The sequence below is a fragment of the Grimontia sp. AD028 genome (assembly GCF_000973155.1).
Lineage (GTDB): Bacteria > Pseudomonadota > Gammaproteobacteria > Enterobacterales > Vibrionaceae > Enterovibrio > Enterovibrio indicus.
In genome coordinates this window covers 1-57,671 of record NZ_LASY01000030.1, presented here as the reverse complement: position 1 = coordinate 57,671, position 57,671 = coordinate 1, and the positions used below count along the sequence as shown (strand labels likewise).

Annotated in this window: 53 protein-coding genes, 7 tRNA genes and 1 other RNA gene (1 of these 61 running past the window's edge); 43 read left to right on the top strand and 18 right to left on the bottom strand. The window is 50.5% G+C overall.

Translation table 11 applies throughout. The annotated features are described in order from the left end of the window. The 11 genes in view from RN22_RS07515 to RN22_RS07465 are tightly spaced (at most 30 nt apart) and all read right to left on the bottom strand, a layout consistent with a single transcriptional unit that may run on beyond the window. Nucleotides 1-396, bottom strand: the 5' portion of a protein-coding gene (locus RN22_RS07515; protein WP_046303759.1) for an outer membrane lipoprotein carrier protein LolA. 219 nt of this gene lie to the left of the window's left edge; the window shows 396 of its 615 coding nt (coding positions 1-396); the start codon lies at nucleotides 394-396; the stop codon falls past the left edge of the window. Continuing rightward, entirely contained in the window at nucleotides 386-814 is a 429-nt protein-coding gene (locus tag RN22_RS07510; protein ID WP_046303758.1) for a thioesterase family protein, read from the bottom strand. The genes RN22_RS07515 and RN22_RS07510 overlap by 11 nt, the downstream gene beginning before the upstream one ends. Next, nucleotides 814-2,358, bottom strand: coding sequence for a histidine ammonia-lyase (gene hutH / locus RN22_RS07505; protein ID WP_046303757.1), 1,545 nt, complete (start codon nucleotides 2,356-2,358; stop codon nucleotides 814-816). Before hutH ends, RN22_RS07510 begins: the two co-directional genes overlap by 1 nt. Next, nucleotides 2,339-4,018, bottom strand: a complete 1,680-nt coding sequence (locus RN22_RS07500) for a glycosyltransferase (RefSeq protein WP_046303756.1) — start codon at nucleotides 4,016-4,018, stop codon at nucleotides 2,339-2,341. The genes hutH and RN22_RS07500 overlap by 20 nt, the downstream gene beginning before the upstream one ends. Then, nucleotides 4,015-4,365 (bottom strand): 3-hydroxyacyl-ACP dehydratase, encoded by a 351-nt coding sequence (locus RN22_RS07495; protein WP_046303755.1) that lies wholly within the window; start codon nucleotides 4,363-4,365, stop codon nucleotides 4,015-4,017. The genes RN22_RS07500 and RN22_RS07495 overlap by 4 nt, the downstream gene beginning before the upstream one ends. Nucleotides 4,366-4,395: 30 nt before the next feature. Next, complete coding sequence (locus RN22_RS07490; protein ID WP_052737506.1) at nucleotides 4,396-5,757, bottom strand: AMP-binding protein; 1,362 nt, start codon at nucleotides 5,755-5,757, stop codon at nucleotides 4,396-4,398. Next, a complete protein-coding gene (locus RN22_RS07485; protein WP_046303754.1) occupies nucleotides 5,754-6,308 on the bottom strand; it encodes a hypothetical protein in 555 nt (184 codons plus the stop codon). The genes RN22_RS07490 and RN22_RS07485 overlap by 4 nt, the downstream gene beginning before the upstream one ends. Nucleotide 6,309: 1 nt before the next feature. Then, nucleotides 6,310-6,564 (bottom strand): acyl carrier protein, encoded by a 255-nt coding sequence (locus RN22_RS07480; protein WP_046303753.1) that lies wholly within the window; start codon nucleotides 6,562-6,564, stop codon nucleotides 6,310-6,312. 6 nt (nucleotides 6,565-6,570) lie between these two features. Then, on the bottom strand, nucleotides 6,571-6,828 hold the full coding sequence (locus RN22_RS07475) for a phosphopantetheine-binding protein (RefSeq protein WP_002537546.1): 258 nt from the start codon (nucleotides 6,826-6,828) through the stop codon (nucleotides 6,571-6,573). Then, a complete protein-coding gene (locus tag RN22_RS07470) occupies nucleotides 6,809-7,627 on the bottom strand; it encodes a 1-acyl-sn-glycerol-3-phosphate acyltransferase (protein ID WP_046303752.1) in 819 nt (272 codons plus the stop codon). The genes RN22_RS07475 and RN22_RS07470 overlap by 20 nt, the downstream gene beginning before the upstream one ends. Continuing rightward, nucleotides 7,615-8,358, bottom strand: coding sequence for a beta-ketoacyl synthase chain length factor (locus tag RN22_RS07465; RefSeq protein ID WP_197076267.1), 744 nt, complete (start codon nucleotides 8,356-8,358; stop codon nucleotides 7,615-7,617). The genes RN22_RS07470 and RN22_RS07465 overlap by 13 nt, the downstream gene beginning before the upstream one ends. 155 nt (nucleotides 8,359-8,513) lie before the next feature. Between RN22_RS07465 and RN22_RS07460 the strand changes: the two genes are divergently transcribed. The 3 genes from RN22_RS07460 to RN22_RS07450 are packed head-to-tail and all read left to right on the top strand — an operon-like array spanning nucleotide 8,514 to nucleotide 11,284. Continuing rightward, nucleotides 8,514-8,909, top strand: coding sequence for a hypothetical protein (locus tag RN22_RS07460; protein WP_156168181.1), 396 nt, complete (start codon nucleotides 8,514-8,516; stop codon nucleotides 8,907-8,909). A gap of 25 nt (nucleotides 8,910-8,934) precedes the next feature. Next, nucleotides 8,935-10,005 carry a methyltransferase gene (locus RN22_RS07455; RefSeq protein ID WP_046303750.1) on the top strand — a complete coding sequence of 357 codons (1,071 nt, stop codon included), beginning with the start codon at nucleotides 8,935-8,937 and terminating at the stop codon, nucleotides 10,003-10,005. 46 nt (nucleotides 10,006-10,051) lie between these two features. Further along, nucleotides 10,052-11,284: an NAD(P)/FAD-dependent oxidoreductase gene (locus RN22_RS07450; RefSeq protein ID WP_046303749.1), complete on the top strand. Its 1,233-nt coding sequence runs from the start codon at nucleotides 10,052-10,054 to the stop codon at nucleotides 11,282-11,284. A gap of 55 nt (nucleotides 11,285-11,339) precedes the next feature. Here RN22_RS07450 and barA read toward each other — a convergent pair whose 3' ends face one another. Beyond that, nucleotides 11,340-14,084, bottom strand: coding sequence for a two-component sensor histidine kinase BarA (gene barA / locus RN22_RS07445; protein ID WP_046303748.1), 2,745 nt, complete (start codon nucleotides 14,082-14,084; stop codon nucleotides 11,340-11,342). Between the two features lie 189 nt (nucleotides 14,085-14,273). Here barA and rlmD point away from each other — a divergent pair, with 189 nt between their 5' ends. From rlmD to eno, 5 genes are all read left to right on the top strand, one after another. Continuing rightward, on the top strand, nucleotides 14,274-15,590 hold the full coding sequence (gene rlmD, locus RN22_RS07440; protein ID WP_046303747.1) for a 23S rRNA (uracil(1939)-C(5))-methyltransferase RlmD: 1,317 nt from the start codon (nucleotides 14,274-14,276) through the stop codon (nucleotides 15,588-15,590). Between the two features lie 61 nt (nucleotides 15,591-15,651). After that, complete coding sequence (gene relA, locus RN22_RS07435; protein ID WP_046303746.1) at nucleotides 15,652-17,862, top strand: GTP diphosphokinase; 2,211 nt, start codon at nucleotides 15,652-15,654, stop codon at nucleotides 17,860-17,862. Nucleotides 17,863-17,923: 61 nt separating this feature from the next. Continuing rightward, nucleotides 17,924-18,742 carry a nucleoside triphosphate pyrophosphohydrolase gene (mazG, locus tag RN22_RS07430; protein WP_046303745.1) on the top strand — a complete coding sequence of 273 codons (819 nt, stop codon included), beginning with the start codon at nucleotides 17,924-17,926 and terminating at the stop codon, nucleotides 18,740-18,742. A gap of 140 nt (nucleotides 18,743-18,882) precedes the next feature. Beyond that, entirely contained in the window at nucleotides 18,883-20,517 is a 1,635-nt protein-coding gene (locus RN22_RS07425) for a CTP synthase (protein ID WP_046303744.1), read from the top strand. Between the two features lie 79 nt (nucleotides 20,518-20,596). Continuing rightward, entirely contained in the window at nucleotides 20,597-21,898 is a 1,302-nt protein-coding gene (gene eno / locus RN22_RS07420; protein ID WP_046303743.1) for a phosphopyruvate hydratase, read from the top strand. A 215-nt stretch (nucleotides 21,899-22,113) separates the two neighbouring features. Here the strand turns inward: eno and RN22_RS07415 are convergent, their stop codons facing one another. Genes RN22_RS07415 through RN22_RS07405 form a run of 3 tightly spaced genes read right to left on the bottom strand, consistent with a single transcriptional unit; the run spans nucleotide 22,114 to nucleotide 25,124 of the window. Next, nucleotides 22,114-23,325 carry an FAD-dependent 2-octaprenylphenol hydroxylase gene (locus tag RN22_RS07415; RefSeq protein WP_046303742.1) on the bottom strand — a complete coding sequence of 404 codons (1,212 nt, stop codon included), beginning with the start codon at nucleotides 23,323-23,325 and terminating at the stop codon, nucleotides 22,114-22,116. Beyond that, a complete protein-coding gene (ubiH, locus tag RN22_RS07410) occupies nucleotides 23,325-24,527 on the bottom strand; it encodes a 2-octaprenyl-6-methoxyphenyl hydroxylase (RefSeq protein WP_046303741.1) in 1,203 nt (400 codons plus the stop codon). Before ubiH ends, RN22_RS07415 begins: the two co-directional genes overlap by 1 nt. 27 nt (nucleotides 24,528-24,554) lie before the next feature. Continuing rightward, nucleotides 24,555-25,124, bottom strand: coding sequence for a YecA family protein (locus RN22_RS07405; protein ID WP_046303740.1), 570 nt, complete (start codon nucleotides 25,122-25,124; stop codon nucleotides 24,555-24,557). A gap of 272 nt (nucleotides 25,125-25,396) precedes the next feature. On the opposite strand from RN22_RS07405, the gene zapA reads away from it, so the two are divergent. From zapA to serA, 5 genes are all read left to right on the top strand, one after another. Then, a complete protein-coding gene (zapA, locus tag RN22_RS07400) occupies nucleotides 25,397-25,708 on the top strand; it encodes a cell division protein ZapA (protein ID WP_002537568.1) in 312 nt (103 codons plus the stop codon). 15 nt (nucleotides 25,709-25,723) lie between these two features. Next, nucleotides 25,724-25,906, top strand: a non-coding RNA gene (gene ssrS, locus RN22_RS24655) — 6S RNA. Nucleotides 25,907-25,935: 29 nt separating this feature from the next. Further along, nucleotides 25,936-26,538 (top strand): 5-formyltetrahydrofolate cyclo-ligase, encoded by a 603-nt coding sequence (locus RN22_RS07395; RefSeq protein ID WP_046303739.1) that lies wholly within the window; start codon nucleotides 25,936-25,938, stop codon nucleotides 26,536-26,538. Nucleotides 26,539-26,654: 116 nt separating this feature from the next. Continuing rightward, a complete protein-coding gene (gene rpiA / locus RN22_RS07390; RefSeq protein WP_002537571.1) occupies nucleotides 26,655-27,308 on the top strand; it encodes a ribose-5-phosphate isomerase RpiA in 654 nt (217 codons plus the stop codon). A gap of 273 nt (nucleotides 27,309-27,581) precedes the next feature. Continuing rightward, nucleotides 27,582-28,811, top strand: a complete 1,230-nt coding sequence (gene serA / locus RN22_RS07385; RefSeq protein WP_046303738.1) for a phosphoglycerate dehydrogenase — start codon at nucleotides 27,582-27,584, stop codon at nucleotides 28,809-28,811. A 98-nt stretch (nucleotides 28,812-28,909) separates the two neighbouring features. Here the strand turns inward: serA and RN22_RS07380 are convergent, their stop codons facing one another. Next, complete coding sequence (locus RN22_RS07380; RefSeq protein ID WP_046303737.1) at nucleotides 28,910-29,608, bottom strand: oxidative stress defense protein; 699 nt, start codon at nucleotides 29,606-29,608, stop codon at nucleotides 28,910-28,912. A gap of 63 nt (nucleotides 29,609-29,671) precedes the next feature. Beyond that, nucleotides 29,672-30,589, bottom strand: a complete 918-nt coding sequence (locus RN22_RS07375) for a LysR family transcriptional regulator ArgP (RefSeq protein WP_046303736.1) — start codon at nucleotides 30,587-30,589, stop codon at nucleotides 29,672-29,674. Between the two features lie 110 nt (nucleotides 30,590-30,699). On the opposite strand from RN22_RS07375, the gene RN22_RS07370 reads away from it, so the two are divergent. The 10 genes from RN22_RS07370 (at nucleotide 30,700) to rpoS (ending at nucleotide 37,984) form a co-directional block, all read left to right on the top strand. Further along, on the top strand, nucleotides 30,700-31,335 hold the full coding sequence (locus RN22_RS07370; RefSeq protein ID WP_046303735.1) for a LysE/ArgO family amino acid transporter: 636 nt from the start codon (nucleotides 30,700-30,702) through the stop codon (nucleotides 31,333-31,335). Continuing rightward, complete coding sequence (locus RN22_RS07365; RefSeq protein WP_046303734.1) at nucleotides 31,336-31,827, top strand: YbaK/EbsC family protein; 492 nt, start codon at nucleotides 31,336-31,338, stop codon at nucleotides 31,825-31,827. A 200-nt stretch (nucleotides 31,828-32,027) separates the two neighbouring features. Beyond that, the gene (gene ftsB / locus RN22_RS07360; protein WP_002537577.1) at nucleotides 32,028-32,300 is read left to right on the top strand and encodes a cell division protein FtsB; all 273 of its coding nucleotides are present in this window, start codon (nucleotides 32,028-32,030) and stop codon (nucleotides 32,298-32,300) included. Between the two features lie 27 nt (nucleotides 32,301-32,327). Next, nucleotides 32,328-33,062, top strand: a complete 735-nt coding sequence (gene ispD / locus RN22_RS07355; protein WP_046303733.1) for a 2-C-methyl-D-erythritol 4-phosphate cytidylyltransferase — start codon at nucleotides 32,328-32,330, stop codon at nucleotides 33,060-33,062. Between the two features lie 16 nt (nucleotides 33,063-33,078). Then, nucleotides 33,079-33,564 (top strand): 2-C-methyl-D-erythritol 2,4-cyclodiphosphate synthase, encoded by a 486-nt coding sequence (gene ispF, locus RN22_RS07350; RefSeq protein WP_002537579.1) that lies wholly within the window; start codon nucleotides 33,079-33,081, stop codon nucleotides 33,562-33,564. Then, nucleotides 33,557-34,615, top strand: a complete 1,059-nt coding sequence (truD, locus tag RN22_RS07345; RefSeq protein ID WP_046303732.1) for a tRNA pseudouridine(13) synthase TruD — start codon at nucleotides 33,557-33,559, stop codon at nucleotides 34,613-34,615. Before ispF ends, truD begins: the two co-directional genes overlap by 8 nt. After that, entirely contained in the window at nucleotides 34,596-35,342 is a 747-nt protein-coding gene (gene surE / locus RN22_RS07340) for a 5'/3'-nucleotidase SurE (protein ID WP_046303731.1), read from the top strand. The genes truD and surE overlap by 20 nt, the downstream gene beginning before the upstream one ends. 15 nt (nucleotides 35,343-35,357) lie before the next feature. Next, nucleotides 35,358-35,978, top strand: coding sequence for a protein-L-isoaspartate(D-aspartate) O-methyltransferase (locus tag RN22_RS07335; protein ID WP_046303730.1), 621 nt, complete (start codon nucleotides 35,358-35,360; stop codon nucleotides 35,976-35,978). 10 nt (nucleotides 35,979-35,988) lie between these two features. Beyond that, nucleotides 35,989-36,951: a murein hydrolase activator NlpD gene (nlpD, locus tag RN22_RS07330; protein ID WP_156168180.1), complete on the top strand. Its 963-nt coding sequence runs from the start codon at nucleotides 35,989-35,991 to the stop codon at nucleotides 36,949-36,951. A gap of 55 nt (nucleotides 36,952-37,006) precedes the next feature. Then, nucleotides 37,007-37,984: an RNA polymerase sigma factor RpoS gene (rpoS, locus tag RN22_RS07325; protein ID WP_046303729.1), complete on the top strand. Its 978-nt coding sequence runs from the start codon at nucleotides 37,007-37,009 to the stop codon at nucleotides 37,982-37,984. 87 nt (nucleotides 37,985-38,071) lie between these two features. Here the strand turns inward: rpoS and mutS are convergent, their stop codons facing one another. Further along, on the bottom strand, nucleotides 38,072-40,612 hold the full coding sequence (gene mutS / locus RN22_RS07320) for a DNA mismatch repair protein MutS (RefSeq protein ID WP_369700094.1): 2,541 nt from the start codon (nucleotides 40,610-40,612) through the stop codon (nucleotides 38,072-38,074). Nucleotides 40,613-40,761: 149 nt separating this feature from the next. On the opposite strand from mutS, the gene pncC reads away from it, so the two are divergent. The 20 genes from pncC to gshA all read left to right on the top strand — a co-directional run bounded on the left by pncC (nucleotide 40,762) and on the right by gshA (nucleotide 57,591). Beyond that, nucleotides 40,762-41,259 carry a nicotinamide-nucleotide amidase gene (gene pncC, locus RN22_RS07315; RefSeq protein ID WP_046303727.1) on the top strand — a complete coding sequence of 166 codons (498 nt, stop codon included), beginning with the start codon at nucleotides 40,762-40,764 and terminating at the stop codon, nucleotides 41,257-41,259. A 113-nt stretch (nucleotides 41,260-41,372) separates the two neighbouring features. Beyond that, nucleotides 41,373-42,416 (top strand): recombinase RecA, encoded by a 1,044-nt coding sequence (recA, locus tag RN22_RS07310; protein ID WP_002537588.1) that lies wholly within the window; start codon nucleotides 41,373-41,375, stop codon nucleotides 42,414-42,416. A gap of 29 nt (nucleotides 42,417-42,445) precedes the next feature. Next, complete coding sequence (locus tag RN22_RS07305; RefSeq protein WP_231590868.1) at nucleotides 42,446-42,865, top strand: regulatory protein RecX; 420 nt, start codon at nucleotides 42,446-42,448, stop codon at nucleotides 42,863-42,865. A gap of 155 nt (nucleotides 42,866-43,020) precedes the next feature. Beyond that, a complete protein-coding gene (gene alaS, locus RN22_RS07300; protein WP_046303725.1) occupies nucleotides 43,021-45,603 on the top strand; it encodes an alanine--tRNA ligase in 2,583 nt (860 codons plus the stop codon). 485 nt (nucleotides 45,604-46,088) lie between these two features. Next, entirely contained in the window at nucleotides 46,089-46,286 is a 198-nt protein-coding gene (gene csrA, locus RN22_RS07295) for a carbon storage regulator CsrA (RefSeq protein ID WP_002537591.1), read from the top strand. 277 nt (nucleotides 46,287-46,563) lie between these two features. After that, nucleotides 46,564-46,656: transfer RNA gene (locus RN22_RS07290), tRNA-Ser, on the top strand. 12 nt (nucleotides 46,657-46,668) lie between these two features. Beyond that, a tRNA-Arg gene (locus RN22_RS07285) sits at nucleotides 46,669-46,745 on the top strand. A gap of 48 nt (nucleotides 46,746-46,793) precedes the next feature. After that, nucleotides 46,794-46,870: transfer RNA gene (locus tag RN22_RS07280), tRNA-Arg, on the top strand. A 10-nt stretch (nucleotides 46,871-46,880) separates the two neighbouring features. Continuing rightward, a tRNA-Ser gene (locus RN22_RS07275) sits at nucleotides 46,881-46,973 on the top strand. A gap of 16 nt (nucleotides 46,974-46,989) precedes the next feature. Then, nucleotides 46,990-47,066, top strand: a tRNA-Arg gene (locus tag RN22_RS07270). Nucleotides 47,067-47,165: 99 nt separating this feature from the next. Then, a tRNA-Arg gene (locus tag RN22_RS07265) sits at nucleotides 47,166-47,242 on the top strand. 45 nt (nucleotides 47,243-47,287) lie between these two features. Then, a tRNA-Arg gene (locus RN22_RS07260) sits at nucleotides 47,288-47,364 on the top strand. Nucleotides 47,365-47,801: 437 nt separating this feature from the next. After that, the gene (locus tag RN22_RS07255) at nucleotides 47,802-48,047 is read left to right on the top strand and encodes an oxaloacetate decarboxylase subunit gamma (protein ID WP_002540086.1); all 246 of its coding nucleotides are present in this window, start codon (nucleotides 47,802-47,804) and stop codon (nucleotides 48,045-48,047) included. A gap of 37 nt (nucleotides 48,048-48,084) precedes the next feature. Further along, nucleotides 48,085-49,869, top strand: a complete 1,785-nt coding sequence (oadA, locus tag RN22_RS07250) for a sodium-extruding oxaloacetate decarboxylase subunit alpha (protein ID WP_046303724.1) — start codon at nucleotides 48,085-48,087, stop codon at nucleotides 49,867-49,869. 10 nt (nucleotides 49,870-49,879) lie between these two features. Further along, complete coding sequence (locus RN22_RS07245; protein WP_046303723.1) at nucleotides 49,880-51,010, top strand: sodium ion-translocating decarboxylase subunit beta; 1,131 nt, start codon at nucleotides 49,880-49,882, stop codon at nucleotides 51,008-51,010. Between the two features lie 103 nt (nucleotides 51,011-51,113). After that, a complete protein-coding gene (locus RN22_RS07240) occupies nucleotides 51,114-52,049 on the top strand; it encodes an NADP-dependent oxidoreductase (protein ID WP_046303766.1) in 936 nt (311 codons plus the stop codon). Then, complete coding sequence (gene yqaB, locus RN22_RS07235) at nucleotides 52,049-52,636, top strand: fructose-1-phosphate/6-phosphogluconate phosphatase (RefSeq protein WP_046303722.1); 588 nt, start codon at nucleotides 52,049-52,051, stop codon at nucleotides 52,634-52,636. Before RN22_RS07240 ends, yqaB begins: the two co-directional genes overlap by 1 nt. Then, entirely contained in the window at nucleotides 52,623-53,054 is a 432-nt protein-coding gene (locus RN22_RS07230; protein WP_046303721.1) for a YqaA family protein, read from the top strand. Before yqaB ends, RN22_RS07230 begins: the two co-directional genes overlap by 14 nt. A gap of 21 nt (nucleotides 53,055-53,075) precedes the next feature. Further along, on the top strand, nucleotides 53,076-55,904 hold the full coding sequence (locus tag RN22_RS07225; RefSeq protein ID WP_046303720.1) for a pitrilysin family protein: 2,829 nt from the start codon (nucleotides 53,076-53,078) through the stop codon (nucleotides 55,902-55,904). Nucleotides 55,905-56,016: 112 nt separating this feature from the next. After that, nucleotides 56,017-57,591, top strand: coding sequence for a glutamate--cysteine ligase (gene gshA / locus RN22_RS07220; protein ID WP_082111381.1), 1,575 nt, complete (start codon nucleotides 56,017-56,019; stop codon nucleotides 57,589-57,591). The last annotated feature ends 80 nt before the right edge of the window (nucleotides 57,592-57,671 follow it).

The following is a 57,671-nucleotide window of genomic DNA, read 5'->3' as shown; positions in this document are numbered from 1 at the left end:
GCTAAATTGTTGGTTCAGGACATCTGCATCAGCATGGAACAGACCAAGGAAAAGGTCGCTGAAGTAAAACGCCATCGGGTTATCTTTGGCATGGATGACCTGCTCCGGTTGCCCCGGCATTTTCTGGCGAAGTGTTTGATCAGACAAAATCAGGGTGACGGGAAACGGCGTGGCCTGAAGCCAAAGCAGCCCCTCTTTTTCACTCAAGACAAAGTTGCCGTTTGATACCAAAGGCTTGCTAAGCATCGCAATATCTTTGGTTTGCTCGAAGTCACCGCTGATCACGGCTGACTTTTCCAGCGTGTTTTGCAGATCAGAAAGTCCAAATGCCCAGGTCAGGGGGCACGATATCATCAGGCTGAAGGTCAACAGCGCAGTGACAAGCTTACTCAGCATTGAAGTATGCCTCCAGTCGGTCTGTCAGCGCTTTAGGCGAGACAAAACACATCTCCTGTTCAGCGATAGACACTGCCACCTGAGTGGTATGCCCTTTGGTTAGGCGTTTGCCACTTTCGGCGTCGTAAATGACGTAGTCAGTGCGGAGACGGTTTTCGTACTCGGTCAATGTCGCTGTGACACGGATTTCCTGGTTGAACTGGATAGGTTTTACGTAGCGCACGGCAGTGTCGATGATCGGCCACATGTAGCCTGAGGCACTCATGGCCAGATAGCCGTAATCAATCTTTTCCATCATCACACGGCGGGCTTCCTCAAAGTAGCGGAAGTAATTGCCGTGATAGATAACGCCCATCGGGTCGGCATCCTGAAAGGATGTCATGAGAACCACTTCGGCGTTAAGTGTGCGCTCAGTCATTAGTAAAGCTCCCAAGCCTGCCGCTGAATGTTATCGACGAAACGGCGAAGATCTTGCTCAAGTGGTCGGTCTTCAATCACCATCTCAAACTCATCCAACACGTGTTTTGTCATGGTGCGAAGTGCTGGGCTGAAATGATTCAAATCCAGTTCGCCATGCTTACGGCGAATTTCCAGTGCTTGCGTCGCAGCCAACAGGCTGGCTGCGGTGACTTGTTCGGTCAGCTGCAATACGCGCAGACAATCACGGGAAGCGATGGTGCCCATGCTGACCTTGTCCTGATTATGACATTCGGTCGAGCGTGAAAAGACACTCGCAGGCATGGTGTGTTTCAACGCTTCTGCCGTCCAGGCAGAGATACCGATTTGTACCGCTTTGAAACCGTGGTTAATGGGCTTGCGATCGCCTTCAGCACCAGTGAGGTTAAACGGCAGGCCGTTGTTGAACTTATAGTCCATCAGCTGTGCCATCTGGCGATCAAGCAGGTCAGCAATGTTGGCAATTGCCGTTTTCAGCGAGTCCATCACCATAGCAATATGGCCGCCGTAGAAGTGACCGCCATGCAACACGCGCTCGTTGTCACCATCGATGATTGGGTTGTCGTTTGCGCTGTTGAGTTCGTTTTCGATCATCTGGCGAGCCCAAGGCAGGGTGTCCTGCAGCACGCCAATCACGTGAGGCGCGCAGCGCAGCGAGTAGCGATCTTGCAATCGGTCGCTGTTGCGAGGCGGTTTGTCTGCCTGCAAATCGTCACGCAGCCATTTGGCAATTTGCTGCTGACCAGGGTGAGGTTTGACGGCAAACAAGGCTTCATCAAAATGGAAGTCGTTGCCATGCATTGCTAGCGACACCATGGCGGTGATTCGGGTAGAAAGTTGCGCCAGATATTCTGCACGCTTGTAAGCGAGGCAGGCCAGTGCGGTCATCACTGACGTGCCGTTCATCAGCGCCAAACCTTCTTTGGGTTTCAGCGTAATAGGATCGATACCTAATTCGGCAAAGACTTCTGCAGTCGGTCGAAGCTCGCCTTTGTAAATCACTTCACGTTCGCCAATTAGAGCAGCAGCAACATAGGACAGCGGTGTTAAATCACCGCTGGCGCCGACGGAGCCTTCCTGCGGAATGCGCGGGGAAATGTCGTGATTGATCAAGGTGACCAACTGGCTCAGAAGCTCCATGGTCACGCCCGACACGCCTTGCGTCAGCGAGTTGAGGCGGGTTGCCAGTACCGCACGGCTTTGTACGTGATCGAGGTTGTCGCCCAAACCACAGCCATGGAAACGGGTCAGGTGCAGCGGCAGTTCGTTAACAAGCGCTGGCGGGATTGCCACGGTGCAAGAGTCGCCATAGCCTGTGGTCACGCCATAAATCACGCCTTCTTCTTTCAGTAGACGTTCAAGGAATCGTGAGCCTCGGTCAATTCGCGCCGTAAATTCCTCGGAAGGATTCAACGCGGCGCGGCTGCCATTGGCAATCGCGACAACAGACTCAATAGTGAGGGGCGCTTCCCCGAAAACGATGGTGTTATCCGTGTGACTTGTCATTGTTGCTGCTCGTTAACTGCCAGAATTTAAAAAAGTTATACCACTGCAAAGGGGCTTTGAGGGTGTAGTGCTCAAGGCGCTTTGCGTATTGCTCGACCACTTCCTGAAGCGCTTCTTCACGCTTTCCGCGGGGCAGTCGAATTGGGTCGTAAAAAGGTTCAAAGTGCACATTGAAGTGCGGTGTTTGGCTTTGCTCATCACGAAGGCCAAACAACAAAAGAACTGGCGCTTTCAGCACCGACGCAAGCACGAAAGGCCCTTGCGGGAAAGGCGCCGGCTTGCCAAGAAAATCTGCCATGACCACACGCCTTTCGCGGGTCACCGACGTTCTGTCGCCGACAATGACCACCCATTCGCCATCATCAATTTTTTGCTGGAGCATGATGGCAGTTTCAGGGCCAAGGTTTGATACCGACATCAGGTTAACCGAAGCGTCAGTGTTCACTTCGTCCATCACTGAATTGAACTGCTCAGCATGCTCAGTAAACACCAGCGCGTTGATTTTGACGCCTGAGTGACGACGACTGAGGGCGCGACAAAGCTCGATATTGCCAAGGTGGGAGCCAATCAGCACTGCGCCGCGCTTGTCTTCCACCAGATGACGAAAGTGTTCGCCACCGGTAATGGTGAGATTGGAAACGTCAAAGTCCCCTTTCCAGGCCGCGAGTTTATCCAGCATGGTTTCACCGAACGAGAGCAGGTGGTGATAACTGCTTAGTGGCTTTTCACCGGTATAGGTGGCGACTCTTTGCAGGTAATCTTCAGAGGCTTCCCGTGCGACCTTGCCTGTTAACCAGTAGTAATACATCACAGGTTTCAGCATCAGGCTGAAGGCTTTTCTGCCCAACAGGCTGTATGTGGCCAGAAGCAGCTTGATGCCAAGAATGGTGCCGCGTTCTTTTCTGGCTGACCAGTGTTGGCTGTTCTTCCGTTTCATTGCCAGCAATCGGGGGATTTTGGGCAACATGGAAAAGAACAGCAGGCTGTGCATTTTGCTGATGCGTACGTTGTCTTTAAACGCATCAAAGTGCGACAAGCCGTCTTCGGGATAAATCACTTTGGTGTCGATATACCGAATATCGCAGCCATCCCAGTAGAGGCGCACCATGATTTCGATATCAAAGTCCATTCGTTTGCCAAGTGAAGACGCTTCAATCACTTTGAGTGTCTGGGCAAGCGGGTAGGCTCTGAATCCACACATGGAATCTTTGATGGTGGTCGACAGGGTTTCCAGTGTCACCCAGAAGTGGGTGATATAACGTCCGTACAATCGGGACTTGGGTACGGATTCATCGTAGATAGGTTTGCCGGAAATCAGGGAGTCTGGATACGTTTGAGATTCTTCAATTAGCGCGGGTACCGCGGTGAGATCATGTTGTCCGTCAGCGTCGATTTGAAGTGCATGGGTGAAGCCGAGGGTTTGTGCCTGCTTCAAGCCTGCCATCACTGCGCCGCCTTTGCCTTGGTTTTCTTCAAGGCGGTGAAGTGTCACGTCATCCTGCTGTGAGAGCCTATCCAGCACCGTTTTGGTGGGCTCGTCACTGCCGTCATCCACAATAACAATCGGCAGATCAAACGCTTTTAGCGCATCGACCACAGTACCAATGGCAGCACCGTGGTTGTAGCAGGGGATGAGAAAGCAAGGTGAGTAGTGGCTCATTTCGCCTCGCTGATCAAAACGCGGCCTGAAGAATGGGCTCTGTCTTTGGATTGGTAGCTGAAGTAGAGTTTTCGTTTCTCCGCATCCCAAGTCAGCGTCAGGGTTACGACGGCTTCCGGCAGGATAGGGTCTTGAAACTTAATCACCTCCATGCCACCAAACTGACCATCAAGCGACAGATACTCTTCGGCGTAGCGTATGGCTAAATCGATTTGGGTGACGCCGGGCAGAATCGGAAACGTTGGGAAGTGGCCTTTGAAATCTTCCAGACCACTATCAACCTTCAGTGTTAGGATCACGCTGTTGGCTTCGGTTTCTGCGTTGAGTAATGTGGGTTTGCGTTGCATGTTTTTCCTGTAAGCGTTGTAGCTGTGCTGTTACTGCGTCCGGTTAAACAAGGCTTCAATGGCTTGCTGTTGACGTTTGCCCTGGCTGTTTTGAGGAATGGCGTCGACAAAGCGCCACTGGCGCGGGATGGCAATCGGCTCAAGCCACTCTCGAAGACTTTGTCTCAACATCAGTTTAAATTTCCCAGCCCCTGTTTCAGCCAGCATCTTTTCACCTTCTGCGGACAATACTACTGCTGCGACAATGATTTGTCTTTCATCCTGCTGGTGGAGAATGCTGGCAGCATCCGTTATCCAATTGCTTTGGCAAAGTCGTTGTTCGATTTCCGGCAAAGAGACCCGCTTTTCTTCAATCTTTACCACGCGGTCAGCACGACCTTTCAGCAGGAAGGTATGGTTGTCATAAAGCTCGCACAAATCTGCAGTCTGATACCAATGGTCAGGGTCGATGTAAGGGGAAAGCAGTTGCAGGCAGCCCACATCATCCAATTGAGCGCAGATGCCACTGAACAGATGCCATGGTGTGCTCTCAGTGGATTGCTGTCGAAAACCAATCCCGCCGGTTTCGGTGCTGCCATAGACTTCGATGGGTAGTGCGCCGAGGCAAGACTGGCTGCTATGCGCCGCCGATATTGGAAGAGGCCCGCCGGAAGAAAATATCGCACGATATTGGCCGGATGCGGGTTCAATCATGCGTTTCAAGAGTGCAGGGCTGCTGATCAAGGCCGTCTGTTCATCTGCTTTGGCGACGACTTGTTCAGGGTAAACCAGATCGTGGCATTGGAATGTTCTCCCAGCTGAAAGCGGCCACAGCAGGCGGAACAACAAACCATAAATATGCTGGTGCGATACGGTGCTTTGAATATGAGTGCCTTCGAGCTCTGCTCCCCATTGGGCTTCAAGTTGGGTGAGCTCTTCCTGAATCTGGAACAGTGATTTTTCTATCGCTTTCGGCTCGCCACTTGAGCCTGATGTGTACAGCGTGAGAGCCAGACTATCAAAGGCTTCAAGTTTTAAACTAGACGTGCTTTGCGTATCTGACAGAGGCAGTGATACCGAGGTGATGCCGACAGGCGCTGCTACACGGCTGTCATGCAAGATAGCGTCGAAATGGATTGAAAGCTCAGTTAAAGCGCCCGTCTGTAAATTCCCCGGCAGAACCAGAGATTTTCCTGCATGGGCACAGGCAAAAAATGCGGTGGCAAAGAGGTAGCTATCTTCAAAAGCCAGCGCCCACGTTTGCGCTGGAGATGCTTTCAATACTGAGGCGAGCAGTGCCACATCATCAGTAAATGCACCCCAGTTTTTTCTACCACCGTCACCCAGCGCGACAGTCAAATCCGAGTCGCGTTCTGACAGACAGAGGGATGATAAGGGCGTAAAACGATTCACGAAGCTCGCACCTTTTTCCTGACAATAAATTCGATACCAAAGAGCGCGCCGGCTGCGAGATAACTGAGTAAGCCGTTATATAACGTCCAGATCTCCAGCGACATCAGGCAGGTTAGCCAGGCGATTGCGCCGTTCACCAGAAAAAACAGACACCAGACTTTGGTGACGTTGCGGGTGTATTTCACGCCAGAAGCAGGCAAATCAGGCTCCTGAAGGCGGGCAACCTGTTCGATGATGCTCATTGGCTGGAAGAGGCTGGCGGCGAAAACGACAAACATGGTGGCGTTGACTGCGACAGGATAATAAAGAAACCAGTCATGTTGCTTGAAGACATAGCTGAAAGTAACCAGCAGAAGGCCAATGATTCCTGTCGTCGTCGCGACATGTCTCAGCGGGCTATTTCCCAGCACCTTGCTGGAAGTCATCCGAAGCAAGAACAGCACGCCAAGCAACAACGCAACAGGGCCAACTCCTCCGTGCGAAATCCCGGCGTAAACCGCCAAGGGATAAGCGAGCAGGAGAAGGCCTGCCAGTGCGCTGAACTTTCGCATTTTAAGCTGCTAGCAAGTCTGCAACGGCATCTACAACGTCTTGTACAGAGCGTACAGACTTAAACTCTTCCGGTTTAATTTTCTTGCCGGTGGTATTTTGCAGATGAACAACCAGATCCACAGCATCAATACTGTCTAGATCAAGCTCTTCATAAAGTTTGGCTTCAGGAATAATGTCGGCAGGATCTAACTCAAATAATTCCACCAGAGCGTCGCGAACCTGTTCAAATATTTCTGCTTTATTTACTTCTGTCATTTTATATTACGCTTTGTTGGCCGAAATGAACTTCGCTAGATTTGCCACTGAGGAAAAATGCTCGCGAGTATTGCTGTCATCGGCATCAATGACCACGTTGTAAGCTTTTTTAATTGCCAGTCCAAGCTCAAGTGCGTCGATGGAATCTAAACCTAACCCTTCCCCAAAAAGTGGCGCATCGGTATCAATATCTTCAACCGTCAGATCTTCGAGATTAAGTGCCTCAATGATCAGCTGCTTTATTTCATTGTGTAATGTGTCCACTGTAGCCTTCTATGTTTGTTTGCTGTTCAATTTTATTATTGTGTGGGAATAGTTCCCTTTTGAGTCGTCTATTGAGGCGACGGGCTGCCGTCGCTTCTGCAATATCTGAATCGATAAATTCACTCGCCGCTATCTTACCCTTCACCTCAACATGAAAAAAGGGGCGTACGTCCGGAACTTGGTACCACTTTTTCTCTTTCGTGAGAAAGCTAGGTGTAACAGTAATATGCACCAAGCGGATGTCGGTCTGGGTGCGGACAGCAATTTGAGATGCGCCGCGTTGCAGTGAAGATTCAACACCTGGTGTGGTTCGGGTGCCTTCCGGGAAAACAAGCAGGACATTACCGTCGCTGAGTCGTTCTGCGCAACGCTCAAGCAAGTCATCCGGGCTGTTGTTCGGAATGTATCCTGCCGCTTTGACAATGCCTTTCATAAAGGGATTGTGCCAGATAGCGGATTTGACCAGACAGTCACACTGTGGGAGCTGGGAAGTGATCAACACGTAGTCAATCAAACTAGGATGGTTGGCGAGGATGATGCAGTTACTGTCTTCGCGAAGAATATCGCCACCGGTGATTTTATAGTTAATCGCACCGGTGTACTTCATGGTCAGACAAAAGATGGTGAAGGTCTTTTGAATAATGCGTTGGACGCGGAGCTCTCTTTCCTTAGCGCTTTTCGCGCTGAACGTCATCAAAGGACAAACGATAAAGGTCAGGAATAGGCCACCGAGGCCAAACAGGCTGAAACAAAAGCCTGTTGCCAACACCCGCCACCATTTGCTTATTAATCGGAACATTCAAAATCTCCCACCTGCCAAGACCAGTGCTGACGGGCACTTTGCATTTCAAAACGGGTATTTTGACCCAGCCACTGACGATAGAACTCCAGTGCTTGTGGCAAGGATGTAATGTCTGTATCTGAGCCCGATGCTGAGCGCTGAACCTGAATTTGATCGCCGGCTTGGAGCACTATTCCTATCGCATAAGGTGCGGTTGTATAGGGTTCGAACTGGGCGTAAACATCGGGTAGTGGCGCGTCGAAATCGACAACTAACACTTTTTTATCTGGGTGTTGATTGAGGTAAATGAAGGCTTCGAGCAAGGCATAGTGAAACCCATCAGCACCACCCGCGAGAGATGTGGCCGGGATAGGCTTTTTCGTCGCGATAGTGAATAAGCCTGCAGCGGTGTTATGCACGGATTGCGAGAAAGCCGTGGGCGAAGCAGGCTCACCAGCCAGAATTTCCTGAAGTAACTGCAGGGTTCGCTGAAGTTCACCATGACGGCTAGAAAAGACCGAATAGGCGATGTCCTCGTCAGCTGACAATGTTGCCGCTACCTGCACCACAATTTTGCTCAGCGGGCTCATGCGGCGTCGCATCATTGCTGGGATGGCGCTGGCAACGGGTGCCCCAGCATCTTCAGGCCACTGACATTGAGCTTTCTGCCAAGCTGTCCAACTTTCAGGATTTTCTAATCCTGGTGACAAAGCATAAAGTCTCTGGATATTAAATTGAATACTGCTCATCGGTGGTGCTATAACATCCTTGATTATGTGGCTGATCAAGGTATTGAGTCCTTGAGCAGTGTTTAATACTTCACTTGGCAGGAAGTCAGAAGACGATCATATCGCAATGGCTACATCACGCAACCAAGGAATTAAAAACGAATAGGGAGTCAGTCGTGAACTTTAAAAAATATCTAGTTTTGTTGGCAATGGGTTTTGCTTTGGTGGGCTGTAATCGTGTTCAACCGATTAAAGAAGTGGTGAATGCTCCGGTTGCTTTCAATATCCCCGCTGCGTCAGTGAAACAGGCAATCATTGAATCAGGTATTGATCGTGGATGGATCATGACTGAAACCACCCCAGGCGTCATTCGTGGCGAATTATTCGTGCGTTCGCACCGCGCGGTTATCGATATTCCTTACAACGATAAAAGTTATTCCATCAATTATGTGGAATCAGAAAACCTGATGGAAAGCGGCGGTAAAATCCACCGTAATTACAACCGCTGGGTCAATAATTTAGATGTCGATATCCGCAAAAAACTGGCGGTATTGGCGGCAGCTTCCCAGTAAAAACGTTTAAGTAGTAGGTTAAAGAGTGAATTCATTTCAAGCGGATCCTTATAACGCTTTGAATGCAAAAACTGAGGCGCAAAAGTTAGCTTTTGCGCCTATTGTTTTTCATGCGGCGCGAACCTTGCGGGATCTCGGTGTTTTAGCAGCATTGGACGATGCTGGTTCCCAAGGTTTGAATGCGGCAGCGATTGCTGGAAAAACCGGTGTGTCTGAGTATGGCGTGAAGGTGTTGCTTGATATGGCAGTCAGTGCGCATATCGTGACATGGCAGTCGCCAAACTATGTATTGGCGAATGTGGGGCATTTTCTGCTTTACGACGGAATGACCCGTGCCAATATGGATTTTACGGCGGACGTTTGTTATGCCGCGATGGCGCATCTGACGGAGTCGATAGAGACGGGTAGCCCTGCAGGACTCAAAGAGTTGGGGCAGTGGAGCTCGATCTATGAAGGCCTCTCGACGCTACCGGACAAAGCCAAGGAAAGCTGGTTCCAGTTTGATCACTTCTATTCCGATCGCTCATTCCCTTTGCTGCTTGAAAAAGTGTTCACTTCCAAACCGAAGAAGCTATTCGATATCGGAGGCAACACCGGTAAATGGGCAACACAATGCTGCAATTACGATGCAGACGTGGAAGTCACCATTATCGACCTGCCCCAGCAAATTGAAATGGCGCTGGAACAGGCCAAGGTAAATGGTCTGGAAGGGCGAATTAAAGGTCATCCATTCAATGCGCTGGATAACTCTATTTCTCTGCCAGAAGGCGCAGACGTTTGGTGGATGAGTCAGTTCCTTGATTGTTTCTCGCCAATGGAAATCTTGAGTATTTTGCGCCGCGTTCGTCAGGCAATGTCTCCTCAAGCAACGGTTTATATTCTGGAGCTTTTCTGGGATGCGCAGAAATATGAAGCAGCCTCATACAGTTTAAATGCCACCTCGCTGTACTTTACGTGTTTGGCGAACGGAAATAGCCGTTTCTACCGCTGTGAAGAGTTTTTGCAGATTGTCGAAGAGGCAGGTTTTGAGGTTGCAGAGCAAACTGACAATATCGGCTTGGGGCATACCCTGCTAACATTGAAAGCCCGTCCTTAACGGCACATGTCGTTACCGTTTTGAAAAGTTGAAAGGAGTCCATTTCTTGAAGTTGGAAACCACTCAAGTAGCAATTATTGGCGCAGGCCCATCCGGGGCAATTGCTGCTGCGCTGCTGAACCAGAAAGGCATTGATGTACTGGTGCTTGAGAAAACGACATTCCCCCGATTCTCTATTGGTGAAAGTCTGCTGCCTGCCTGCATGGAGTCTATCCGCGCGGCGGGCATGTTGGATGCCGTCAACGAAGCGGGTTTTCAGTTTAAAAACGGTGCGGCGTTCAATCGCGAAGGACGCTACATCAGCTTTGATTTTACTGACAAGTTCTCACCGGGCGCAGGCACAACCTATCAGGTTCAACGTGCGGTGTTCGACAAAGTGCTGGCTGATGACGCAGAAAGGCAAGGCGTGACTATTCGCTATCAACACGAGATTGAAGCGGTGGATGTGAATGCTGACAAGCCGGTTCTTTATGTAAAAGACACGCAGGGTGAACCCTACCAGCTTCAGGCGGATTTTATACTTGATGCGAGCGGTTTTGGTCGTGTGTTGCCAAGGTTGCTTGAACTTGAGAGTCCGTCATGCCTTCCGCCACGACAGGCGATTTTTACCCATATTGTCGACAACATTGATGCGACTGAATATGACAGAGACAAGATTCTGATCTCTGTGCATCCTGATAATCATGATGTCTGGTATTGGCTGATCCCTTTCAGCAACGGCACCTGCTCTTTCGGCATTGTTGGTGAGCCGGGTTTCTTTGCGAATTATCCTGATGACCAAATTGAGGCTATCAAACAACTGGCGAGTGAAGAACCTTGGCTCGCGCAATTACTCGCGAATGCGGAATATCCCAACCAGCCAGGTATGATTGGTGGCTATTCTGCGAATGTGAGCACGCTGGCTACCGACAAGTTTGCGTTGCTCGGTAATGCGGGTGAGTTTCTTGACCCGGTATTTTCTTCCGGTGTGACCATTGCGATGAAATCGGCCGAACTTGCGGTCAATTCTCTGAGTCGTCAGCTATCAGGTGAAAAAGTGGATTGGCTGAACGAGTACGAAAAACCACTTTTGCGTGGTGTCGATACTTTCCGCTGCTATGTGGAAGGTTGGTATAAGGGCACATTGCAGGATGTGATTTTCTATCCAAGCCCAGATCCGAAAATCAAACGCATGGTATGTTCGATTCTGGCGGGTTATGCGTGGGACACCGACAATCCGTATGTGGATGAGCCAGTGAGAAGGCTCGAAACCTTAGCGAAAATCTGCGCCGAGGCATAAGACGCAGGATCAACAGGTAAAGAAAAGGCGGGAAACCCCGCCTTTTTCATTTCTGTCAGACAGTCTCATCCAGATAATGGGGCGATTGCTCCCGAATGTTCTGAATCTCATCTAACAATTCAAAAAGCTCTGGCTCGATGTCTTCGACCGTTGCGCCTTTTTTAAGCTGGGTTTCCAGTTCATGACAAAGGTTTTTGAGCCTTGGTACACCGCTGTAGGCGCAGCTGCCATGGAGTTTGTGGATCACAGCGCTCAAGTCGACCTTGCTGTCTTTCAGCGCCAGATTGACTTTCTCTTCGACTTCATCAAAAGAACGCACCAGCATCTGTAGCATTTCTCTGGCGAGATCCTCTTTGCCTGCTGCCTGCTTAATTGCCAAAGACCAGTCAATGCTGAGGGTGTCGCCCAGCTTATTTGGCGTGATCAGTGGCGAATTGGGCTGAACTTCACCGCTGTGCGGATGCGTCCAGTGGTGCAGTACCTGCTCGAGAATATGCTCTTCAATCGGCTTGGTCAGGTAGTCGTCCATCCCTTCGTTGAGCAAGCGTTCGCGCTCGCCTGTCATGGCATGGGCAGTCACGGCCACCACAGGCGTATGCTGATTGAGTGGTGTTTTGCGTATTTCCTGACAAGCCGTCACACCGTCCATTTCTGGCATTTGGATATCCATCAGGATGAGGTCGAAATGTTGCTTCTGTGCGCAGTCGAGAGCGGCTTTACCATCTGATGCAGTAAACACAGTGGTTACGCGCTCTTTCAACAAAGCGGTGATGAGTTTGAGGTTGGCTGGGTTGTCATCCACCGCCATGACTGTCAGTGGCGCTTTGTCGGTGTGCACTTCAACCGCTGGCGGCAGTAAGGCAAGGGATTGCTGTTCACCCTGTAATTGCTCGATGAGTTTTCGCACAGACAGCGGCTTGGCAAGGCAAGCCGCCACACCGGAAGCGAGCAGGGCTTCTGACAGCGCAAGCTCTGTCGTCGGCAAACAGAAAATGACGCGCTCACTGAAGGCTTCTGCGCGTTTTGCCTGTGCAATCAGCGCATCACCTTCCGGCACGTCGACGGCATCAACGCAAATCAGCACAGAGGACACTCGCTCAGACGTTTCGGGCAGCTCAGCGAAATCGCTCAATGCAATGTCGAAATGCGCCAGACGTTCACGCATCATCAAACGGCTTTCATGGTCAGGTTCAATCAGCATCAGTGATTGCCCTTGCAGGGCGTCGGTGTCGATAGGGTGCACCAGCGGCAGATCAGTTTGGATAAGGGACATGGTGAACCAGAAGGTTGACCCCTGATGCAAACGGCTGGAAAACCCAATATCGCCGCCCATTTGTTGCACCAGTTTCTGGGTGATCACCAGACCCAGGCCGGTACCACCATATCGACGGCTGATGCTGGCATCTGCCTGTCGGAAAGCCTGAAACAGCTGCGATTGCTGACGCTCAGAAATGCCGATACCGGTATCACGGATAACAAACTGAAGTTCAAGGCGTTCGTCGCGCTGCTGTTTCAGTTCTACACTGACGCTGATATGACCGCGCTCGGTAAACTTGGTGGCGTTACCAATCAGGTTAGTGAGCACTTGCTGGATGCGAAGCGGGTCACCAATCACGCCGGCAGGAATGCGAGGGTCGATGCGAAGATTGAGCTCCAGGCCTTTTTCGTGCGCCATCGGCGCAAGCAGGCGCATCACTTCATCCAGCGAATCTTCAAAATCAAACGGGATATTTTCCAGCAGGAGTTTGCCCGCTTCCAGTTTCGAGAAATCCAGAATGTCATTGATGATGGTCAGCAGATTGTTGGCCGATTTTTCAATGGTCTGCAGATAGTCCTGTTGGCTGCTGGAAAGCTGGGTTTTCAGCATCTGACGGGTAAAGCCAATCACGCCATTCAGCGGAGTTCTAAGCTCATGGGACATGTTGGCAAGGAACTCCGATTTCACCCGAGCAGCTTCCTGCGCATTTTTCTTGGCGATATCGAGTTCAACGTTCTGGATTTCTAACTGCTCCAGAGTTTCGCGCAAATCGGAGGTCGCCTGATCGATACTTTGCTGCATCTCCAGGTGATATTCCGACAGCGAAATCGCCATCGCGTTGATCCCGTTTTTCAGGGTATCTAACTCACCGAGTAATTTGCCTTCAATCCGAACATCGAGATGGCCGCGACGTATTCTGTCGATCATGCTTATCATCTGCTTGATCGGCATTTCGACATCAAGCAGCAGGCGATAGGCGAAGAAACAGGAAAGGATCAGACCGAGAATTAACACCACACCCGCGGAGATGATCTCTTGATATTGCTTGAGCTTCACCGTGGAAAGGTCCATCTCCATGGTGATGTAGCCGATAGGCTGCTCCTGTACCAGCGCATTGTTAAAGCCAGCAATTGCACGGATGGGCGCGCGAAGCAGAAGCGCATCTTTCAGGTGAATGACTTCCAGACGCTCAGGCAAAGGTTGTCCACGGGGCACCGCCAGCAAGTCGAGGTTGCGGTGATAGTTGGAGGTGACAAAAAGATCGTTCTGGCTGGAGAACACTGCAATGCTTCGGATGTATTCACTGTGCTGACGGTGCGTGTGACCAATCAGTCGCCGCACATTTTCCCGGCTTTCATTGGCAAGGCCGATTTCACTGGCGATTGCCAAGGGTTCGATAATCGCTTGCCCGGCTACTGCGAGTTGCTGCTCCAGTTCCTGATAGCGGTTTTTAATGAAATAGGCGCTCAGCAATATGCCGATGATTAGCGTCGGGGCAAGGGTTAGGGTGATTACTCTGGCGCGAAGTCCGTATTTGGTCATGCTGTCTATTCTGTGGGAGAATTGCCGCCAATTTTGCGGCGTACCTAAAGATCATTCTAAACGGTGGTGCGCTGCTACATCAAAGCTGATGGCGAGAATTCAGCAGGTTATCACAACTGACTGGTCGCCAATATTCGAATCTATGCGCAGACTGCACCTCAGTTTGCTGCGAAAGCTGGAACATAAGTCATGGCGCGTTTTTTTAAGCCACAGAAGAAAAAGACCCTTGATACCAAACACAAGGCAATGACCATCGCTCGTCTCGATCATCAAGGTGATGGTGTGGCGTTTGACGGTAAAAAGCCGGTGTTTGTTGCTGGCGCATTGCCGGGTGAGGAAGTGCTGCTACAACTGACAGAAGATAAGCGCCAATTTGCCCGTGCCCGTCTTATCAAAGTCACTAAGCCAAGCGCTGAGCGCATCAAGCCATTTTGCCAGCATTACGGTACTTGCGGCGGCTGTAATCTCCAGCACCTGGGCCATGATGCTCAGATTAATGCCAAGCAGGAAACGCTGTCCCAGTTGATGAAGAAATTTGCCTCAGCAGAGCTTGAGCAAGACGCGCCGGTGATGTCTGAAGAAAAGGGTTACCGCCGCCGCGCACGTCTGAGCGTCAAAGTGAGCAAGAGTGGCAAGCTTGAAATGGGTTTCCGTCAACGCAGCGCCAATGACATTGTGACGGTTACGGATTGTCCGGTGCTTGATGCAGAGCTAAATGCGCTATTGCCAGCCATTTATTCTCTGCTGGATGGTCTTCGTGGCCGTCGTATTATTGGTCATATTGAGCTGGTGGCTTCCAATCAAGGTCGAGTGCTTGTGGTTCGAGCTATCAAGCCGCTGCATGACGACGATCAGGCAACGCTGAAAGGCTTCGCAGAACAACACAGTTTGATTTATTACTTGCAGCAAGCCGATGATGCCGTGCAGCGCGTCCTGGGTGAGCAGCCCAATTACACACTTGGCCAACTGACGCTAGCCTTTGAGCCGCAGGACTTTATTCAGGTTAATGCGGATATCAATGAAAAGATGATTTCGCAGGCGCTGGATTGGCTCTCGTTAACAGAAGATGATGCTGTGCTTGATCTTTTCTGTGGTCTGGGCAACTTCAGTTTACCGCTGGCTGCGAAGGTAAAAACCGTCGTCGGGATTGAAGGCGTAGAAGAGATGGTGCTGCGCGCGTCAGACAATGCGATGCGTAATCAGCAAGGCAATGCGCGTTTCTATCATGCCAATCTGGAACTGGATGCGGCTGAAACTGTCTGGGGACGTGAAAGCTACAACAAAATTTTGCTCGATCCGGCGCGTGCTGGTGCTTTAGGGGTTATGCCTTATGTGGCACAATCTGGAGCTGAGCAGGTAGTGTATGTTTCCTGCAACCCGGCAACACTAGCACGTGACAGTCAGGTGCTTTTGGATAACGGGTATCAATTGGTTAGGTTGGGCATGTTGGACATGTTCCCACATACAGGGCACTTGGAGTCGATGGCATTGTTTGTCAAAGATTGAGTCGCCCACCGGGCAACCATGATGGTTGCCCGTTTAAGGATAAGAAAAACAGGATAGTGAAATGGTCGCAATTCGTGGCGCGCACCTAAACGACAATAAAGAATTTGTGCTTGAACGCTGGGTGGAAGGTCTTGCCCAGGAGGCTGCCGTATCTCAGGCTTTAACCCAAGCCTATCACCATTGCCAGACACTGGGCGATGAGCAAACGCTCGCGCAGCCTCTCTGGTGTGGTCGAGAGATGATTGAAATCCTTGTCACATTGAGTATGGACAAGGAAACCTTGTTGGCCGCGTTGCTGTTCCCCATGGTGGAATATGACGTGCTCAGCAATGAATTGCTCAAAGAGCATTACGGAAACAATATCGCCAAGCTGGTGGAAGGGGTTCAGGAAATGGCGGCGATTCGCCATCTGAACGCCAACAATGAAGAAGCGACGGCTGCGCAGGTAGATAATGTGCGTCGTATGTTGCTCTCCATGGTGGATGACTTCCGTTGCGTGGTCATCAAACTGGCTGAGCGTATTACCTACCTGCGTGAAGTGAAAAACGAGTCTGATGAAGTGCGTCAGGCTGTTGCGAAAGAGTGTGCAAACATCTACGCACCGCTTGCTAACCGCTTAGGTATCGGCCAGCTCAAGTGGGAAATTGAAGATTACGCATTCCGTTATCAGCACTCGCTGACCTACAAACAAATTGCCAAACAACTGGCAGAACGCCGTATTGACCGTGAGCAGTACATCGACACCTTTGTGTCCGATCTACAAAGCGCGATGGAAAACTCCAACATCAACGCGCAGGTCTATGGCCGCCCGAAACACATCTACAGCATCTGGCGCAAGATGCAGAAAAAAGGCTTGGAATTTGATGAGCTGTTTGATGTGCGTGCTGTGCGCATCATCGCTGATCAGCTTCAGGACTGTTATGCCGCGCTGGGTGCCGTTCACACCAAATACCGTCATCTGCCGAAAGAGTTCGATGACTACGTGGCGAACCCTAAACCAAATGGTTACCAATCGATTCACACTGTCGTACTGGGGCCGGAAGGCAAAACGGTAGAAATCCAAATCCGTACCAAGCAGATGCACGATGATGCAGAGCTTGGCGTCGCAGCGCACTGGAAATACAAAGAAGGTTCTTCAGCTGGCCGCAGTGGTTACGATGAGAAGATCACTTGGCTGCGTAAACTGCTGGCTTGGCAAGAAGAGATGTCTGATTCTGGCGAGATGCTGGATGAACTTCGTAGCCAGGTATTTGATGACCGCGTCTACGCCTTTACACCGAAAGGTGATGTGGTTGACCTGCCGATCGGCGCGACACCTCTGGATTTTGCTTACCACATCCATTCTGAAGTGGGTCACCGTTGTATCGGGGCCAAAGTGGAAGGGCGTATCGTACCGTTCACCTATCACCTCAACATGGGCGATCAGGTCGAAATCATTACCCAGAAAGAGCCGAACCCTTCCCGTGACTGGCTGAACCCAAGCCTTGGCTTTGTGACGTCAGGCCGCGCACGCGCCAAGATTAACGCGTGGTTCCGTAAGCAAGCACGAGAGAAGAACGTCGAGGCAGGTAAAGAAATTCTCGATGCTGAACTCGTCAAGATTGGTGCTGCGAGCAAAGACGCCACGCTCGCTATGAAGCGCTTCAATGTTAACAGCCTTGATGAAGTTTACGCGGGTATTGGTAGCGGTGATTTGCGCATCAACCAGGTGGTGAATTACATCAATTCTGTGGTCAACAAACTGACCAAAGAACAGGAAGATGAGCAGCTTCGCGCCAAGCTGGAGCAGGCTGAAACACAGACCACAACCAAGCGCCCACGCCGAGATGCCGTTGTCGTTGAAGGCGTGGACAACCTGATGACCCACCTTGCGCGATGCTGTCAGCCAATTCCGGGTGACGAAATCGAAGGCTACGTAACGCAAGGCCGTGGTATCTCAGTGCACCGTGCAGACTGTGAGCAATTGGCTGAACTTCGCCATCATGCACCGGAGCGCCTTATCGAGACGGTGTGGGGCGGCGGTTATATCGGCAACTATCAAATCACAGTGCGTGTTTCTGCATCCGAGCGAAGTGGTTTGATTAAAGATCTCACCAATGTCTTGCTGAACGAAAAAGCGAAAGTTTCTGGCATGCAAAGCCGGGTCGACTACAAACAGCAAATGTCCATCATGGACTTTGATTTAGAGCTGAGTGACCTTGAAGTGCTGAGCCGGGTGATCTCCCGCTTGGAGCAAGTCAAAGACGTGCATGAAGCCAAACGGCTTCGCTAACAATATTCAATTTCTATAAAGGGAAAGCGCTGCTTTCCCTTTTCTTTTGGGCGGGTAACAGATGAAAAAAATGTCGCGAATGCAAGAATTGCTGGAAATTATGGCTACCCTCAGGGACCCGCAAAACGGTTGCGATTGGGACAAGAAGCAAACCTTCGATTCCATAATTCCTTACACCATCGAAGAAACTTTTGAAGCAGTGGATGCGATTGAACGTCAGGAATGGGCAGATGTTCGTGATGAGCTGGGCGATCTGCTGTTCCAGATTGTGTTCTATAGTCAACTCGGAAAAGAGCAGGGCCTGTTTGAATTTGAAGACATTGCCGGTGCCATGTGCGACAAGCTGGTGCGTCGTCATCCTCATGTTTTTGGTGAAAAGGATGCCGATGGCAACCCGCTGGAAAAAGCGGACTGGGAAGGCATAAAAGCGCAGGAACGTGCCGCCAAAGTCAAACCTGATGCAGAGCTCAGTATTTTGGATGATGTACCGACCTCACTTCCGGCTTTAGGCCGAGCAGCGAAACTGCAAAAGCGTTGCGCGCGTTTCGGCTTTGATTGGGACTCAGTTGGCCCTGTCGCCGAAAAAGTGCAGGAAGAGCTTGAAGAGGTAATGGAAGAAGCCTTGATGGTGGATGTCGACCAAGAGCGCGTCGATGAAGAAGTCGGCGATTTACTTTTTGCCGCCGTCAATCTTGCCCGCCACCTTGGCACTAATCCGGAAATGGCACTTCGAAAAGCGAACCTAAAATTCGAAAGTCGTTTTCGCAAAATTGAAATGAAATTACGCGATAATGGTAAAAACTTGCAGGAAAGTGAGCCAGATGAGCTTGAAAATCTGTGGCAAGAAGTAAAGCGTGATGAGGGCAACAAATCGACGTAAATCACTCAATTGATTTACGACAAAAAAAAACGGCATTCTGTGTGATAGTTTTCACGTTGTGGGAAGTTTCGGGCTCTGGTAACATGTCGTCCCGTCCAGATTTCCAATAATTTCCCCTAAATCCAACTCTCAGGTTTAGCATGACAACGAATTACATTTTTGTTACGGGCGGGGTGGTTTCCTCCCTAGGTAAGGGTATTGCAGCAGCGTCATTGGCGGCAATTCTAGAAGCACGTGGTCTTAAAGTGACCATGATGAAGCTTGACCCTTACATCAACGTGGACCCGGGCACCATGAGCCCAACCCAGCACGGTGAAGTATTCGTTACGGAAGACGGCGCAGAGACTGACCTGGATTTGGGTCACTATGAGCGCTTCATCCGCACCAAGATGACCAAGCGCAACAACTTTACGTCGGGCCGTGTATACGCTGACGTACTGCGCAAAGAGCGCCGCGGCGACTACCTGGGTGCGACCATTCAGGTTATTCCACACATCACCAACTCTATTAAAGAACGCGTGCTTGCCGGTGGCGAAGGTCACGACGTTGCTATCGTTGAAGTCGGTGGCACCGTGGGTGATATCGAATCACTGCCGTTCCTTGAAGCTATCCGTCAATTGGCGGTAGAACTGGGTCGCGAGCGTGCGATGTTCATGCACCTGACGCTGGTTCCTTACCTGGCAGCAGCCGGTGAAGTGAAAACCAAACCAACTCAACACTCAGTGAAAGAACTGCTGTCTATCGGTATTCAGCCAGACATTCTGGTTTGCCGTAGTGATCGTGTGATTCCTGCGAACGAGCGCTCTAAGATTGCGCTGTTCTGTAACGTTCAGGAAAAAGCAGTGATTTCGATGAAGGACGTAGATTCCATCTACAAGATCCCTTCACTGATCCGTTCTCAAGGTCTTGATGACCTGATTTGTACCCGTTTCGGCATCACAGCGCCAGAAGCTGACCTGTCTGAATGGGAACAAGTTATTTTTGAAGAAGCGAACCCAACCGGTGAAGTGACTATCGGTATGGTTGGCAAATACATCGAACTGCCAGACGCATACAAGTCTGTAAACGAAGCACTGAAACACGGTGGCCTGAAAAACCGTCTGACGGTGAACATCAAGTATGTTGACTCTCAAGACGTAGAAACGAAAGGCGACGAAGCACTGCAAGGTCTGGACGCGATTCTTGTTCCAGGTGGCTTCGGTGACCGTGGTGTGGAAGGCAAGATTCTGGCAGCGAAATACGCTCGCGAAAACAAAGTGCCATACCTTGGCATCTGTCTGGGCATGCAGGTTGCGCTGATCGAATACGCGCGTAACGTTGCAGGCATGGAAGGCGCGAACTCTACTGAATTCGACAAGGGCAGCAAGTTCCCTGTTGTTGGCCTGATCACCGAGTGGGTGGATGGCGAAGGTAAAGTTGAAGAGCGTACTGAAAAATCAGATTTGGGCGGCACCATGCGTCTTGGCGCGCAACTGTGTCACCTGAAAGAAGGTACTAAAGCACGTGATCTGTACGGCAACGCGACGATTCACGAGCGTCACCGTCACCGTTATGAAGTGAACAACGTGCTGCGTCCGCAGATTGAAGAAGCGGGTCTGGTTGTATCTGGCCTGTCTGCGGATAAAAAGCTGGTTGAAATCATCGAAAACCCTGTGCACCCATGGTTTGTGGCGTGCCAGTTCCACCCTGAATTTACCTCTACTCCACGCGATGGCCACCCTCTGTTTGAAGGCTTCGTGGCAGCGGCAGGTAAAAATCAGCGTGGTGAGCTGTAACTGAAAAAAGGAAGCGGTCGCGAAGGTTGTGCGGCCGCTTTTCGCATTCTTAAGCTATTGACATACGAGAGGAAACACAATGTCTAAGATCGTTAAAGTTCTGGGCCGTGAAATCATTGACTCACGCGGTAACCCAACTGTAGAAGCAGAAGTTCACCTGGAAGGTGGTTTCGTAGGTATGGCAGCTGCTCCATCTGGTGCATCTACCGGTTCTCGCGAAGCACTGGAACTGCGTGACGGCGACAAAGCACGTTTCCTGGGTAAAGGCGTTCTGAAAGCAGTTGATGCAGTAAACGGCGCAATTGCTAACGCTCTGGAAGGTAAAGACGCGAAAAACCAAGCAGAAATCGACCAGATCATGATCGACCTGGACGGTACTGAGAACAAATCTAAGTTCGGTGCAAACGCAATCCTGGCTGTTTCTCTGGCGAACGCAAAAGCAGCAGCTGCTGCGAAAGGCATGCCACTGTACGAGCACATTGCTGAGCTGAACGGCACTGCTGGCGTATTCTCTATGCCTCTGCCAATGATGAACATCATCAACGGTGGTGAGCACGCAGACAACAACGTAGACATCCAAGAGTTCATGATTCAGCCAGTTGGCGCGAAAACTCTGAAAGAAGGTCTGCGTATCGGTGCGGAAGTATTCCACAACCTGGCGAAAGTTCTTAAGTCTAAAGGCTACAGCACTGCAGTTGGTGACGAAGGTGGTTTCGCGCCTAACCTGAAGTCTAACGCTGAAGCACTGGAAGTTATCGCAGAAGCTGTTGCTGCTGCTGGTTACGAGCTGGGCAAAGACGTTACTCTGGCGATGGACTGTGCAGCATCTGAGTTCTTCGACAAAGACGCTGGCATCTACAACATGAAAGGTGAAGGTAAAACTTTCTCTTCTGAAGAGTTTAACCACTACCTGGCTGAGCTGGCTAACCAATTCCCAATCGTTTCTATCGAAGACGGTCTGGACGAGTCTGATTGGGCTGGCTTCAAGCACCAAACTGAACTGCTGGGTGACAAGCTTCAGCTGGTTGGTGACGACCTGTTCGTTACTAACACCAAGATCCTTGCTGAAGGTATCGAGAAAGGCGTTGCTAACTCTATCCTGATCAAATTCAACCAGATCGGTTCTCTGACTGAAACTCTGGCTGCAATCAAGATGGCTAAAGACGCAGGCTACACTGCTGTTATCTCTCACCGTTCAGGTGAAACTGAAGACGCAACTATCGCTGACCTGGCGGTAGGTACTGCAGCAGGCCAAATCAAGACTGGTTCTATGAGCCGTTCTGACCGTGTTGCTAAGTACAACCAGCTGATCCGTATCGAGGAAGCACTGGGCGAGAAAGCACCATACAACGGTCTGAAAGAAGTTAAAGGCCAAGCGTAATCGCTTATCCTTAACGGATTTAGATTGAAGACGGCGCCGAAAGGCGCCGTTTTTTTATGTGGTTAGGACAGAAGGTCCTAGGAGAAGAGCTGGGCCTGGTGCCTAGGAAGAGCAGGATCGGGGAAATGAAAATGCTCAGTGCCGTTTTGTCGTTTCACAATGGTATGAATTCTATTTCTAGGACCAGGACTTAGGATCTAGCACCTTAAATAAATCTACTTCTTCGCCAGTTTTGGCAAATCACCTGTCAGCCCAAGTGCCCGCTTAATAAATTGCGTTTTGATACCGGGGAGTGTGGCGGCTGCCATCAGGCCAATACCACGGATCAGTTTCTTCGCCGGGTTTTCACCCGCAAACAAATCGCGGAACCCTTGCATTGCCGCAATCATTTGCGCGGCTTCAGCTTTACGCCAACGTTCGAAAGCACGAAGGTTGGTTTTTTCACCAATGTCTTTGCCTTCATCACTTAAGCGGATCAGCTCTTGTGCCAGCGTCGCGGCATCCAAGAGGCCCAGGTTTACGCCTTGACCCGCCAGCGGGTGAATCGTGTGGGCGGCATCGCCAATCATGGCAACGCGCTCGACCACGAAGTCTCTCGCGTAACGCATCTTCAAAGGGAAGGCTGCACGTTCACCTTCAACCGAGCAAAGGCCAAGACGAAGATCGAAAGCAGTGCTCAGTGCTTTGTTAAACTCATCTTCTGGCATGGAGCAACGCGCATCGGCATTTTCCGGTGATTGCGACCAAACGATCGAACTTAGGTTCGGATCTGACAGTGGCAGGAAAGCCAGCGGGCCATCCGGAGTGAAAATCTGGCGTGCGACACCATCATGAGGCTCTTCGGTCCGAATATTGGCGACCAGTGCACTATGTCCATAATCCCAATGGGTTAATGGAATCGATAGCTGGTTGCGTACCCAGGAGTTTGCACCATCAGCACCGACCACGAGTTTTGCGGTAATGGCACTGCCCGATTCAAGGGTTAGCCAGGCTTCTGTTTCACCAAACATCATGTTGGCGCAGCGGTCTGGGCAGAATAGGGTGACATTCTGTTGCTGCTTTACGCGCTCAAACAGTGCCAACTGAATAACGCGGTTTTCAACGATATAACCGAGGTTGGGTTGACCCAAGTCCATTGCATCGAAATCAATCGCGGCGAAGCTGTCTTGTTCCCATACCGACATTTTTTGATATGGACTTGAGCGTTGGGATTGAATGCCTTCCCACGCGCCGACGTTTTTCAGAATACGCTCACTGGCGCGGCTCAACGCAGAAACGCGAAGGTCGGGCAGGGGAGATAGTTCAGGCTCCGGCATTTTGCCTTCGATGATTGCGATGCGAAGATCGCTATCTGCCAGTGCAGCAGCGAGAGTCAGGCCAACCATACCACCGCCGATAATGGCGATGTCTACATTTGTCATTTTCATTATCGTTCTACCAAGCCCATTGCACGTTGCAGCAATGGTGCTTTTAATTCGCTAAAGACCGACATTGCTGCCAGTCCCAGGTTTCGTCCGAGAATCAGTGGTGCAGAGGTGTTGGAGAAGCCGTGAACCAAACCAGATGTCATGGCGACTGTGGTATCGCGGTCAGGTTCTCGTCGTACTAGGTATGATTGAAGCACAGGCATTTGACCGCAATCTTTGCCATCAGCGTGCGCTTTGGCGATTTCTTCAGCCAGCGATACCACATCGCGAAGGCCTAGGTTAAAGCCTTGTCCCGCAATGGGGTGAAGCGTTTGTGCCGCATTCCCAACCACTGTAAAGCGGTGACTGATAAGACGGGTTGCCTGACGCAGAATCAACGGATAGCTGCCACGTTGACCAACATGCAGCAGTCTTCCCAAACGCCACCCGAAAGCCTGTTGCAGTGCTTGTGCAAACTCATCGTCAGACATGGACAGCATTGCAGGTGCTTCGTGAGGTTTGACGCACCATACCAGCGAGCTTCTGCCTTCAGACATCGGCAACAAGGCGACAGGGCCGGTTTCGGTAAAACGTTCGAAGGCACGGCCTTGATGAGCGATTTCTGTGGTGACATTCGCAATCAGCGCAACCTGTTCAAAGTCATGCTCATGGCGTTCAATCCCCACCATATCGCAGCAGGAAGATAGCGCGCCGTCTGCGGCAACAACCAGTTTGGCTGTCAGCGCTTTTCCATCATTGAGCGTCAAAGTGACGCTGTCGACTTCACGTTTGATATCAGTGACAAAAGACGGGCAAAACAAGGTGATGTTTTTGGCTTTACCCAACGCTTGGTGAAAAACGCGCCCGGCGTCGGCAAGCTCAATCACATTGCCAAGATAATCCAGACCTTCATCACGGGCATTCATCTCGGTTAGGCCGAAGTGGCCACGATCGGAAACATGAATCTTGCTAATCGGGGTGGCAAATGGCGACAAGGTTTTCCACACGCCGATGTTATCGAGCAACTGGCAGCTGCCATAGGAAAGGGCAATGCTTCGGGCATCATAACCTGGGTGGCTGTTGTCCGGAATGGCGGCTTCCACCACCGCCACGGACAAGCCTGCCTGTGTCAGTTGTTCAATAGCCAGTGCCAAAGTGGCACCTGCCATTGCGCCACCGGCAATGATGACATCAAAATTTTGTGTTGATGGCTCAGCATCCATTCTGCGTCAGTCTCCGACAGTGATCTGTTAGTGGAGGGTTGGTTTTTCTTCAGTCTGTGGCTTGATGCCAAGCTCGGCATGAAGCGTCATTGCGCAGACGCGGACGTGCTCGATGACTTGTTCGAAAAGCAATGCCTGCTCTTCCATATCATCGTCTTCATCAATGCCAAGCTGTGCAATTTCTGTCAGGTCTGCCAGCACTTCTTTCGAGTCGTCAGACAGTTTGCCTGCAGTGATACCGACTAAACCAATACCTGCGATAAAAGCACTTACCCACTCAGACAGCGCATCACCGCGATCAAGCAAGGATTCATTTTCATCCGGCAACAGCACTTCGAAATCCATCTGACCACCAGTGAGTTGCTGGCTCGCCAGACCAACGCTGGTTGCCGCCAGTGTTTTCGACTCATGTGGCCAGCCTGCACCATCATTGGTGTAGTCATAAAGCATCGGCATCCAGTTACCCAGCTCAGGGTCTAGTCCACCGCACAACATTCCCGCCAGAAGGCCATGCATTTCTGCTGGCGTTACGGCCAGAGAGTCAGCGCGAAGCGTGGAAACCATGTTGCTGTATTCAGGTAAAGTTACTTGGGTCACGGGGTCACCTTGGGTACCGAAATTGTCTTGTCCGTATACTACCAGTTAGTCCTAAGTCACTGAACCTCTCTTCACGATAGAAGAAAGCAAAAGCGAGAATCAGGTTCACGATAGCTCTGATTTTCATCACATTGACGACTTTTCGTCTGCTTAGTCCGTCGAGAGACAATACGCGATAGGATAGACTTGAAGTTTAATCTGCCATTTTCTATAGTTTGCGCCCGTGACGTCAGGGTGCGACACCGCGCTTTGAAGGGAGCTCAGAAAAGAATATGACTACGCAAGCTGTTGAAATTCAGATCCTTGGCAAAATAATGCGTGTTAACTGTCCGGCAGGTCAGGAACAAGCGCTGAAAGAAGCGGCAGACGACTTTGATCAACGGTTGCACGAATTGTCTGAGCGCACTAAAGTAACGAATACAGAGCAACTGCTCACTATCGCGGCCCTGAATATCTGCTACGAATTGCGTGCAGAAAGACAGCAAAACACCGACGATAAGAATGATATGGAACAGCGAATTGTGCTGTTGCAGCAAACGATTGAAGAGGCGTTGTTAAAACACAGCGCGTCGAAGGAAGCATAAGCCTTCCGAACCAGTTTGACCCTGGAGTGTGCGTCAGCGGATCCGCGTCCCTGAGCCGATAAGCACATCTAAGGGTGGGATGTTACATGCTTTTGAGCAAGCTCGGCTTGTACCGAGAAGCCTACGGTATGTTCTTCTCATCCGCCTTGAACCGCAGGGTTCAAGGGCAAAAGATCCCAACGGCACTCCGGGGCCAATCCCCATTAGCTTTGCGGCAAGGACAGCCGATGCAAGCGAACACTTCTTCTCTTCGCAATGAACTGCGAAAAGCGACCCGAGCCAAAAGGCAATCCCTGACCGATGACGAGCAGCGTCATGCGGCGACAAACCTTTCTTCCCATTTTCAGCAAGCTGACAGCATCCTCAACGCTCAGCGAATTGCGCTTTATTTGTCAGTAGATGGTGAGCTGGATACCCAGCCTCTGATTGAGCATTGCTGGCGAGAGGGGAAAGATGTTTATTTGCCGGTGATTCATCCTTTCAGCAAAGGGCATTTGCTGTTCCTGCACTATCATCCTAAGTCCACCTTGGTACCAAACCGCTACGGTATTCTAGAGCCGAAGCTTAGCGTGCTTGATGTATTGCCTGCACAGCAACTTGATGCGATTTGTACACCGCTTGTGGCGTTCGATAAAAGCGGGCAGCGCCTGGGTATGGGCGGCGGGTATTACGATCGCACACTGGCACCTTGGTATGAATCAGGACGGGGAGCAAAACCCGTTGGTATCGCTCATGATTGCCAGCAGGTTGATGACCTTCCTGTTGAAGCGTGGGACGTGCCTTTACCAGAGATTTTGACGCCATCTAGGCATTGGAAGTGGGCGATCTAACCTGATCTGTATCGATCCCGAATAACGGGATCTGCGTTTATAAAAATCTGCCCGCTCCAAAATCAGATCTGTATAATCGGCGTCGCGAATTACCCCTATTTACCCAGGAGATCCTCATGACTCAGGATGAAATGAAAAAAGCGGCTGGTTGGGCTGCGTTGGAATACGTGACCAAAGGCAGCATCGTTGGTGTTGGCACTGGATCCACCGTTAATCACTTCATCGATGCCCTCGAAACCATGAAAGAGCAAATCAAAGGTGCAGTGTCGAGTTCAGTTGCATCTACCGAGCGTCTGGAGAAGATTGGCATTCCGGTCTTTGATGCAAACGAAGTGGCAAGTCTGGACATTTATGTTGATGGTGCGGATGAGATAAATCCAAACAACGAAATGATCAAAGGCGGTGGTGCTGCACTGACGCGAGAAAAAATCGTGGCGGCGATCTCCGAGAAATTTATCTGTATCATCGACGACAGCAAGAAAGTGGATGTGATGGGTCAATTCCCTCTGCCAGTGGAAGTGATCCCAATGGCGCGTTCTTACGTGGCGCGTGAACTGGTTAAACTGGGCGGCGATCCTTGCTACCGCGAAGGTTGTATCACCGATAATGGCAACGTGATTCTGGACGTGCACAACCTGCAAATCACCAATGCCAAAGAACTGGAAGACAAGATCAACGCGATTGCGGGCGTAGTGACTGTTGGCCTGTTTGCAAACCGTGGCGCAGATGTAGTGCTGGAAGGTACTGCAAACGGTGTAGTAAAAAGCTAAAAACAGTTAAGCGTTAATGGGTTAACACTTCAGTTTTTTTGAGGCAAAAGCCAAACGTTTGCGTATAAGTAACTCAATAAGTTAGCGGTGCCTTCATGGCGCCGTTTTTTTTCGCACTTATTACGTAATATTCTTACCCATGCAAATAAATTTTTGTTACCTTAGTCACTAATTGTACAAGGCCGACATAATCCTATCAAAAAGCGGCCTTTGACGTCTGGAAGACGGAAACCGAATTTAACGACAGGTTTTTTTTTAAGGATGAGAACTGCAATGGCTAAAGTGTCGCTTGAAAAAGACAAAATAAAGATCCTTCTCCTTGAAGGTGTTCACCCAACTGCACTGGAAGTTCTTCAGGGTGCAGGGTACAGCAATATTGAATATCACAAAGGCTCTCTAGCCGGTGAAGAGCTTGAAGCGGCAATTGCTGACGCGCATTTCGTGGGCATTCGTTCCCGCACCCAACTGACTGAGAAAGTGTTTGCGAAAGCGCAAAAACTGGTAGCAGTGGGTTGTTTCTGTATTGGCACCAACCAGGTTGACCTGACTGCGGCAGCGAAGCGCGGTATCCCAGTATTTAACGCACCTTTCTCAAACACCCGTAGTGTTGCCGAACTGGTTCTTGGCGAGATTCTTCTTCTGCTTCGTGGCATTCCAGCGAAGAACGCTATGGCTCACCGCGGTGAGTGGATGAAGTCAGCGGACCGTTCGTTCGAAGCACGTGGCAAAAACCTGGGTATCATTGGTTACGGTCACATCGGTACCCAACTGGGTATTCTGGCGGAAAACCTGGGTATGCGTGTTTTCTTCTACGACATTGAAAACAAGCTTTCACTGGGTAATGCGACGCAAGTGGCGTCAATGTCAGAGCTTCTGAACAAGAGTGACGTGATCACCCTTCACGTGCCGGAAACCGACTCAACCCAGAACATGATGGGTAGCGAAGAGTTTGCGCGCATGAAGCCGGGCGCGATCTTCATCAACGCCGCGCGTGGCACGGTGGTTGATATCGATGCGCTGTGCGGCGCACTGGAAAGCGGTCACATTGGCGGTGCGGCAGTAGACGTATTCCCAACAGAGCCGAAAACCAACAGCGACCCATTTACTTCTCCGCTGCAAGCGTTTGATAACGTCATCCTGACACCACACATCGGTGGTTCAACTCAGGAAGCACAGGAAAATATCGGTATCGAAGTGGCTGGTAAGATGGTGAAGTACTCAGACAATGGTTCAACCCTGTCTTCAGTAAACTTCCCAGAAGTATCGTTGCCAGAGCATACTGGTACGTCACGTCTGCTGCACATTCACCAGAACAAGCCAGGTATCCTGACCAAAATCAATACCATCTTCGCAGAAGAAAGTATCAACATTGCGGGTCAGTACCTACAAACCAATTCCGAGTACGGTTACGTTGTGATCGACGTCGAAACCGAGCACTCTGAAAAAGCATTGGAGAAACTCAAAGCGATCGAAGGTACCCTTCGCGCTCGTATACTCCATTGATTGACGATTTGTTCCCCCTAACAAATGTCGATCCCAGAAAGGGAAATGGCCGCATTAGCGGCCATTTTTCTTTTCAATATGTTGAATAAATCTGCGATTTATTCGCCCAGAGCGTAAACCACTTCCACCTGATCACGGATAGTGATTTCTGCGTCATCGTAGCTTGATGCAACACTGGACGCCTCTGCCATTCGCATCATGGTTGGGCGAACCGGCGTCGATGTCATGTAGCGGATTTCCCAAACGCCTGCGAGTGTTTCACCAAAGCCTTTTGCCAATGACTCTGCTTTAGCTTTTGCATCGGCAATGGCTGCCATGCGCGCTTTTTCTTTGAGCTCAGCTTCTTTACTCGAAGAAAAGCTGATGCCATTTACCCGGTTCAGTCCATCAGCCAACGCGCCATCCAAGACGCGATTAAGCCGGGACAGATCGCTTACGGTCACCGTCACGTTTCGTGTGGCGCGGTAGCCGTTCAATTTGGGCTCGCTGTTTTTTGGGTAACTGTACTGAGGTTGAAGGTTAAGATTGGCGCTTTCGATGTCTTTACGCGCAATCCCCATTTTCTCCAATCGTTCCAAAAGCGTAGCTACAGCGTCATCAGATGCCTTTTTGGCGGCTTGGGCAGACGTGCGGGTAAGTGAGACGGCAACGTCTACGGTGGCGGTATCCGGCTGGGCGACAACCTCGCCAACTCCCATGGTTTCTAGGTGCGGGAAATCCGGTGTAGCGGCAGAAACAAACGGTGAAGACAGTGCGATGGCTGCACCAACTAACGAAGCAATAAGGTGTTTTTTCATGGTCTGGGTTCCATGTTGTTTTTTGAAGTTATATGGCTATGACTACGGCAAGGCGGAAATAATTCACACTGTGTGGGATATTTTTCCTTCACCAAAAGTCTTTCGGGCATAATTTAAGCAGGCTGATGACATCTCCGCCAATACGCCACTTTCCGTCGCGAAATGGTGCCAGTATAGGTGGCGGATCACACAATCGCCTGGACAAAGATCGATAAGCTCACCGGATGTCAGTTCTGGCTCAATTTGCAGGCGGGGTATCAAGCAATACGCCACACCTAGTTTGGCCATTTTGACGAAAGCCTCAGACGAGCGAACCATATGGCTACGCCAGCCGGGAGTGGGCAGTTGAAAACGTTCAGACACAAACTGAGTGTGCATGTCATCGAAACGGTCAAACACCACAGCAGGAGCGCGACTCACCGCTTCTGCGTTCAAGCCATCTGGAAAGTAGGTGGCTTTGAAGGCTGGGGTGCAAACGCAAAGGTACTCCATCACCCCCAAAGATTCCGCCACACAGCCTTTCAGTGGTGTGGCTTCATTGCTAACCGCAACAACGGCTTCGCCTGATCGAAGGCGATTCAGCGTGCGGCTCTCATCATCGACGATCAGGTTGATTTCGAGTGTCTGCGCTTTCATTAACGGGGAAAGAGCTGGCAGCAGCCAGGTCGCCAGGCTGTCTGCATTGGTGGCGATAGGTACAGTAATAGGACCTGCCAGCCCTTCGGGTGTCAGCTCTGGCAGCATTTCCTTTTCAAGCAGTTGAACACGTCGGTGAAGGCCAAGCAGCTTTTTACCAATGGCGGTGGGTTGCGGAGGCGTTTCGCGAATCAATACGGGCTGTGCAACCAAAGTTTCCAGCTGTTTGATTCGCTGGGAAACGGCCGATTGGGTGATGAAAAGCGCTTCTGCTGCTTTATCAAAGCCGCCGTTGGCGATGACTGCATCCAGTGCATCCAGCCAGCGGTAATCTAATCCCTTCATCTACGTCTCATCAGTTTTGCTTATCTGTGATTAAAATTATTAGTTTTACTTACTTTTGTCACCCCTCTAATTTGTGCCTCAGCAATATTGAGGGATGTGGAGACAAAGTGATGAGTAGCAGTGTTTTATTACAAGGGTTTGGTTTAGGGCTCAGTATGATCATTCCGATCGGTGCGCAGAATGCGTTTGTCCTCAATCAAGGGATCCGCCGTCATCATCATGTTGCGACGGCGACACTTTGCTTTCTCTGCGACTTTGCTTTGATTGCCCTCGGCGTTTTTGGCGGTGGCGCAATGCTTTCCAGTAATGAAACCTTGCTGAGTGTCGTGACACTGGGAGGTATTGCCTTTCTGCTGACCTACGCCTACCAATCGCTTAAACGTGCTTGGATTGGCGAAGAGGAAAGTGCCGAGTCGGAGGGAGGAAAAACGGGTAAAGGACTCATGGCGGTATTGATTGGTGCCGCGGCAGTGACTTTGCTGAACCCTCACGTGTATTTAGACACCGTTGTGGTACTAGGCTCAATTGGTGGTCAGTTTGAACCTGCACAGCGAACCGCTTTTGCAGTCGGCACCATGCTGGCATCTATGTTCTGGTTTTATGGTATTGCATTGGGCGCTGCGAAAATGTCGCCAGTGCTTTCGAAGCCTAATGTGCGGAAAATCATTGATATTCTGGTTGCTGGCATGATGATTTATGTAGCATTTCTTTTGATGCAAAAATGGATGATGGGCCTGGAGGGATAAATGGCGCAGACGTTGGATGAAATTCTGCAAAAGAATATAAATTTGATGACGCAGTGTGGTGTGAGCTATCAAGAGTGGCAACATGAACCCATCCTCGATTTTGCCACTGATGAAATCGTCGGCAAGCGTCTGGGTTGGACAGCAACACCCACTAAAAGCTTGTTCCTCAACTTTAAGAAGGGCGGTCGTGCGCTTTTGCTGACGCATCGTGATGCGAGATTGGATAGTAAGAAAATCAAAGCACTGGTGGGTCAAAGACCTTCCATTGCCTCAGACGAAGAGATGATAGAAAGTCTTGGCTGTGTACCCGGGGCGGTTTGCCCGTTTGGTATGCCAGATCATATCCCCTTGATAGTCGATAGCGCGTTGTTTGAATTTGAATCTTTGATGTACACACCGGGTCCACCGGAATATACCTTTGCGTTTGCAGCGAGAGATCTCTCTATCTTGCTGGAGGCGCTTCCCAATCCGGTTTATCACCTCAACGCCTGACCATTCTCCTGTCACTTATTTACGAAAAGTCCGCAATTCGCCGTTCTGTCGCTGCCATTACTGGTGTGACAGGGGCGAATGTGGGATTATTACGGCTATTCTTTATGTAAGTGCCCACTGAGCCTAGACTTTGTGGGTTATGTTCTGTGTTTGGCGATGAATGCCAGACGGGTTTTGTTGAGTGTGGGGAGGAAAATTCAATGCGAATGCTGACAGTCTTGCTGTTCGTATTGTTTGGATGGCTCCAGTATCACCTTTGGTGGGGCAAGAACGGGGTAGACGATTACCTTGCAGTGACCGCCGTTGCTGATTCCGTTGCTCAAGCCAACGATAAACTCCACCAACGTAACCAGCAAATGTACGCAGAAATAGCAGATCTCAAACGTGGGCAAGAAGCGATTGAAGAACGCGCCCGCAACGAACTGGGCATGATCAAGCCGGGAGAAACTTTCTTCCGGGTTGTCAGCGATTAGCCCTCTCGCCTTTTTAAGTAGAGAAACATGAATACCCCGGCCAGTGAAGAAACCTTAAGCTTGCCGCAATCTGTCGCGCCTGAAGTGGTCGCGATTGTCCCTGCGGCAGGAGTAGGAAAGCGTATGCGCGCGGACCTGCCGAAACAATACCTCACCATCGAAGATAAAACGCTGCTTGAACACACGGTGCATTACCTGCTGGAACACCCAAGCATCAATAAAGTCGTGATTGCGATTGGTGAAGAGGATGGATATTTCCATTCAACATCCCTTGGCAGTGATAAGCGTGTTGTGGTGACAACTGGTGGCAAAGAGCGCGCAGACTCCGTCTTGGCTGGCCTTCGCACAACTGATGCGGAATGGGTGATGGTGCATGATGCTGCCCGGCCTTGTGTCAGACATCAGGACATCGATGCACTGATTGCTGAGGCGACTAGTCACACCCATGGCGCTATTCTAGCCTGTCCGGTGCGAGACACCATGAAGCGCGGCACGGGCGACAACAAGATTGAAACCACAGTGTGCCGTGAGCAACTCTGGCATGCCTTAACGCCACAAATGTTTAAGCGTGAGCAGTTACTGAATGCATTAGAAACAGCATTGGATAAATCGCTGGCAGTGACTGATGAAGCCTCCGCGATTGAGCTTGCCGGTGGCGCACCTAAGCTGGTTTCTGGACATGCAGACAACATCAAGGTGACGCAGCCCGAAGATCTCGCGCTCGCCACCTTTTTCCTGGCCCAACGCAATAGCGGCCAGTGATAAGAGAGGAAGAAACATGATTCGTATTGGACACGGTTTTGACGTACACAAGTTTGGCGGTGAAGGCCCAGTGATCATTGGCGGTGTGAAAGTGCCTTATGAGCAAGGACTGGTCGCGCACTCCGATGGTGATGTGGCGCTGCACGCAGTGTGTGATGCTTTGCTTGGCGCAATTGCGGCTGGTGATATTGGCCGTCATTTCCCTGATACCGACGCTGAGTGGGAAGGGGCTGACAGCCGTTTTCTCCTACGCGATGTTTACGCCAAAGTGAAAGCAAAAGGCTATGTGATTGGTAACCTGGATGTCACCATCATGGCGCAAGCGCCGAAAATGGCACCGCATATTGATGCTATGTGTGCGGCGATTGCCCAGGATCTGGAAACGGATGTCAGCAACGTGAATGTGAAAGCGACAACCACCGAACGACTGGGGTTCACCGGCCGCAAAGAAGGCATTGCCTGTGAGGCTGTGGTGATCATCCGTAAGGATTCCAATGACTGATGTAATGAACGCACTGGCTTACCTGCATGGTCAGCCAGCAGCAACTGGCCGTTTAAAGGCCAAAGCAGAAGATTTTTTCGTTAGCGAAACACTGGATTTCACGCCTGCCGGACATGGAGAGCATTTTTTGGTACGTATCCGAAAGATTGGCGAGAACACTAAATACGTTGCGAATGAGCTGGCTAAAGCGTGTGGTGTTAAATCCCGTGATGTGAGCTGGGCTGGTCTGAAAGACCGCCACGCAGTGACAGAACAGTGGTTTAGTGTGCACCTACCAGGGCAGCCAGATCCAGATTTAAGCGAGTTTGTCGCGACACATGAAGGTGTTGATGCCATTTTGGACACTGCCCGTCACGACAAAAAACTGCGCCCGGGTGACCTGATTGGTAACCGCTTCAAGTTAGTGATCACAGAATTTGAAGGTGATGACGCAATTGAAGCGCGTCTTGCCGACATTCGCGACCAAGGTGTACCAAACTACTTTGGCAGCCAGCGATTTGGTCGTAATGGTAACAACGTGACGTCAGCGCGCGATTGGGGGCAGGATAAATTCCGAGTACGTGATAAGAGCAAACGCAGCTTCTACCTGTCTGCGGCTCGATCATTCCTGTTCAACCAAGTGTTGTCTGCACGGATCGAAAAGCAACTTTGCCATACGCCAATGTTGGGCGACTTACTGATCGACGACAAAGAGCAGGTCCAATTGGTGGAAGACGTCGCCTCTGCGGAAGCACAGTTGCAAAACCGCGAATGGCAAATCTCCGGCCCAATGACCGGTGACAATGCACTGCCTACTCAAGGTGAAGCACAGCTGTTTGAACAGGAAATCGTGGATACTGAGCCTCATCTGCTCGCAGTGATTCGCGGTAACCGTATGCGTCATGAACGTCGCCCGTTGCTGCTCTACCCTCACGAGATGAGCTGGCAATGTGAAGGTGACACATTAACGATTGAGTTCTCTTTACCTGCTGGATGTTTTGCAACAGCGGTGATGCGAGAAGTCATGGAAGACAAATCAGAGCGAGAATCAGATGCACATTTTGATCAGTAATGATGATGGCGTGTTTGCTGACGGCATCAATGTACTGGCAGAGGTGCTGTCTGATATCGCGACAGTGACCGTTGTCGCCCCAGATAGAAACCGTTCTGGTGCTTCTAACTCCCTGACGCTGGAAAACCCGCTTCGCCTGCGCGAAGTGGGTGAACGTCGTTATGCTGTTCAGGGGACACCGACTGACAGTGTTCATGTCGCGTTGAATGCGATCGTCACAGATAAAGTGGATTTTGTCATTACGGGGATCAATCACGGAGCCAATCTCGGTGATGATGTATTGTATTCAGGCACGGTCGCTGCTGCGACAGAAGGCTTTTTTATGGGAGTGCCTGCGATAGCCGTCTCTCTTTGCGGTAACACGCATTTCCATACAGCTGCGCAGGTGGTAAAAAAAGTGGTGCTCAATGATAAAGAGATGCCATTGCCGCGTAACCGCTTGTTAAACATCAATGTCCCTGATGTTCCTTTGGATGATATTCAGGGATGGCAGGTCACAAGGCTGGGGGCGCGCCATCGTGCTGAGGACATGATCAAAGATAAAGATCCTCGTGGACAGGCTATCTATTGGATAGGGCCTCCTGGTGCAAAGCAAGATGCTGGCCCAGGAACTGATTTCTATGCCATTGAAAATAATTGTGTCTCTTTGACACCACTTCAGGTCGATCTGACAGCACATGATACGATCGACACTCTGAATCTTTGGGTTAAAAACGCAACGAAATAATAAAGGGTGACATTAGTGAATTACTCGCATTCACTTATTCAACTACTTCGCCAACAGGGAATATCAGATCAACGTGTACTGGATGCCATTGGGCGTTTACCTAGGCATCTCTTTGTCTCTGAAGCAATGGCACATCAAGCCTACGACAACAATGCGCTGCCGATTGGGTTTGGCCAGACTATTTCTCAGCCATATATCGTTGCGAAAATGACGGAGCTTCTCGATCTTAAACATGGTAGTCGTGTGCTGGAAGTAGGAACCGGATCGGGGTTCCAGACGTGTGTGCTAGCGCAACTGGTTGAGCATGTTTATTCCGTGGAGCGAATTAAGCAACTCCAAATGGTCGCAAAACGCCGTTTTAAACAGTTTGAGCTGTATAACATATCGACAAAACATGGGGATGGCTGGCAAGGTTGGGCAAGCAAAGGCCCTTTTGATGCCATTATCGTAACAGCAGCCGCAGCAAGTATGCCTCAGGCATTGATCGAACAGTTGGCAGATGGTGGATCACTGATTGTGCCTGTCGGTGAGAATGATCAAACCTTGTATCGAGTCACACGCCGTGGTGACGAATTTGAAACAAAAGCCATTGAAGCGGTTCGATTTGTACCACTTGTAGCTGGTGATTTGGCGTAGGTAACTTTTGGTGGCAGTGGTTTCAATTCAGTTGAAAATTTTATTGTTTCTCTCTGTGTTGGGATTATTGTCTGCATGCTCTGTGACTAGCCCTGCGCCTGTCTCTAGTGTCGGTCCTGACTATGGGCAAATTGAACGTGGTAGTTACCGTGGCAGCTACTATGAGGTTCAAAAGGGCGACACACTGTACTATATCGCTTACATCACGGACCGTGACGTTAACGACATTATCTCTGCTAACAACCTTAGTGCACCCTATACCATTTTCCCCGGCCAAAAGCTGAACCTATGGCGGGAGAAATATGTACCGCCAGCCTATGGCAAGAAGGATGTTAACGCAGGAGCTGCGGTGGTGGTTACTGGTGCTGTTGGTGCAACAACAGCACCTGCGGTTGTTGCGGCAACACCTCCTGCTGTTTCAGGATCTTCTGCTAAATCGAAGCAAGATAATCAAAAAATCGCTTCGCAAAATAAGTCGGGATCCTCCTCTCAAAATAAGAAAAATGTTGAACAGCAAAAAGTGAAGGAGTACAGTCAACCTGTAACAAAAAACAAACCATCTGTTGATAAATCCGCTAACAAGTCGTCAGGTAAGACTGAAACCATTAGTTGGCAATGGCCTTCTAAGGGGCGAGTCATCTCTGGCTTCTCCAGTTCTGAGCTGGGAAATAAAGGGATCGACATCGCTGGCAACCGCGGACAAAGCATTAATGCTTCTGCAGATGGAAAAGTGGTTTACGCGGGCAACGCACTTAGAGGTTACGGCAATTTAATCATTATTAAACACAATGATGATTATCTTAGTGCTTACGCGCACAATGACCGCATCTTTGTTTCGGAACGTCAGAGCGTCAAAAAGGGGCAAAAAATAGCTTCAATGGGCAGCTCTGGTACAAACAGTGTCCGGTTGCACTTCGAGATTCGCTATAAAGGAAAATCGGTGAACCCGTTAAGGTATTTGCCGAAACGGTAATCCGGGACAGATCTTGCTGTACTGTCTAGCTGCTACGCCAAAATTGGGAGGCGCTATGAGTCAGAATAATACTGCAAAGAAAGTCGACGACTTGATGGTTGAAGATGTTGACATGGAACAACTCGAAATCGAGTCTGAAGACGAAGTAGCTGAAGAGGTAGAGGAGTCCGTATCGTTTGCGGCGTCCTCGAAAGCTCTCGATGCAACGCAACTCTATCTTAGTGAAATAGGATATTCTCCTCTGCTGACTGCAGAAGAGGAAGTGCTTTACGCACGCCGTGCACTTCGCGGTGACGAAGCTGCTCGCAAACGTATGATCGAAAGTAACCTCCGTCTGGTGGTTAAAATTTCCCGCCGTTACTCTAATCGTGGTCTTGCCCTTCTTGATCTGGTTGAAGAAGGTAACCTCGGTTTGATCCGTGCGGTTGAGAAGTTCGATCCTGAGCGTGGTTTCCGCTTCTCTACTTACGCGACATGGTGGATTCGTCAAACCATCGAGCGTGCCATCATGAACCAGACGCGTACTATTCGTCTGCCTATTCATGTGGTTAAAGAGCTTAACGTTTATCTGCGTACTGCCCGTGAGCTGGCACAAAAGCTGGATCATGAACCAACAGCAGAAGACATTGCCCTGCAACTCGACAAACCAGTTGAAGATGTCAACCGCATGCTTCGCTTGAACGAACGCATCAGTTCGGTAGATAACCCGATTGGTGGTGATTCAGAGAAAGCATTGCTGGACATCATTCCTGACGAGAAAGAAGGCGGTCCAGAGAACACCACGCAAGACGATGACATGAAAAAGTCTATCGTTCACTGGCTTCAGGAATTGAATCCTAAGCAGCGTGAAGTGCTGGCACGTCGTTTCGGCTTGCTGGGTCACGAAGCGTCAACGTTGGAAGATGTGGGTCGTGAAATTGGCCTCACACGCGAACGTGTTCGCCAAATCCAAGTTGAAGGCTTGCGTCGCTTACGTGACATGCTGACGCATCAGGGACTGAACATCGAGTCTCTGTTCAACACTGAGCACTGATAGCACCTTTTTATCAACACTTTGTGTGCTCAATAAAAAAGCCCCTTTTGGGGCTTTTCTGTTTTTACCGTCTGACGCGTCGATAAGTCAAAGCATCGCTTTCAGTCGGTACAAGGCATCAAGTGCTTGTCTTGGCGTCAGGTTATCCGGCTCGACATCAGCCAGCGCTTTTTCTACTTCACTAAGCTCTGGCAGCAGTGAAAGCTGGGCGGCGGCACTGCTGGTTGGTGTGGCTTGCTCACCTGTCACTACTTCGTGTCCGCTGGCTTCCAACTGGCGAAGCTTGGTTTTCGCTCGTTGAATCACGGTTTTGGGTACACCTGCTAACCCTGCAACCGCGAGACCGTATGACTTACTCGCCGCGCCTTCCTGAACCGCGTGCATAAAAGCGATTTCATCGCCATGCTCTACGGCATCCAAATGCACGTTCACTAGCCCCGGCACTTGTCCGGACAATTCCGTCAGCTCAAAGTAATGGGTCGCAAACAGCGTCATCGCCTTGAGTTTTTCTGCCAGCCACTCTGCGCTTGCCCATGCCAGTGAAAGACCATCATAGGTACTGGTACCGCGGCCAATCTCATCCATCAATACCAGGCTGTTTTCTGTGGCGTTATGAAGAATGTTTGCTGTCTCTGTCATTTCGACCATAAAGGTTGAGCGGCCAGAGGCCAGATCATCGGATGCACCGATACGCGTAAAGATACGGTCGACAGGACCCAGGGTGACGGATTCTGCTGGCACATAAGAGCCAATATGTGCCATCAGAGTGATCAGCGCAGTTTGACGCATGTAGGTCGATTTACCACCCATATTAGGACCCGTGATGATCAACATACGGCGGTCTGGATTGAGTGAGGTTGGGTTGGCGATAAACGGTGCGTCCATCACTTGCTCAACCACAGGGTGGCGACCGCCAGCGATATCAATGCCACGTTGTTCAGTCAGCGTCGGGCGGCAGTAATTCAGTGACTCAGCACGTTCAGCCAGGTTAGCCAGTACATCTAGGGTGGAAAGCGCTTCAGCGGCGCGTTGCAGCTTCTCAAGATGTGGTAGTAGTTGGTCGAACAGCTCTTCCCAGAGTTTCTTCTCAAGTGCCAGTGCTTTTGACTTAGAATTGAGTACCTTGTCTTCGTGCTCTTTGAGCTCTGGGATAATGTAACGTTCAGCGTTTTTCAGTGTTTGACGGCGCACGTAGTAAGGCGGCACTAGGTGACTTTGACCACGGCTGACCTGAATGTAGAAACCATGAACCTGATTGAATCCGACTTTCAACGTATCTATGTCGTGACGGTCGCGCTCACGTGCTTCCAGCTCCTCAAGATAGCGTGTGGCGCCATCAGCCAGATCGCGCCATTCATCAAGCTCGGCATTGTAGCCTGGGGCTATGACACCACCATCACGGATAACTACCGGTGGTGCTTCCACAACGGCACGTTCCAACAGCTCTGCAAGTTCTGGCATCGGGGCGCTGGCTTGTTTCAGCGGTGCAATCGCTTCATCCTGTACTTCATCAAGCAAGCTTTCGATTTCCGGCAATTGCTGCAATGCGCCGCGGAGTCTCGCCATATCACGAGGGCGTGCAGAGCGAATCGCCAGTCGTCCCAGAATACGTTCCATATCGCCAACAGGGCGAAGTGAGTTTGCCAGGTCGACGTAGAGCCCAGTGTCTTTCAGAGCTGTGATGGCATCCAGACGACGGTTCACAATCTCAAAATTACGCATCGGTTGGTGGAGCCAGCGTTTCAGAAGACGACTGCCCATCGGCGTAGTGGTTCTGTCGAGGACCGACGCAACAGTGTTCTCCAACCCACCCGACAGATTTTGGGTGAGTTCCAGATTACGGCGTGTGGCGGCATCCAGAATCACGGATTGATCTTTGTTTTCTTTCACCAAGGCGCGAATATGGGGAAGGGCGGTGCGTTGCGTGTCTTTGACGTACTGCATCAGACAGCCCGCAGCCGCAAGACCAAGCGAGCATTCTTCAACACCAAAGCCGACCAAATCCCGGGTGCCGAATTGCTGGTTTAGCTGTTGTTTTGCCGTCTCTAAATCAAATTCCCAAATAGGGCGACGGCGGCTGCCTTTGCACATATCGGTCAGCGATGGAAATGCGAAATCTTCCGGATACAACAACTCGGCAGGGCGAGTGCGCTGCAATTCTGCCTGCATTTCTTCTTCTGTTGCGGGTTCACTCAGTAGGAAACGGCCAGAAGTGATATCCAGCGTGGCGTAACCAAAACGTTCACCGTGAGCGAAAATCGCCGCAATCAGGTTATCGACGCGCTCGCTTAACAGCGCCTCATCGGAAACGGTACCTGGTGTCACAATACGGACGACTTGACGCTCAACAGGCCCTTTGCTGGTGGCTGGATCGCCGATTTGTTCACAAATCGCAACCGATTCTCCGAGCTGAACCAGACGGGCGAGGTATCCTTCTACAGAATGGTACGGAACGCCTGCCATCGGAATCGGTTCACCGGCTGAGGCACCGCGTTTGGTCAGAGAGATATCAAGCAACTGGGATGCGCGTTTAGCATCGTCATAAAACAGCTCGTAGAAATCACCCATTCGGTAGAAAAGAAGTTCTTCGGGATGCTGCGCTTTGATTTTCAGAAATTGCTGCATCATCGGCGTGTGATTTGCTGTCGCTTGTACTGTCACTATCTGGCCTGCAAAATTACAAAGATAAGAGAAGGCAACAAGGATACGTGAATCGCGATGAATGGGTAAAGTATCGATCTCGCGATGATGTAAAAACAAGGCCGTAAGAGGACATCATGGAGCAACTCGTTAAGCTGGCAACACAAATAGGCGAAAGACTGAAAGCGTCGAACCAAACGGTGACTACGGCAGAATCCTGCACAGGCGGCGGTATCTCCTATGTGCTGACTGAGGTAGCAGGGAGTTCGGCGTGGTTTGAGCGTGCTTTTGTAACCTACAGCAATGACGCAAAGCGTGAATTGGTCGGTGTGGCAACAGACACGCTGGTGGATCATGGCGCCGTCAGTGAAGAGGTGGTTGCGGAAATGGCGGCAGGTGCATTGAAAGAAGCCAATGCTGATTTCGCCCTGGCCGTCAGCGGTATTGCAGGTCCCACCGGTGGCAGTGAAGAAAAACCGGTAGGCATGGTGTGCTTCGGTTGGGCAACCCGCAAAGGCACTGTCACAGAAACCTGTTTGTTTGATGGTGACAGGCATGAAATTCGCCGCAATACCATTGCACATAGTCTGTGTCGCTTACTCTCTTATTTAGAAAGCGAAAAACCGGAGCAGTAACACGAAAAGCGAAGAAAAATTTTATACAGGGCTAGACACTGTATAAATGGACAGTATACTTAGCATCAATTAAACAGTTATCTGAGCGATTATTGCTTCCGTTGGAGAATCAAATGGACGACAACAAACAGAAGGCGTTAGCCGCAGCCCTGGGACAGATCGAAAAACAATTCGGTAAAGGTTCGATCATGCGTCTGGGTGATGACCGCACGATGGACATTGAGACCGTTTCTACCGGCTCTCTGTCTCTGGATATCGCGCTGGGCGCAGGCGGTCTGCCATACGGCCGTATTGTTGAAATCTATGGTCCTGAGTCTTCAGGTAAAACCACTCTGACACTGCAAGTTATTGCTGAAGCACAAAAGCAAGGCAAAACCTGTGCGTTTATCGATGCGGAGCACGCACTTGACCCTGTATATGCACGCAAACTGCACGTCGACATCGACAACCTGCTGGTGTCTCAGCCAGACACCGGTGAGCAGGCGTTGGAAATTGCTGATGCATTGACTCGCTCTGGAGCAGTTGACGTTATCATCATCGACTCCGTGGCGGCACTGACGCCGAAAGCGGAAATTGAAGGTGAGATGGGTGACTCTCACATGGGTCTGCAGGCACGTATGCTTTCTCAGGCGATGCGTAAACTGACGGCGAACATCAAAAACAGCAACACCCTGATGATTTTCATCAACCAAATCCGTATGAAGATTGGTGTGATGTTCGGTAACCCAGAAACCACTACTGGTGGTAATGCACTGAAATTCTATGCTTCTGTTCGTCTTGATATCCGTCGTATCGGCTCTATCAAAGAAGGCGATGAAGTCGTGGGTAACGATACCCGCGTGAAAGTCGTGAAAAACAAGATTGCAGCACCGTTTAAACAAGCTGAATTCCAAATCATGTACGGTGAAGGTATCAACCTTTACGGTGAGCTGATTGATCTGGGTGTGAAACACAAGCTGGTTGAGAAAGCTGGTGCATGGTACAGCTACAACGGCGATAAGATTGGCCAGGGTAAAGCAAACGCATGTCGATTCCTGAAAGAGAATCCAGAAATCGCGAAAGAATTGGATAAGACTCTGCGTGACATGCTGCTACAAACCGGCCAGCCGCAAGCAGAGAACAACGACGCTGAACTGCCTGAAGAGGAAGCGTTCTGAGTTTAACTGCAAAAGAATTGGCGGTGGGCATGCTGTCCCGCCGAGACCATTCTGAACTGGAGCTGCGTCAGAAACTGGCGCAGCGACAGTGCCCTCCTGAAGAAATCGATGCCGCAATAGAACACTGTCTTTTCCACCATTGGCTGGATGATAAACGTTTTGCCGAAATGCTGCTTCGCCATGGGGCCTCGAAAGGTCATGGTTGGCAACGTATCTGCTTTGACGCTAAACGAAAGGGCATCAGCACGTCATTGTTGGAAATTGCGCAGGAAAACCAACAGCATGATTGGTTCGAGCTGGCAAAAGATCTGGCTAAACGCCGTTTCGGTAATTACGACGGCACCTTACCGACGGTAGATTTCAAGCAACGCGCCAAATGGACCCGTTACCTGCAAAGTCGCGGTTTCAGCTTCGACCAAATCAGCTACGCCCTCTCGAAAGACGACTAAAACCCAGCGATTGCAGGCATAGTCTGCGATCTATCTTGTTTATGCCTCTTTTCGCAATTGGTCAGGTTGTTTACAATGACCGCCAATTGACTCTGATCACGTCGCCTGTTACGCGACGCAGTGATTACTACAACTCCAATTTTCAGGATTAGCCAATGTACATGAGCACCGACGAGATCCGCCGCGCGTTTCTCGAATTCTTTGAAAGCAAAGGGCACACTATCGTGCCTAGCTCATCGCTCGTGCCTGCCAACGACCCAACGCTGTTGTTCACAAACGCAGGTATGAACCAGTTTAAAGATTGCTTCCTAGGCCTAGAAAAACGCGCCTATACCCGAGCGACAACAGCGCAGCGCTGTGTACGTGCCGGTGGTAAGCATAATGACCTGGAAAACGTAGGCTTCACTGCCCGTCACCACACCTTCTTCGAAATGCTGGGTAACTTCAGCTTCGGTGATTACTTCAAAGAAGACGCCATCGCCTTTGCGTGGGAATTCTTGACTGAAGTACTGCAACTGCCAAAAGACCGCCTGATGGTGACGGTTTACGAAACAGACGACGAGGCATTCGCGCTGTGGAACGAGAAGATCGGTATTCCAGCTGACCGTATCGTTCGTATTGGCGACAAGAAAGGCGGTAAGCCATACGAGTCAGATAACTTCTGGCAGATGGGTGATACTGGTCCTTGTGGTCCATGTACTGAAATCTTCTACGATCACGGCGACCATATCTGGGGTGGTCCTCCAGGTTCTCCAGAAGAAGATGGCGACCGCTTCATTGAAATTTGGAATAACGTATTCATGCAGTACAACCGTCATGCCGATGGCACGATGGAACCACTGCCTAAGCCTTCCGTTGATACAGGTATGGGTATCGAGCGTATCGCTGCGATCATGCAGGGCGTTCACTCAAACTATGAAATCGACATCTTCCAAACCCTGATCAAATCAGCAGCGGAAGTGATTGGCTACGAAGACCTGTCTAACCAGTCACTGCGTGTTGTGGCCGACCACATCCGTTCATGTGCATTCCTGATTGTTGATGGCGTCATGCCTTCAAACGAAGGCCGTGGCTACGTTCTTCGTCGTATTATTCGTCGTGCAGTTCGTCACGGTAACAAGCTGGGAGCAACAGGCTCTTACTTCTATAAGCTCGTAGGTCCTCTGGCTGAGATCATGGGCACCGCAGGTGAAGAGCTGAAGAACCAGCAAGCAATGGTTGAGAAAGTGCTGAAGATTGAAGAAGAAAACTTCGGTCGCACACTGGATCGCGGCATGGCAATTCTGAACGATGCATTGGAAGCGCTGGATGGCAAAGTGCTGGACGGTGAAACCGTCTTCAAACTTTACGATACCTACGGCTTCCCAGCTGACTTGACTAACGACGTGGCACGTGAGCGTGGCTTCACTATTGATGAAGAAGGCTTTGAGTCAGCCATGGAAGAGCAGCGCCAACGCGCGCGTGAAGCAGGCCAATTTGGTACTGACTACAACTCAGTGATCAAAGTTGAAGGTAACTCTGAGTTCACCGGTTACGGTGCGACCGAAGGCAAAGGCCTGATCACGGATATCTTTGTTGATGGTATGGCGTCTGAGACGCTGGCAACAGCAGACGAAGCTGTGATCATTATGGACCAAACGCCGTTTTACGCAGAATCAGGCGGGCAGTGCGGTGATGCGGGCTTCCTGATGACAGATTCGGGCAAGTTCGAAGTTATCGATACCCAAAAATACGGCGCGGCTATTGGTCTTCGCGGTAAGTTGGTTGATGGCATGCTGAGCGTTGGTGACAACGTGGAAGCAAAAGTGAATGCAGAGCGTCGTCAGGCGATTGCACTGAACCACTCAGCCACCCACTTGCTGCACGAAGCGCTGCGCATCGTATTGGGCGAGCACGTTCAACAGAAAGGTTCTTTGGTTCGTGCTGAAGGTCTGCGTTTTGACTTCTCTCACCTTGAAGCGGTGAAACCAGAAGAGCTGCGTGCCGTTGAGAAATTGGTGAACGAACAAATTCGCCGTAACCACGACGTGTCTACTGAAATCATGGACATCGAATCGGCAAAAGCGAAAGGTGCAATGGCACTGTTCGGCGAGAAGTACGACGACAATGTTCGCGTGCTGACCATGGGCGATTTCTCTATCGAACTGTGTGGTGGTACTCATGCCAATCGTACTGGTGATATCGGTATGCTCAAGATCGTTTCTGAATGCGGTATCGCAGCAGGTGTACGTCGTATTGAAGCAGTAACGGGTCAAGGTGCAGAAGATGCGTTCTATAGCCAGCAGCAAGAGTTTGCGAAGAAGGTGTCTGAATCTCAGAGCCGTGCGAAATCTCTGGAAAAAGAAATCCAGCAGCTGAAAGAAAAACTGGCGGCTCAGGAAAGCGCAAGCCTGATCAACAAAGTACAGGATATCAACGGTATCAAAGTACTGATCAGCAAGCTAGACGGCGCGGATAACAAAGCATTGCGTACCATGGTTGATGATTTGAAAAACCAAATGGGTAGCGGTGTGGTGTTCCTGGGTAATGTGTCTGACGACAAAGTGGGCCTGATTGCCGGTGTCACCAAAGATCTGACCGGCAAAGTGAAAGCGGGTGAGCTGGTCAACATGGTGGCACAGCAAGTCGGCGGTAAAGGCGGTGGTCGTCCTGATATGGCACAGGCAGGTGGTTCTGATACTGCGGCACTGCCAGCGGCTCTGGAAACGGTTGCTCCTTGGCTGACAGAGCGCCTTTAAGCGCTATTCAACGCCGTTAAGTTGATGTAAAGAAAGGCTTCCGATGGAAGCCTTTTTTCTTTCCATGACTAAGATAAGTTTATTCTTTGCACTTTTTTTTTAACTCTGTATAGTGCATCGCCTTAATGTGTGTGTGGCTATGTTTTATTCGCTGCATGCACCTGATTTTTGCCCGGTAGGATGAACTTTTCCCGCCTCGCAGTATCTGACAACGTGATCTTCTGGGCACAGGGGTCACAATGTCTGGATTCGGTATGCGAAATCTCATTGGTTAACTGGAGTTAGCTAAAGAAATAAGCCATATTGAAAGGCCAGACGGGCGCTTGGAGAACATAGCAGGCGCTCGCAAAGGATGCTCGCAAGGAAGGAAAGTAGTTGAAAGTCCATCTCGGAGCTTACGCTGCCGTGTGAGTTTACCTCGTGCAGTTAGAAGACCAAACAGACTCAACGAATAAGAAAGTTGTAAATACTCAAGGAGTAGAAGAATGCTGATTTTGACTCGTCGCGTGGGTGAAACGCTGATGATTGGTGATGAAGTGACTGTTACCGTGCTGGGCGTAAAAGGTAACCAGGTACGCATTGGTGTGAACGCACCTAAAGAAGTGTCTGTTCACCGCGAAGAAATTTACATGCGTATACAGGCAGAGAAGGGCAACCCTGCGCCAACTGGCGGTAACTTCTAAGCACCGCGTATTTAAGTTTTCAGAAAGGCCGAACATAGACTCGGCCTTTTCTTTATCTAAACGCATTTAAACTGACGATCCAATGCCCCAGAAAGACTGCCAGACTATGGTTTTTTAAGGTGGTCAGGTTGTTCATTTAAAACACAATTGGTGGCAGTTTTGCCTCGCCAAAGCGGCAAATGGCGGAGAAGTGTGCAAACGCAACGAGATTGCAGATTTTTCCCGATAAAGTGTTTGACTTATTCTTGGCTCAAAGTAATATGTGCCTCCGCAAGACGGTGAGGTGGCCGAGAGGCTGAAGGCGCTCCCCTGCTAAGGGAGTATGCGGTTTATAGCCGCATCGAGGGTTCGAATCCCTCCTTCACCGCCATTCTTGCACTGCGCGACCGTAGCTCAGCTGGATAGAGTACCTGGCTACGAACCAGGCGGTCGGAGGTTCGAATCCTCCCGGTCGCGCCATTATTTTCGTTTTTTGGTCGATGCCAAAAAACAAGCCCGAATTGTTGTGCGCTCGTAGCTCAGCTGGATAGAGTACCTGGCTACGAACCAGGCGGTCGGAGGTTCGAATCCTCCCGAGCGCGCCATGATTTGTGCGGTGAGGTGGCCGAGAGGCTGAAGGCGCTCCCCTGCTAAGGGAGTATACGGTTTGTAGCCGTATCGAGGGTTCGAATCCCTCCTTCACCGCCATTTGTAAATTAGTTGCGCGTCCGTAGCTCAGCTGGATAGAGTACCTGGCTACGAACCAGGCGGTCGGAGGTTCGAATCCTCCCGGACGCGCCATCCTAATTTACACTCCCTTAAGGCAATTGCCTTTCCAAGGACGAAGCTCCGTTTCCGACGAAGCGCTGGCATCTGGATGATGCATGAAGTGTTTACTGCGCGCTCGTAGCTCAGCTGGATAGAGTACCTGGCTACGAACCAGGCGGTCGGAGGTTCGAATCCTCCCGAGCGCGCCATTTCACTTTCACCTTGATTGATACCTTTATGCAATCAATGCCTGCGCGACCGTAGCTCAGCTGGATAGAGTACCTGGCTACGAACCAGGCGGTCGGAGGTTCGAATCCTCCCGGTCGCGCCATTTCTTTCCTGCATTTCTATTCGAGTTTTCCGACTAATCTCTCACTGTCTCAAAAGCCTTACTTTTCTCTATATTTTCCGTTTTTATACTTTTACTACTTTATCTGCTCACTGTTCTTCTTATTCGAGAAAAAACCGCTTAACTCACTAAAAAATAGCACTTTTACACTGCGAACTTTCCGCAACAAGTTGCAGCCTGTTTTATGTGTCTATCGTTAACAAAATGGTAACAATTGTCCGTATTTATTGCGTCTGAGGCCGAAAATGAAGCAATTGACGAGTATTGCAGGATTGTCATTATTGCAGTTTGTTAGTATTTTGACCGATAACTTAACTGAGTGAGTAAATTCTCAACAAAATGTAAAATACGTTTCGTTGAGAAAAGTCGTGCCGATTTTCCGGTAAATGGAATACGGTAACCTGCAAGGAAGCAAACATATGGATTTGGGTAGTACTCTTCAGCACGCCGCTACACTCATGCTGACAGGCATGGTAGTGGTTTTCGTCTTTCTTACCATCTTGGTCGGTCTGGTCAAGCTGATGTCCCGCTTGGTCCCCGAAGAGTTGCCACCTCAGGCAACCACCACGACCACCCCATCAAATAATAATAATGGTCAGGTGTCAGGGGAAACTATTGCTGCGATTTCTGCAGCAGTACATAAATACCGTAATCGCCAGCGCTAGCTGATGCGAAACATACAATTACAAGGAGTTTTGTCGTATGTCTAAGCCACTCGCTATTACAGACGTTGTCTTGCGTGATGCGCACCAATCGCTGTTTGCGACCCGTATGCGTCTTGATGACATGTTACCGATTGCCGCTGCGTTAGATGATGTCGGTTACTGGTCATTGGAAACTTGGGGCGGCGCAACCTTTGATGCCTGTATCCGCTTCTTGGGTGAAGACCCATGGGTTCGCCTGCGCGAACTGAAAAAAGCGATGCCGAAAACCCCAATGCAAATGCTGTTGCGTGGTCAGAACCTGCTGGGTTACCGCCATTATGCGGATGACGTGGTAGAGAAATTCGTTGAGCGTGCCCACGCCAACGGTATGGACGTATTCCGTATTTTTGATGCGATGAATGACGTGCGTAACTTTGAGAAAGCGGTGAAATCCGCTGTGGATGTTGGCGCGCATGCTCAAGGTACGTTGTCTTACACCACTAGCCCTTACCACACATTGGACACTTGGACTGATCTGGCAAAACGTCTTGAAGATCTGGGCTGTCACTCCCTATGTATTAAAGACATGTCTGGCCTGCTCAAGCCTTATGAGGCAGAAGAGCTGATCAAGCGCATCAAAGCTTCTTGTGATATCCCTCTTGCGCTGCACTGCCATGCAACAACTGGTCTTTCTACTGCTACTGCGGTTAAAGCGGTAGAAGCGGGTCTGGATGTGCTGGACACTGCGATTTCTTCCATGAGCCAAACCTACGGTCACACGCCAACCGAAACCGTTGTAGCTATGCTGCAAGGCACTGAGCGTGATACTGGCCTACAGCTTGAGAAAATCGAGCCAATTGCTGCTTACTTCCGAGAAGTTCGTAAGAAGTACGCGAAGTTTGAAGGTCAGCTGAAAGGCGTTGATTCCCGCATCCTGATTGCTCAGGTTCCGGGTGGCATGCTGACTAACATGGAAGGCCAGCTCAAAGAGCAGGGCGCAGCCGATCGTTTGGATGAAGTACTGGAAGAGATCCCTCGCGTTCGTGAAGACTTGGGTTATATCCCACTGGTGACACCAACTTCTCAAATCGTTGGTACTCAGGCGGTCATCAACGTACTGACCGGCGAGCGTTATAAGAGCATCACCAAAGAAACAGCGGGCGTGCTGAAAGGCGAATACGGCGCAGCACCTGCAGAAGTGAACAAAGAACTTCAGGCGCGTGTTCTGGATGGTGGAGAAGCGATTACCTGCCGTCCTGCTGATCTCATTGAACCTGAGCTTCACATTCTGACTGATGAGCTGATTGCTAAGTCGAAAGAAGAAGGCATCTTGCTGGCAGAAGCACAGGTTGATGACGTTCTGACTTACTCTCTGTTCCCACAGGTTGGTCTGAAATTCCTGAAAAACCGTGGCAATCCGGATGCCTTTGAACCTGTGCCAGGTACTGAACCTGAAGTTGCAGCGGCTCCAGCAGCACCTGCTTCAGCGGGTGGCACTGAAGCTTACAGCGTTCAAGTAAACGGCCAGGTTTACGATGTGGTCGTTGGCCCACAAGGCGAGCTGACATCTGTGACGCCTTCTGCGGCAGCGCCAACTGCAGCTCCTGCCCCTGCACCAACAGCAGGTGCATCTGAAGCGGTTGCCGCGCCTTTGGCGGGTAACATCTTCAAAGTGGTTGCTAAACAAGGTCATCAGGTTCAGGAAGGCGATGTACTGCTGATTCTGGAAGCAATGAAGATGGAAACAGAAGTTCGCGCAACCCGCGCTGGTGTCGTGCAAGACGTAATGGTGAAAGAAGGTGACTCTGTTACCGTTGGTTCACCGCTACTGAGCCTGGCGTAAGAGGAAAATCATGGAAGGTTTGTTAATCCTCTGGAGTGAAACCGGTCTGGCCAACTTTGATTTTGGCCAGCTCGTGATGATCACTGTCGGTTGTTGCCTGTTGTTTTTGGCGATTCGTAAGGGCTTTGAGCCCTTACTTCTGCTGCCAATCGGCTTTGGTGCCATCCTCGCGAATATCCCGAATGCCGGCTTTACCGAGCCGGGTGGCGTGCTGTATTACGTCTACTACGTAGGCATTGAGTCTGGAATCTTCCCACTGCTGATCTTTATGGGCGTGGGTGCGATGACTGACTTTGGTGCATTGATTGCTAACCCTCGTACCCTTTGGCTGGGCGCGGCTGCGCAGTTTGGTATCTTCGCCACCTTGTTTGGTGCCATCTTGCTAAACCTGATTCCTGGCATGGAGTTCTCGCTGGCAGATGCGGCATCTATCGCTATTATCGGTGGTGCGGACGGCCCAACAGCCATCTTCCTGGCCAGTCGCCTGTCTCCAGACTTGCTGGGTGCTATTGCCGTTGCGGCATACAGCTACATGGCGCTGGTGCCAATTATCCAGCCGCCAATCATGAAGCTGCTGACCAACGAGGAAGAGCGTAAGATCGAGATGCAGCAACTGCGTCACGTTTCGAAGACAGAGAAAATCATCTTCCCACTGGCGGTACTGATGATGGCGATTCTGTTCCTGCCTTCTGCGACACCGCTGGTTGGTATGTTCTGTCTGGGTAATCTGATGCGTGAATGTGGCGTGGTTGACCGTCTGTCAAACACGGCACAAAACGAGCTGATCAACATCGTGACCATCTTCCTGGGTCTGGCAGTCGGTTCTAAGCTTCAGGCAGAATCATTCCTGAAGTTTGAAACGCTGGGTATTCTGGTGTTGGGTGCGGTCGCGTTCAGTATCGGTACTGCGGCTGGCGTACTGATGGCTAAGCTTTTGAACAAATACAGCAAAGACAACATCAACCCACTGATTGGTGCGGCAGGTGTTTCGGCTGTACCTATGGCTGCACGTGTGGTTAACAAGGTAGGTCTTGATTCCAACCCGCATAACTTCCTGTTGATGCACGCAATGGGGCCAAACGTCGCAGGCGTATTGGGCTCAGCGGTTGCAGCAGGTGTTCTGCTGGCACTGGTCGGCTAACCCTTTAAAATACGTTCACAAAATAATAAGGCGGAAGGCATTGAGTCTTCCGCCTTTTTTATTAACACTGGAAAAAATGCTGGTGCAGAAAAAGGATGAAACCATGCCAAAGAACCTCCAACTTGCCATCACTGCTTTCGGTGAACCAGACACCCTCAAGCTGCAACAAACCGATATCCCAACACCATCTGAAGGTCAGGTACTGGTGAAAGTGGCGTTCGCTGGCGTTAACCCAATCGATGCTAAAACCCGTGCTGGTCTTGGCTGGGGCGCAGAGAAAATCAAAGACAGCTTGCCCTGGACGCCAGGCTTTGATGCAGCAGGTGTGGTCGTGCATGATAGCGGACAGTTTAAGGCTGGTGATCGTATCGTGGGACGTATTGTCGAAGGCGGGGGCTATGGCCAGTATCTTTGCGCTCCTTCTGATGCGCTCTCTTTTGTGCCGGAGGATGTGTCTTTGGAGCAAGCCTCAACGCTTCCCGTTGCGGGTCTGACAGCATTGCAGGCGCTTGAGTTAGTCAACACGACCAAAGACGACAAAGTACTGATCCTGGCAGGCGCAGGCGGTGTTGGCCATATCGCCATCCAACTGGCGAAAGCGAAGGGCGCAGATGTCTTTGCCAGTTGTTCAGGCAAAAATGCAGAGTTTGTTTCTTCGCTGGGGGCTACCGCTTTGGATTATGGCAAAGCACCACTTGAACAGCAGGTTGAGGACATTGATGTGCTGATTGACCTGATGGGCGGCGATGTTGGCGAAGCGGCATTGGCTTCAGTGAAAGTCGGTGGTCGTGTGGTCACTGTGCCAACCATTACGGCTCCGCGCATTATCGAAGCGGCAGAGAAACGCGGTGTCATTGCCCAGGGTATGCTGGTACAGCCGAATGTTACCCAGCTTGATGCGCTGCTGAATGCGGTTTCGGACAAATCGCTTACCATCGAAATCAGTAAAATCTATCCGCTTGAAGACGGAGTTCAGGCGCATGTCGATATTCAAAGCGGCAAAACCCGTGGAAAAATTCTTTTGGAGATCCCGCAATAATGAGTCGCTATGACAAATACGAAGCGCTGATTTTCGACCTCGATGGTACGCTGCTTGATTCCATGCCTGCGCACTTTGCAGCCTGGCAGCAAACGGCCTCCGACTTTGGATTTGAGGTTGATGAAAGTTGGTATCACTCCCGTGGTGGCAGTCCGACGATTTTGACGGCTCAAACTTTGGTGAAAGAGTTGGGGCTGGCGATTGAGCCCCAAACATTGGCTGATCACAAAACGCAGTCTTTCAAATACCTGATGGAAAATCATCTTGAGCAACTGCCGTTTGTTGAAGTGGCTAAATACTATGCAGGCAAAAAGCCGATGGCAGTGGGAACAGGAACCTTGACTGACATTGCGACGAGAATGCTGGAGAAATCTGGGCTTCTTCATTTGTTTGATTATGTGGTGGGGGCGGATCAGGTCTCCGCCCACAAACCTGCGCCGGATACTTTTTTACACTGTGCGCAGCTGATGAATGTGTCACCGGAAAGGTGTCTGGTGTTTGAAGACGCGATATTTGGCATTGACGCTGCGGCGGCAGCAGGGATGGATGTCATAGATGTACGGGTGACAGACGTTGGATTGGATTAGTGGTGACTCTGCGCTGTGGGTCTTGTTTTCGACCGGTTTTCTCAGCGCAACCTTGCTTCCCGGTGGCTCAGAAGCCAACCTGATTTACCTTCTTAAGCAGAGTGATTACGGTATCGCCATACTGGTCATGGTAGCGACTTTGGGTAATACCCTTGGTGGCATGACCAACTATTGGATAGGCCGTTTTATTCCCGCGCGAACCCTTAACCAAAAACACGGTCAAAGAGCCATTAGCTGGCTGCAACGTTACGGTTACTGGACGCTGCTGCTAAGCTGGCTTCCCATTATTGGTGACCCCCTTTGTCTTGCTGCCGGATGGCTGAGACTCAAACAACGTTGGTGCTGGATCTTGATAGCGATCGGTAAAGCGCTGCGTTATCTCATTCTGGCACTGGTCACCCGAGGCCTTCTTTTTTAACGATCATAGAAAGGATAGTTAGTGCGTTATTTTATCCTCACTGCCGCCGTATTAGGGCTGTCGGGGTGTGGCGTGTATCAGGCCACTTCCCAGCCTTCACTGCCTGAGGGCATCACGTTTATCGAACAAGAGAAAGCAGGCGAGAACACCCCGTCGATTCCTTATCAAAAATACCAGCTGGACAACGGGCTGACAGTGGTCTTGCATCCGGATGATTCTGATCCTCTGGTGCATGTGGACGTGACATATCATGTCGGCTCCGCGCGTGAAGAACCGGGTAAATCTGGTTTTGCGCATTTCTTCGAGCACATGATGTTCCAGGGCTCGAAGCATGTCGGCGATCAGCAGCACTTCAAATTTGTTACCGAATCTGGTGGTAGCGTCAATGGCACCACTAACCGCGACCGCACCAACTACTATCAAACCGTGCCTGCCAACGAACTGGAAAAAATGCTGTGGCTGGAATCGGACAGAATGGGTTTTCTGCTTGAAGCGGTCTCCCAGCGTAAGTTCGAAATCCAGCGTGACACGGTGAAAAACGAACGGGCACAGAACTTTGAAAACCGCCCGTATGGTCTGGTCCATGAAACGCTGGCCGCGGCGCTTTATCCGCCAACTCACCCTTACAGCTGGCCGACGATTGGCTATGTAGAGGATTTGAACGGCGTTGATGTTGACGATTTGAAAGCCTTCTTCTTGCGTTGGTATGGACCGAACAATGCCACGCTAACCATTGGTGGTGATATCGATGTTGAGCAGACATTGAAGTGGGTGAACAAATACTTTGGTGATATCCAACGTGGACCGGAAGTCAAAGCGGCGGACAAATGGCCTGTGACTATTGACGCTGACCGTTTTGTGACGCTCGAAGACAATATTCAGCAGCCAATGCTGGTGATGAGCTGGCCAACCGAATACCCGAGTGCAGATTCCCGCGTGGCGGTCGACATGTTGGGCTCGGTGTTAGGCCAAGGGCGCAACAGCCTGCTGTATCAAGATTTGGTGAAACCGGGCAAAGCGCTCAGTGCCAGTGCCTATCAAGATTGTGCAGAGCTTTCCTGTAACTTCCAGCTTTACGTGTTAGGTAACCGTGGTCAAGATCTCAGCGAGCTTCGCGGTGATGTGATGAAGGTGCTGGATTCACTCAAAGTCCGCGGTATCAAAGAAGACGATCTGGAACAGGTGAAAGGCAGCGCGGAAGCAGGTGCCGTGTTTGGCCTGCAAAGTGTGCAGGGTAAGGTTTCGCAGCTTGCGTCGAATGAAACCTTCTATGGTGACCCAGACAGGCTGGCAAGCTGGCTTGATGAGCTGAATGGCGTGACCACCCAAGACGTGGAAAATGCCTTTAACCGCTTTGTGTGGCAACAGCCTTCGGTGAATGTGTCAGTAGTGCCTAGAGGTCAACAACGCCTGCAAGCGGCCGAGCAAAACTACACCGCAACTAGGGCGACATCATCCGGTGAGTCAGAAAAGCAGGTGATGCGTTACACCCCGGAAACCTTTGATCGCAGCGTGCCACCGGGTCCTAACGGTTCAGTATCAGTGAAAGTGCCTGAGCTTTATCACGCTAAGCTGGGCAATGGGATTGAGATCTCCGGCGCTGAATCAAACGAAACGCCGACAGTGACTGTGCATCTGGTGCTTCCTGCCGGAAGTTTGATGGAGCCAAAGGGCAAGAATGGATTGGCGTCTCTGACGGCAGATTTGATATCTGAAGGCACGACCCATCGAAGCAGTGAAGATATTGCTGCTGAGTTAGATCGCCTGGGCTCAAGCATCAGTATCAGCGCGTCATCACGTGGCACCACAATCAGCGTTTCCTCATTGACTAAAAACCTGCGTGAAACTCTGACGCTTGCAGGGGACATGCTGTTTAATCCGCGCTTCGATGAAGCAGATTTCGATCGCTTAAAGAAGCAGGCACTGGAAGGTATTCAGTTTAGTCACCAAACGCCGCAATGGCAGGCTGGGCAGGCCAGACGTGAAGTGCTCTACAGTGACCCCTGGCACGCTTTGCCGTCAGAAGGTACCAAGGAAACCTTGAATGACCTGACGCTTGATGATGTGAAGCAGTTCTATGCAGATAATTACACGCCCGACAATGCGCGGCTGATTGCGGTCGGAGACATTGATAAGCAAACCTTGCTATCAAAGATCAATGGGTTGAGCCGTTGGAAAGGGGATAAGGCCACTGCGCCAGCACCGGCAGAACGCAAGCAATATGCCGAGCCGCAAATCTGGCTGGTGGATAAACCCAGTGCGCCGCAAAGCGTGGTGCAAATGGTGCGTCATGCCATGCCTTATGACGCTACGGGTGAGATGTTCAAAACCCAACTGGCAAACTTCAATCTGGCTGGAAATTTCAACTCGCGCCTTAACCTGAATCTTCGTGAGGACAAAGGCTACACTTATGGAGCCGGCGGCTATGTAGTGGGTAATCAGGACACAGGCCGTGTCGTATTTCAGGCGCAAGTGCGCGCAGACAGTACGGTCGATACTGTCCGCGAAATGCAAAATGAACTCAACGAGATGGCGGTGAGTGGCATCACTGACGATGAATTGAAGTTCCTGCGACTCGCCGTAGGCCAAAAAGATGCGCTGAGTTATGAAACGCCTGGCGATAAAGCCGGTCTTATTGCCAACATGATGCGCCACCAGTTGCCGTCAGATTACAAAGCGCAGCAGAAAGCCATTATTGAGACGGTTTCAAAAGAAACCCTCAATGCACTAGCGGCAAAATGGTTCGAACCTGACGCGTATCAGGTGATTATTGTGGGAGATGCGGCGACACTTGAACCCGCACTTTCCACACTGGGACTGCCCGTAAAGCGTTTAGTGGTTGAGAATTAACCCCTAAACCTCGGCAGGGAAGCCAAGAGTAAATACAGTGAGATGGCTTTTGCCACCAAGAGTGATTATGCTTAGCCATCTTACTGCTTTATGACAATAAACGAGTGCAGCCTTGACTAGTTTCTCCCAAAGGTTGGAAGCGTTCTCCGCAAACCCGGAAGCGCTCAAAGGCATAGGCCGAGGTGTTGAACGCGAAGCATTGCGCATTACACCCCAAGGCACGCTGTCCTCCGACGCCCATCCAAAAGCGTTAGGCTCTGCCCTGACTCACCAGTGGATCACGACCGACTTCGCCGAGCAATTGCTGGAATTCATCACGCCGGTGACCTATTCCGTGCCTGAAATGATCTCGCAACTGCAGGACATTCATCGATTCACCTATCGCACACTGGGCGAAGAATCGTTGTGGCCAATGTCGATGCCTTGTTATGTCGCGAACGAAGACGACATCACCTTGGCACAGTACGGTTCGTCAAACGTAGGTCGAATGAAGACCCTGTACCGCCAGGGGTTGAAGCACCGCTATGGCAGCGTGATGCAAATTATCTCCGGCGTGCATTTCAATTTCTCGTTCCCAAGCAGTTTCTGGCAGCAGTTGTTTGGCGATCAGACACCGTACGCAAGACAGGAATCCGTCTCAGAAGCGTATTTTGGTTTGATCCGAAACTACTACCGCTTTGGTTGGATGATCCCTTATTTGTTTGGTGCTTCACCAGCGCTATGTGGATCTTTCATCAACAAAACTGAGTCGAAACTGGATTTTAAAGAGGTGGGTAATGGTACTTGTTATCTGCCATACGCAACCTCACTTCGTCTCAGCGATTTGGGCTACACCAATAATGCACAAAGCAGCCTGAAGATTGGTTTTGATAGTCTAGAGCAATACCTGCAAGGTGTTCGCGCGGCAATTGGTACGCCGTCTGCTGACTTTGCCAAGATTGGCGTGAAAGACGAAAACGGTTATCGCCAGCTCAACAGCAACGTCCTTCAGATTGAAAACGAGCTCTACGCGCCGATTCGTCCAAAGCGAGTGGCGAAAAGTGGTGAAAAGCCGTCTGAAGCGTTGGAACGCGGCGGTGTTGAATACATCGAAGTTCGCTCGCTGGATGTGAACCCGTTCAGCCCTGTCGGCATTGATGACTATCAGGTTTACTTCCTCGACTTGTTCATCACTTGGTGTGCGCTGTCTGAGTCAGCACCAATGACAGATTGTGAGCTGCAATGCTGGCGCGAGAACTGGAACAAAGTAGTGTTGGAAGGACGTAAACCGGGTCTGACGCTGCAAATTGGCTGCGATGGCGAACAACTGACGCAAGCCGAGTGGGGACGCCGTGTCTTTGCTGATCTGGCTGAGCTGGCAATTGTGATGGACAAAGCTAACGGCGGTGATAAGTACCAGTCTGTTTGCAACGAGCTGTCAGGCTGGTTCGACAACCCGGATAAAACCCTATCAGCGAAACTGCTGAAAGATGTACTCGATAATGAAAGCATCGGTAAAGTGGGTCTTGGTATTGCTAAAGACAATCAGGCCTTGTTTGCCCAAGGTGACTACGAAACTTTCTCTAAGCAACAGTTTGAAGCAGAAAGCGAAGCCAGCCTGAAACGTCAGCAAGATGTGGAGCAAGGCGACGGTATCAGCTTTGAGCAGTATCTGGCCGAGTATTTTGGTGATAGTGTATCACTCTGATGTGATACTGCTTTAGCAATAAACAGGCTGGTATCCCCAGCCTGTTTTTTTATACCCAAACAACCTGAAGATGCTCGCAT

Coding starts and splice junctions, on each gene's coding strand:
- RN22_RS07510 (WP_046303758.1), bottom strand. CDS start 814: ATGACTGAGCGCACACTTAACGCCGAAGTGGTTCTCATGACATCCTTT.
- hutH (WP_046303757.1), bottom strand. CDS start 2,358: ATGACAAGTCACACGGATAACACCATCGTTTTCGGGGAAGCGCCCCTC.
- RN22_RS07500 (WP_046303756.1), bottom strand. CDS start 4,018: ATGAGCCACTACTCACCTTGCTTTCTCATCCCCTGCTACAACCACGGT.
- RN22_RS07495 (WP_046303755.1), bottom strand. CDS start 4,365: ATGCAACGCAAACCCACATTACTCAACGCAGAAACCGAAGCCAACAGC.
- RN22_RS07485 (WP_046303754.1), bottom strand. CDS start 6,308: ATGCGAAAGTTCAGCGCACTGGCAGGCCTTCTCCTGCTCGCTTATCCC.
- RN22_RS07480 (WP_046303753.1), bottom strand. CDS start 6,564: ATGACAGAAGTAAATAAAGCAGAAATATTTGAACAGGTTCGCGACGCT.
- RN22_RS07470 (WP_046303752.1), bottom strand. CDS start 7,627: ATGTTCCGATTAATAAGCAAATGGTGGCGGGTGTTGGCAACAGGCTTT.
- RN22_RS07465 (WP_197076267.1), bottom strand. CDS start 8,358: ATGAGCAGTATTCAATTTAATATCCAGAGACTTTATGCTTTGTCACCA.
- barA (WP_046303748.1), bottom strand. CDS start 14,084: ATGACCAAATACGGACTTCGCGCCAGAGTAATCACCCTAACCCTTGCC.
- rlmD (WP_046303747.1), top strand. CDS start 14,274: ATGGCGCGTTTTTTTAAGCCACAGAAGAAAAAGACCCTTGATACCAAA.
- relA (WP_046303746.1), top strand. CDS start 15,652: ATGGTCGCAATTCGTGGCGCGCACCTAAACGACAATAAAGAATTTGTG.
- mazG (WP_046303745.1), top strand. CDS start 17,924: ATGAAAAAAATGTCGCGAATGCAAGAATTGCTGGAAATTATGGCTACC.
- RN22_RS07425 (WP_046303744.1), top strand. CDS start 18,883: ATGACAACGAATTACATTTTTGTTACGGGCGGGGTGGTTTCCTCCCTA.
- eno (WP_046303743.1), top strand. CDS start 20,597: ATGTCTAAGATCGTTAAAGTTCTGGGCCGTGAAATCATTGACTCACGC.
- RN22_RS07415 (WP_046303742.1), bottom strand. CDS start 23,325: ATGAAAATGACAAATGTAGACATCGCCATTATCGGCGGTGGTATGGTT.
- ubiH (WP_046303741.1), bottom strand. CDS start 24,527: ATGGATGCTGAGCCATCAACACAAAATTTTGATGTCATCATTGCCGGT.
- zapA (WP_002537568.1), top strand. CDS start 25,397: ATGACTACGCAAGCTGTTGAAATTCAGATCCTTGGCAAAATAATGCGT.
- RN22_RS07395 (WP_046303739.1), top strand. CDS start 25,936: ATGCAAGCGAACACTTCTTCTCTTCGCAATGAACTGCGAAAAGCGACC.
- rpiA (WP_002537571.1), top strand. CDS start 26,655: ATGACTCAGGATGAAATGAAAAAAGCGGCTGGTTGGGCTGCGTTGGAA.
- serA (WP_046303738.1), top strand. CDS start 27,582: ATGGCTAAAGTGTCGCTTGAAAAAGACAAAATAAAGATCCTTCTCCTT.
- RN22_RS07380 (WP_046303737.1), bottom strand. CDS start 29,608: ATGAAAAAACACCTTATTGCTTCGTTAGTTGGTGCAGCCATCGCACTG.
- RN22_RS07375 (WP_046303736.1), bottom strand. CDS start 30,589: ATGAAGGGATTAGATTACCGCTGGCTGGATGCACTGGATGCAGTCATC.
- RN22_RS07370 (WP_046303735.1), top strand. CDS start 30,700: ATGAGTAGCAGTGTTTTATTACAAGGGTTTGGTTTAGGGCTCAGTATG.
- RN22_RS07365 (WP_046303734.1), top strand. CDS start 31,336: ATGGCGCAGACGTTGGATGAAATTCTGCAAAAGAATATAAATTTGATG.
- ftsB (WP_002537577.1), top strand. CDS start 32,028: ATGCGAATGCTGACAGTCTTGCTGTTCGTATTGTTTGGATGGCTCCAG.
- ispD (WP_046303733.1), top strand. CDS start 32,328: ATGAATACCCCGGCCAGTGAAGAAACCTTAAGCTTGCCGCAATCTGTC.
- ispF (WP_002537579.1), top strand. CDS start 33,079: ATGATTCGTATTGGACACGGTTTTGACGTACACAAGTTTGGCGGTGAA.
- truD (WP_046303732.1), top strand. CDS start 33,557: ATGACTGATGTAATGAACGCACTGGCTTACCTGCATGGTCAGCCAGCA.
- surE (WP_046303731.1), top strand. CDS start 34,596: ATGCACATTTTGATCAGTAATGATGATGGCGTGTTTGCTGACGGCATC.
- rpoS (WP_046303729.1), top strand. CDS start 37,007: ATGAGTCAGAATAATACTGCAAAGAAAGTCGACGACTTGATGGTTGAA.
- mutS (WP_369700094.1), bottom strand. CDS start 40,612: ATGATGCAGCAATTTCTGAAAATCAAAGCGCAGCATCCCGAAGAACTT.
- pncC (WP_046303727.1), top strand. CDS start 40,762: ATGGAGCAACTCGTTAAGCTGGCAACACAAATAGGCGAAAGACTGAAA.
- recA (WP_002537588.1), top strand. CDS start 41,373: ATGGACGACAACAAACAGAAGGCGTTAGCCGCAGCCCTGGGACAGATC.
- RN22_RS07305 (WP_231590868.1), top strand. CDS start 42,446: ATGCTGTCCCGCCGAGACCATTCTGAACTGGAGCTGCGTCAGAAACTG.
- alaS (WP_046303725.1), top strand. CDS start 43,021: ATGTACATGAGCACCGACGAGATCCGCCGCGCGTTTCTCGAATTCTTT.
- csrA (WP_002537591.1), top strand. CDS start 46,089: ATGCTGATTTTGACTCGTCGCGTGGGTGAAACGCTGATGATTGGTGAT.
- RN22_RS07255 (WP_002540086.1), top strand. CDS start 47,802: ATGGATTTGGGTAGTACTCTTCAGCACGCCGCTACACTCATGCTGACA.
- oadA (WP_046303724.1), top strand. CDS start 48,085: ATGTCTAAGCCACTCGCTATTACAGACGTTGTCTTGCGTGATGCGCAC.
- RN22_RS07245 (WP_046303723.1), top strand. CDS start 49,880: ATGGAAGGTTTGTTAATCCTCTGGAGTGAAACCGGTCTGGCCAACTTT.
- RN22_RS07240 (WP_046303766.1), top strand. CDS start 51,114: ATGCCAAAGAACCTCCAACTTGCCATCACTGCTTTCGGTGAACCAGAC.
- yqaB (WP_046303722.1), top strand. CDS start 52,049: ATGAGTCGCTATGACAAATACGAAGCGCTGATTTTCGACCTCGATGGT.